This window comes from Cupriavidus sp. 01L45 (assembly GCF_056399885.1).
Window position 1 is genome coordinate 1 of sequence record NZ_JBFTSG010000058.1, and the last position, 56,868, is coordinate 56,868.

Below are 56,868 nucleotides of genomic sequence, written 5' to 3' on the forward strand. Positions count from 1 at the left end.
TTCGCGCCGGTAACGGCAGATGGGCGAATGGGCTGGAATTCCGCTACCGGGGGCACCACCACGAATCCCTGGGCATTGGCCGGGTCGTGGTGCTCTGAATCGGTAACGGCACGAGTCTGTTAGAACCCGGGGCCTGACGACGAAACCATCGGGCTACGCAACCCCGACACGCCAGCCTCCTGCAAGGATCGCTTTCTTTTGGTTACTTTTCTTTACGAGTAAAGAAAAGTGACACCTCCGTGTGCGAAAACGGCCAACTACGTACAGCCGCGACAGCAGCTACAAGCAATAAAACCCCGCCCACCCACACCAGCAGCAACCAAAAACCCCAAACAAAACACCTAACTAAGCAACACAATCCCCCCAGGCAACGACCTCACCTCCAACCCCAACGACCGCTGCATCTGCGCAATAGCCTTATCAAGCGACCGGATCTGAAAACGCCCCGTCACATGCCTGGCCGCCACCTGCTTATCAAGCAACACCACCCTCCCCGGCCGATACCGATTAATCTCCTCAACCACCTCACGCAACGGCGCATCGGCAAACCGCAGGTAGCCATCCCGCCAAGCCGGCATCCACGTCGGATCGACACGCACAATCCGTCCGAGCGCAGCACTATCGTAGGTGAGTTGCTGCTTGCCGCTCAGCGTCGCGACACCCGCGGCATGCGCCACCTGCACCGTCCCCTCGACGCACGTCACGCACACACCGGCAGGCGTGACCCGCACTTCGAACCTGGCGCCCTGCGCAAACGCGCGCCCCGTCCCGGCGACGACCGCGAACGGCCGCGGCGCATTCAGGGTATCGACAGCGGCTTCGCCAGAGATCAGGTCGATGCCCTGCACGCGCCCCGCTCCGGAGCGCACGGCAATACTGGTGCGCGTATTCAGCTCGACGGTGACGTCCTCGGCCAGAGCCAGCCGGCGTTGCTCGCCGGTCGCGGTGCGGTAGTCCGCCCGCATCTCCTCCACGGAAGGCCACAGGCCCAGCGGCGGCTGGACGACGGCCACCGTCGCCGCCGCTGCCGCCGCGCTCATGGCGCCGCCGAGGAATGCGCGCCGCTGCCAGTCCGGCGCGCGCCGCGTCCCGGCAATGCGCCGGCTGGCCGGGTTGCGCGCCACCACCAGATGGCTGGCCTCGCCCAGTTGCTCCCATCGCTGCCGTGCCACGGCAAACGCAGCCCTGTGCGCGGGGTCCGCCATGCACCAGCGCCTGAGCGCCGCGCCGTCGGCCGGCGTCATCTCGCCCGCCGCCGCGCGGCGCACCCAGGCCAGCGCCTGCCGCTCGACCGCATCCAGCGCCCTGTCCTGTTGTCCCGGAAGATTCATCGTTCGTATCATGGCATCAAGCGAGCCGCCACCGTGGTTTGCCTGCACACATAGACAAGACGGTTGGGAAGCAACAGATCGGCATGCTTTTTTTCATCCATGCTTGGGCAGGTGCGCCATGCAGTATTCATGCGCCCGTTTCAGCTCCAGCCCGATCAGGCGCGGCGACACGCCGAAGCGCACCGCGGCCTCCTGGTTCGACAGTTCATCGACGCGCACCGCGAGGAAGATGGCCCGCCGCCGCGGCGGCATGCTCTCGATGAGACGGGCCACCGCTTCCACCTCGTCGCGTGCGGCCACGGTCTGCGCCGGGCCCGGGGCCGGGTCGGCGATCTCGGCCATCAGCGTCTCCACTTCTTCCGCGCTCATGTAGCGGCGGTCACGCTGCAGCCGATCCAGCGCCAGGTTGGTGGCCATGCGCATCAGGTAGGCGGCGGGGCTCTTGACCGGCTCGCCCTGTTCATTGCGTTCTTCCAGGTGTACCCAGGTGTCGTGCAACGCGTCGCTGGCGAGTTCGGCCGAACCCAGCCGCCACGTCAGGCGGCGTTTGAGGTCCTCGTAGCGCTGGGCCAGAAGGTCGCGCAAGGTCGAACGGCTGGAGTCGCTCATCTATCGGCTCATCTATCGGCTCGCCTGCCGGCCGCAGGGGAGCCTGCACGGTCCGGACTGCGCCGCCGCCGTATCGCAGCGGACGGGCTTGACCAGCAGCACGAAGGCTTTTGCCGGGTCCGCCGGCGGCTGGCCCAGGTCGACGCGCTCAACGGTTTCGACAATGGCCGCATCGCGTGCCTTGTCTCCCGTGGTGTCCAGCAGACGCACGCGCTGCACATGGCCGGACGCGTTGATCTGCACATAGAGCGCCAGCCGGTAATCCCCGAGCGCAAGGGCGGTACGCGCGCACAGCGCCTGGTAGATCTGCGACTGCACCGTGCCTTCGTATTGCCGCTGGGCACTGGCCGCTGGCTGGGCCACGGCCATGTCCGGGTTGGGCGCGCCGGGCACCAGCACGAAGGCATCGGCCGCCGTTGCCTGCACGTTCAGTCCCGTGCCCTCCAGCAATTTGCGCAGCGCCGCCTCCGGGCTGTAGCTCCCGTGAACGGCATTCGAGGTTCGCCCCGCAGCAAGCTCGGAGGAAAAGAAAACGGATAGGCTGGTCTGCGCATCGTATTGCGCCAGCGCCTGCTTCAATGGCTGGGCCGGCAGGTCGAATGCCATCTCCGTGGCGGGCTGCCCGGCGTGGACCTGCTGGCCGGCGAGGCTCAGAGCCAGGACCGCCATATAGCAGACCAGTGCACGCGCACCGGGGGATGCGACCAAGCTTGCCATCACGATCCAATGCCCTGTCCGTTGAGGAATCCATGCGGGGCCGGACGCACCGCCCGACCACATACCGGTCCGCATCGTAGGGATCCAATGTGACGCCGCCGTGACTCCATGGCAAGGATTGCCGTGACATGGCTCACTCCTCTTGCCCGGCGCCGGACGGCTGCTGCGTCTCGATGGCGATAAAGAGCCGCGCGCTGCCACGCTGGACCAGCAGCGCCACCGCGCCTTCCGTCGCGCTCACTTCTTCGGCCAGCGCCTCCACGCTGTCGACCGGCTGGCCGTTGAGCGCGAGGATCACGTCGCCGGTGTTCACGCCCGCGCGCAATGCTGCCGCGTTCACGCGCTGCACCAGCAGGCCGCCATCGATGCGCAGCACCTGCCGCTCCTGCGGCCACAGCGGCCTGACCATCATGCCCAGCGGCGCATGGCCCGGCGCGGCAACCTGTGCGACCCTGGGCGCGTCGAAGCGATCGGGCGTCACATGCAGCACCAGCGATGCACGTTCCCGCCAGATCCTGAACGGCGTTGCCGCGCCAGGCGGCAGGTCCGCGATAAAGATCAGCGCATCGGCGGACTGCGCGACGTCGCGCGGGCCCACCTGCAGGATCACGTCGCCCGGTTTCACACCGGCCCGGTTGGCGGCGCCGCCCGGCTGCACATAGCTCACCAGCGCCCCCGCCGGGCGCGGCAGGCGGAACGAATCGGCCAGGGCCTGCGTGACCTCCTGCACCGCCACCCCAATGCGGCCCCGCGTGACCGCGCCCTTGCTCTGCAACTGGTCCTTGATGCGCATGGCCACATCGATCGGGATGGCGAACGACAAGCCCTGGTAGCCGCCGCTGCGGCTGTAGATGCGGGAGTTGATGCCGATCACTTCACCCTTCAGGTTGAACAGCGGCCCGCCGGAGTTGCCGGGATTGACCGGTACGTCGGTCTGCAGGAAGGGCATGTACTCGGCGCCCGGCAGCACCCTGCCCTTGGCGCTGACGATGCCGGCCGTGACCGAGTTGGAAAAGCCATAGGGCGAGCCGATGGCCAGTGCCCAGTTGCCGACCTCGACACTGGCGGGATCGCCGATCTTCACCGTCGGCAGGCCGGTCGCGTCGATCTTGAGCAAGGCCACATCGGCCACGGTATCCAGCCCGACCAGCCGCGCCTTGAACTCGCGCCGGTCGGTCAGCTTCACGCTGACCTGCGTGCCGCGCGCGACCACGTGCGCGTTGGTGAGGATGTAGCCGTCGCCGCTGAGGATAAAGCCGGAGCCCAGGCTGGTCTCGTCGACGTTGTCCTGGCGCGGCACGACGCCGGCGGAACGCCCGCGCGGCGGATCGGCGTAAAGACGCGCGGGCGACGCCTCGCGCGCGACGCCGATGTTGACCACGGCCGGGCCATTCTCCCGAACCAGCCGCGAGAAATCGGGTGCCGCCTGCAGCGGCGCGCATCCGGCGGTGCCGGTCGCCAGCACAAACAGGAGCGCCGCCGAGGCAGCCGCCAGCGCGCAACGCATGGCGCGGCTGCGGCCTGGTTCGAAAGCGTCCGCCACGTCAACTGGCCGTTGGGAAATCCAGCGCAAGCTCCATCACCATCGGCTGGCGCATATCCGGCGGCGGCGGCTCGGACAAGGCCTGCGTCATCAGCACGGCGCGCAGGTCCGCATCGGCCTGCGCATTGCCCAGCGAGTCGAACTCCACGCGCTCGACCCGGCCGCTGGGCGCCAGCCATACGCGCATCACCAACGACGCGGCCGGGTGCGGTGCGGCCTGCCGCGGCAGCAAGCGATCCTGCATCCAGCCTTGCAAGCGCAGCGCCGCCGCGTCGGCATGGTCGTCCAGCCGCGCCTGCAACTGCGTGCTGGCCAGTTGCGCATAGCGCATCCAGTGCTGCGGAAACGGCTGCGCGGGCGCCTGCCCGGAGGCGGAGGACACCGCGCCCAGGCCCACCAGCCCCAGGGTACGGCGCAGGCGCCGCCAGAACTGCCGCGGCGCGTCCCGCTTGCGGGCGACGGGGCTGGACTGCCGGCTTGGATCAATGGGGGAATACATCGGAGTTCCTGTCTGTCGTCATGGCATACGCTCGGCTGCGAGGGTCCGCACGCCGTCATACTGAGACGGAACTCACTGGCCGGAGATGTCGTTTGTCACAGAAACTTCATATGCCATGCGCATCAGCGCCCGTACCCGCACTTGCGCCAGCGCGCGGCAGTCGATCCAGATGTCGTTGCTGTTGAGGCCCTTGCGGTCGCGGTTGAGCCCGCGCCGGTAGCGATTGATCTCGTCAAGCACATCGATCAGCCGCGCCTGGCTAAACACCAGTTCACCGTTCCGCCATGCCGAAACGCCAGCCGGTTCGATCCGCGCAACGCCGCCGGCGGCAACATCGTCATAGACCGTCTGCTGGCGTGCCTGCAGCACCCGGTTGCCGGCCGGATGCTCCACCCTCAGCGCCCCCTCGATACATGTCACGCAGACCTTGTCCGCCAGGTGCCGGACCTCGAAGCGTCGGCAAGTCACCGGCACCATGTTGAAATCGCCATCGTGGCACCAGGACGTGACGACCTCGATACAAAAAGCCTGCTGGGTGAAACATTGGAGATGCACCGGCCCGCCCCGGCTGACGGCAGGCCGTACGTCAGATCACCATCGCGCGCAACGTCACGGGGAGGCAGTTTCCTCTTCCGCCAGCACGGCGGCGCCGGTGTCCAGCGCTTGCCCGTCTGCAGGCGCGTCGGACACGGCGGGCTGGAAGTTGCGCAGATGGAGGAAGAACTGCCCCATCATCTGCATCCACAGCTGCATCGCCACGGTGAGATAGTCGGGGCCCACGCCGCCGGAGATCACCACGTCCATTTCCAGGACCAGGAATTCGCCATGCTGCGCGACGCGTGCGAAGCGCTTTGCGCGATGCCAGTCGCCAAGCACGCCCTCGGGCAGGGCACCACCTTGCACCCGCAGCGGGCAGCTCAGCGTGAAGTCCAGGTACTCGCCCGGCGTTACCGAATTGCCCCACAGGACCTGGAAGCCGACCCCGTGGCTGGCACTGTGCAGGCGCGGCACGCCGTCCTGCTCGATGGCCGCCACGGCGCATCCGGCGGCCTTGATGGCGTCAGCGACCTGGTCGGAAGTGGCCGCCATTAGCAGGGCGGGCTTGGTGTCTTCTGCGACTTCAACCTGGTTGGCATTTGCGTTCATGGTATTTCCTGAAACTTGAATGGGAAGGAGGATAGGTGGCTGGCCGGGGCAACATGCGCCCCGACCCGCGGCTTCAGTTCACTTTCTGCAGCACCGCGTCCAGCGCGGCGGTATCGATGCTCAACGTGCCCGCTTGCGTGAGTTTGGCAAGATAGGCCTGCACAAGCTGCTGCTGGCGCTGCTGGCGCATCGCCGCCACCAGCTGGGACTTGATCTCGTCCAGCGCCGCGGTACGGGCGGGCTGCGAATCCAGCAGCTTCACCACATGAAAGCCCGCGTCCGATTGCACCGGATCGCTGACCTGTCCGGCCTTGAGCCTGGCGACAACATCGCGCACTTCCGGCAGCATCTGGGCCAGCGGCAGCGTGCCGACTTCGCCGCCGCGCTCCGCGCCGCGGGCATCCTGCGAATGGCGCTTGGCCAGGGCGGCGAAATCGCCCTGGCGTGCCTGCCCGGCCAGCTTGCGCGCTTCATCGCGAACCCTGGCGGTGGCAGCCGCATCGCCGGCTTTGGTTGCCAGGAAAATCTGCGCGACGCGATACGTCGCTGGCACCTGGAAGTTCACCTTGCCCTCTTCGTAAGCCGCCTTGACCTCGGCCTCGGACGGATAGCCGGCCGGCACCTGCGTGACCGACTCCAGGTAGGTGGTGGATACGATCCGCGCGGAAATCTCGCGCACGGCGGCGTCCACGCGCGCCTTCACCTCCGGCTGGTCCGCCCATTCCTTGGCTTGCGCCTCGCGCAGCAGCGCTTCGCTGGCCAGGCGCTGGCGCAGCCAGTTCTCGATGCCCGCGCGGTTGCTCCTGGCGGCGGCCCGGTCCGCGTCGGGCAAGCCCTGCAGCAAGCGAGCCACATCGTCCTGGCCTACCGTGATCGTACCGAGGCGTGCCACGACAGGGGCGGCGGCGGGTTCCGCCGCCTGCACGGGTGCCGCGCTCAGCCAGGAAGCCAGCAAGATGCCGATGGCCGTACGCACCGGAGGCAGCACGGCCTGGACATGCAATTTCAATCGATTCATCTGCGTAGGTACCCTTTTCTCCGGACGCGCGGGCGCGCAGACGCGGGAACCGGCGGCGCCGCCCGGCCCACGCACAGCCGTGCGTTCCTCATTACAGCGCAGCAACATGACAAAGCACTCGCGCCCCAGCAACAGCAGGCTCGGCGCCACCGCGATGCACGGGCTGCTGCTGGATTCGCGGGTCACGGGCGCGCAGCCTCCGGCGCGCCTGTCGCCGCCCTGGCATCGGTCGAGGCGCTCGCCGCCGGCGCGGCCTGAGCCGCGCCGGCGGCCGAGAAGCGCCCTTCGTAGAGCTTGTCGCCATACTCCTGCGCGATCTGCTCGAACTTGACCCGGCTCTGCGCGGCAAAGGGCTGGCGAGCGATCATCACCGCGCCGATATCGACCGTCTCATACGCATGCAGGATCTCTTGCCCGACGGCGTACAACTGCGCGTTCTTGGCCTCGCATCGGGCTATCGCCGTGTTCCGCGACGTGGCCTCGACGGTCAGCCGCTGGCGCTCGGCCTCCGCCGCGCGCGCCAGCTTCAGCAGCTCGTCGTAGGCGTTGCGGTACTGGGCGACCTGCGCGCTCGCCTTCTCCGCGATGGCTTGCGCCTGCTGCTTTCCTTGCTGGTTCCTGTCGCTCAGCCTTTCGCGCTCCTGGCGCTCGGCCGCGAGCTGTGCGCGGGTGCGTTCCAGGTCTTTCCGGAGTGCCTCGGAATCCGTGGCGGGCGCAGCGGCGCCGCCGCCCTGCGGCGCGCCGGCCTTGAGCGCAGCCAGTTCGTTCTGCGCCTGCTGCAATTGCGTGGTCGTGATGCGCAGCTGCGCACGCAAGCGCTCTTCCATGGTCTGGGCCTGCTGGGCGTGGGCGGTTGCCCCCGCCATCAGGAGGCTGGCGCATAGCGCCAGCGGACGCCAGGCGCCTCGGAGGCATGATGTGGATGACACGGTATCCCTCCTAGAAGCGCGTGTTGATCTCGACCTGCAAGATATCGATTGCCAGCGGCGGGCCATAGACTTCCTTGGTCGACGTCCAGCGGCCGGTGAACCAGGTGTTCTTGTCGACAGCGTACGAGCCGCCCACGTAATAGCCGCGCGCGTTGGTGCCGCCCAGGTGGAAAGTCGAATCGTTGTAGCCGTCCGGCATCGAATCCGGCTCGATGCGCTTGTAGCCAAGCAGCAGGTTCCAGTCGCCCCTGGCAACGGTAACGGGCTTGCCCAGCGTGGCCTGGAACATGTAGGCGTTGCCGCCGCTCTTGAAGTCGGCGCGATTGGTGCCGCCGCTGCCGCCGAAGTTGTTGACGATGCCGCCGTTGGCGCGCGTGAACATGCCGTTCTCGTCGTACGCCAGGTTGCGGACGTAGTTCGCATCCATGCGCAGGCCGAGGCTGCCGGCCACCTTGGTTTCCCAGCGGAAGTTCAGGTCGAGCAACTGGAACTTGGAAGCCAGGCCCACGTACTGGGGCTGCGGCGTGCCGGCCGGATCCAGCGGGTTGAGCGCGATATTGCGCAACAGCATCAGCGTGTTGCCCTTCTGCATGAAGGCCGGCCGCGCCCAGTCCGTGCTGCAGCTGTCGGCGCCAGCGTACAAGGCGCAAGGCTGGGACACTTCGCCGCTGACATTGCGGAAGTCGTAATACGCCAGCGCTCCGCGCAGGCGGTTGTCGTTGTTGACCTTCCAACTGGCGCCGATCTGCGCGCCCAGCAGCCACTTCTTCTCGCTGCTCGCCTTGTTCTGGCTGCGGCTCGGGAAGTTGTCCGAGGAGTATTCGAGCGGAACCAGGCCGAGGGTGCCGAACAACGCCACGTCCCTGTTGGGCAGCGCCTTGTCGAACTGCGCCGCCAGGCCGTCGAAATTCAGGTCGTTCGAGAACAGCAGGTCGGACGACACGAACGGGTTGCCGAAGCGGCCAGCGGTCAGGTTGACCCACTCCGCCGGCCGGTATGACAGCCAGCCCTGGTCGAGCCACACGTTCTTCTTGGCAAGGCCGCCGCCAAGGGTCTGGTTGGTGGAAACGGGGCTGTCGTCATTGCCGGTCGCGATGCGGATGCCCGCATGGGTGCTCTCGGAAATATCGGCGTAGACGCCGAACCTCGCACGGGCGCGCAGCAGGCTCACGCGGTTCTGGCGCGTGTTGAGCAGCGGCGGCAGCGACAGGTTGGTGTTCGGGTTGACGTCGAAGCCCGGGCCCTGGTTGATCGCCGACCAGTCGATGGCACTATCGGTGTTGTTGCTGGAGTAGAAGCGCGATTCGTCGCGCACGCGCACATCGCCTTCGATGCGGATGCGCTTGGTCCACTCCGGCGTCTCGTTCGGAGCCGCCCAGCCCTCGGCCTGCGCCTGGGCCATGACCTGCCCCTTGACCTCGTCGCGGATCTGGTCGCGGACCGTGTCCGAGATATAGGGCACACGCACATCGCCCGGCTCCACGCGCATGCCGCCGGCGGTAGCGGCCGGCGCCACCGACGCCACGCGCTGCGCCTGCTGGGCAGCGATCGCCTCGGTCTGGGCCTGGGCCAGCAGCGCCTCGCCGGCGTCCTTGTTCAGCGCGCCGCTCTGGATCAGGCTGCGGATCAGCCTGACCATGGAGGTGTCGCCGGGCGCCGCGGCTTGCGCGTGGCCCGCGCCGCTCGCCGTCAGCAATGCGATCGCCATGGCCGCGGCCAGGACCTGCGTCTTGCGTATGGGCGCCGCCTGGTGTGAGGAGCGGCCCTTTGTTTCGTGCGTCTGCCACGCTGCACCACGGCCCAGATGTCGCTGGGGGATTGCTGGATGGTTCATCGGTTCGTTCAAGAGAATGGGATGGGATAGGTGGGACAGGCGGCGACGTGCCTCGGGCATCGTCACGGCCGGCGCCCCTTGATCGACATACGCATCGGAAAGCGCAGCGAAGCCGGCGGCCGCTCGTCGGCCCGGAAATCGCGCACCATGGCCAGCACGGCTTCGTCGGTCTGCGCGTTGCCGGTGCCGCGCACCAGTTGCGCGCGCGTCGCCTTGCCGTCGGCGTCCAGCCACAGATCGATGCGGATATCCTCGAACGCCAGTTGCCGGGTACGCTGGTCGCGCGCGAACGCCTGCTGCAAGGCATTCGAGACATAGCTCGCATAGGACCGGCTGCCGAGTCCGCCACCGCCGCCGGTCATGCCGCCGCCGCTCCCGGCCTGGATGCCGAAAGCGTCCGTGCCGGCTTGCGCCGCGCCGTCGATCGTGACCGGGTCGCCGAGGTCCTTCGACGGGCTTGGCGGCGCGTCGTCCTTCGGCGCTTCCTGAGGGTCCGCCGGTTTGGGCTCGACCACTTCCGGCTTGATCTTCTCCGGCTCCGGTTCGGGCAGCTTCTCGGGTTCGGGCGGCGGAGGCGGCGGCGGTGGCAGCACCAGCATCGGCGTGGCGGCCACCTCGCGCCTGGTGCTGGCCGTATCGGACAGCAGGCGCCAGACCAGCACAGCCAGCCCGACGATCACCAGCGCGCCGATGAGCAGCCCGCCCCAGCGGCGCCACAGGACGGCCGCGCGCTGCCGGGGGCGAGGAGTTGGATCGCGATGTTTCACCCGACTCTCCTCACGCCGGCTTGCCGGTGACGAGGCCGATCTGGTTCAGGTCGATGCGCCTGAGCAGGTCCAGCACCTCCACGACCTTCGCGTACTGCACGGCGGCATCGCCACGCACGATCACGGGGAAATCCGGTGTCAGGGCCTTCTCCGTGCGCAGGCGCTCCTCCAGTTCCGGCAGCGTCACCGGATAGGCATCGAGGAACACCTGGCCCGCGTTGTCGATCGTGATGGCCTTGGTCTTGGGCTTCTCCAGCGCGACCGACGAACTAGCCTTGGGCAGGTCCACCTTGATGCCCGGGATGCTGGCATTGCTGGTCAGGATAAAAATCACCAGCACCACCAGCAGCACATCGACGAAGGGAGTGATGTTGATGCCGCTCGAGCGCTTCTTGGTGCCGAACTTGGCTGCGTATGCCATGGCCGCGCGCTCCCCTTAAGCCCGGTGCAGGGCAGCGGGGACGCGACGTCCCTCGCCCTGCTCTTCGGCCAGGCGCGTGGCGAACTCATCCACGAACACCGCCATGTCGGCGCCGATCGAATCCGAACGAGAGGCCAGCCAGTTGTAGCCGAACAGCGCGGGAATCGCGACGCCCAGGCCGGCGGCGGTACACAGCAAGGCCGCGGCCATGCCCGGCGCCACCGAGTTGATATCCACCGCGCCGGCCATGGCCGCCACGACGAATACCAGCATGATCCCGATCACCGTGCCGAACAGGCCGACGTACGGCGCGCCCTCGATGGTGGTCGACAGCCAGTTCATGCGGGCCGCCATGCGTTCGCTCTCGCGCACCATCACGCCATCCATCGCCGCGCGGATCGCGCTGATGGTGGCATCGGAAACCGCATTGAGGTCGTAGCCCATCTGATGGCGGCGGTGCATTTCCTCGACCGCCATTTCATACAGGCGCCACAGCGACGAATCCGCCTTGACGTCCTCGGGGATCCGGTTGCTCTTGGCCAGTTGGTCCAGCGGCGCGCCGGACGCCTGGCGGAAGTGCACCATGAACGCGGCATTGGCGCGCGAGTTCGCACCGAAGCTGCGGCCCTTGCTGATCATGATGGCCCACGACAGCGCCATCATGATGCCGAGCAGGCCCACCACGATCCACGCGTCGAGCGGCATGGCCGCCAGGATGAAGCCGAAGTGGCTCTTGCCGGCCTGCTGCTCGTCGGCACCGAATACGGCAAGCCGCGACTCGGCGCCCTGCGATACGGCGTCCGCCAGGATCAGCGCATCCGGGCGTGCGATCTTGGACAGGCGCACTTCATCGATGGCGCCGGTGAAAGGGGCCAGTGTGGAGCCGGCAGCCGTGTCGGCACCCAGCGAGGCCGGCGTGTTCAAGGCCGGCAGGCTGGCCGCCAGCGACGCGGCGGGGCGTCCGCCGACATAGAGGGCCACGCTCTTGCCATCGGACTTGACCGCCAGGTGCGACCACTGTCCGGCCTGCACGGGCTGGCCGGGATTGCTGCGTTGGCCGTTGACCTGCACAAAGGGCACGCCCTGGTCGATGCCGATGACGAGTTCGCCCGCGCCATCGCGGCGGGCGTAGATGACTTGCAGCGGCCCAAGCTTCTCGGGGCGTACCCATGCGGAAAAGCCGAACTGCGCGCCGGCGGCCAGCGCCAGCGAAGGAGACGACGGCAGCACCAGCGGCGCGGCGCCGAGCTGCGCGCCCTTGCCGATGACCGTGCCATCGATGCTCACCACGGCGGTCTGGCTATGGTTGCCATAAGCCGTGGTATCGCGCGCCGGCACGCTGCCCTCGGCAAAGTGATAGACGAGGGTGTAGTCCGGGTCGAAGGTCCGCTGGCCATTGCCCGATGCCGGCGCCTTGGCATTGCCGTAGTACATCCACAACTGCTGCGGGCCGCCCGCCGATACCGCCGGCACATCGACCCAGACCAGCGCGATGCCCAGCAGCGGATCGAACTGTTCGATCTGGTGGTTGAGCACCGTCTTGTCGTCCGCCGCGACGAAGCGCAGGTCGGCGCCGGTCTCGCTCACGCCTTCGAAACTGAAGTTGCCGGTATGCAGGCGCAGCAGCACCGGAGTACGGCCCGCGTCGCCGCCGATCGCCCCGCCCTTGGGGCCGGCATCGATCGTGACCGGCTTGCGGTAAGCCCAGTCGGGCTGCCACCAGGCATGGGCCAGGTCAGGCAGTAGTGTGCTCAGCAGCGTGAGCACGAGCAAAAGGATGCGTCGCATGACAGTGGTTCTCGGTTAGCTCGTAAGGAATGGATGTAAAAGAGGCTGGAGCGAAGGTCAGTAGCTCGCGGTGACGCTGAAATTCACCCGCGGGTCGCCGCGCTCCGTGCGTGGCCCGGCCTTCAGCGGATAGCCCAGGTCCAGGCGCCCGGTGACTTTCTGGCCGAGGCGGAAGGTGGTGCCCATGCCCACCGAGGCGAGCGAGAAATTGCTCTGCTGCTCGGGCAACGGATCGCGCAGGCGCACCTGGCCGGCATCGGCGAACAAATAGGCGCGCCAGTTCTCGACCACGGAGGTAAAGAACGTGAGCGGCGGCGTGCGCATCTCGACGGAACCGACCACGCCGTAGTCACCCGTGGTTTCGGCCGACAGGTAGCCGCGCACGGAATTCATGCCGCCGGCGGCGATCTGCTCGTTCGACACCAGCGGGGAATCCGTGATCTGGGCAGCCAGGCGCCATCCCAGTTGCGCGTTCCCCGCAAAGGTGTACGTGCCATTGGTATCGCCCTTGAGCACCATGAAGCTCGGCGAAGCCTTGTAGCGCTTGTAGTCGAATTGCTGCGCCGTGCTGCCATAGCCGAGGAAACTGCGCGTGCCCGCGACCAGCGACAGGTTCAGGCCAAAGCTGCCGCGTTCCGTCTGCCCGAAGCCCGAATAGCCCAGGGTGATCGGCGCGTATTTGAGCGGCACGGTGTCGCCGCTGCTGCCCAGGCGCGTGACCTCCTCGTTGTCCTTGAAGTCCACGCCCGCGCTGAACGCGTGCCACCACGCGCCGGTGTTCGGCACGGTGTAGGTCGCCTTCACGCCGACCGCATAGCCCTTGCCCAGTACGTTCGTGCCGCCCACCGTCGCGACGTTGCTGTCCGACTTGTAGCCAGAAGCCTCGACGCCCCAGTTGGTCCCACGCAGCGGCGCCACATAAGAGCCCGACCACACCTGCGTCTGGTTCAGGTCCTGCGGCGCGCCAAAGAAGCTGACCGATGCGCTGTGGCCAAGTTGCCAGAGATTGTCGTGGCCAAGCGAAGCCGTGGCCCGCAGCTGTTTCGTGTCCGCGCTGTAGTCGTTGTTCAGGCCGACGCTCGCCCGCCACGGGCTGCTGTCGTCGACCTTGAGATCCACGTCCATCGTGCCGGGCAGCGTGCCCTGCCGGACCAGCGGCATCACCTGCCGGTTCCCGCCGCGGTTCAGCGCGGTCAGCTCCGTCTGCGCCTGGTTGAAATCCGGCACCGCGCCCTCCGCCAGCGCGGGCACCTGCTCACGCACCTCCACCGGCGAGTTGTATTGCGCGCCAACCACGCGCACGCGCCCCACCTTGGTCTCGCTCACCTGCAGGAAGATCACGCCGCCGACAGCCTGCTGCTCGGGCAGGTCCACGTACACCGACTGGAAACCCTTGGCCTGGTAAGCCGCGAGCAAGGCATCGCGCGCGCCCTCGATATCCTTCATGGTGCGTTTGGGGCCGAGGTAAGGCGTCACCGCGCGCTCGATCGAGCGTGCGTCCAGCACCGTGTTCCCACGCACGATGTACTCATTGATGTCGACGCGGCGTTCCGCTTCGGGCTGTACGGCAGGTGCCGGCGCCTCCGCCGCTGCATCGGCCGTAGCCTGCGCCATGGCTGTTCCCTGCGCCCCTAGTCCCAGTATCGCGAGACACACCGCCCTCCAGCGCCCGGACGCTTCTTTCTTGTTCTTGCCTTGCATGTGTTTACTCAATTCCTTGCGAAACAATTGCCGTCGTTCCCTTGCGCCGGCGCCCCCACCAGAGGCAAGTCGCATGCGATCGCATCCGCGAGGCCATGATGAGCGGTCATCATTTCAGCGCCGCGTACGAATGGTTAGACGAACGGCCCGCGCGGCGACTGTCGTTTGTCACGAAAGCTTCATGCGCGCAGGCGGGCGTTGGCGATGCGCTTTAAAGGCAGGTGTTCGCGGATAGGAAATTACGTGCCGCGCGGTCTGAAAGGCGGCGCTACACTTCAGGCATATCGCCAATGCCGTTTTTGGCGAGCAACGATGACGGAGCACGAAATGGGCAAGTGGCTGGCAGTTGCGGCAATGACCGTGGGTAGCCTTGGGACGGCCGGCTCCCTGCTCGCTTCGGAGGCGCCCCCACCGATGGGGGATGCCGCGGCGAGTTGTGTCGAGGTCGAAGTCGATGGCGTGCGGGCCCCGTCGTTTACCTGCCTGACGCAAAAGCTGATTCCCAAGCCCGGCCCGGGCGAGCCGCCCTCTGACCGGAAGCTGGCATCCGAAGCCATCGTGGAACGCCCCTCCAATGCACTGGGGCTGTTCAACTATTCGGCGACAAGCCACCGCATGGGCAACACCTTCGGTACATTGGTCACGCCGCAGCGGCCATCCAATCCGGCGCCATAGGCGGGCCGGTTAATTCATTTCCATTTTTTTAAAGGAAAAGACGTGCCATTCATCATCGCCGGCCTGGCATTGATCGGTGCCCTCATCTACGGCGCGGTCCGTCTCTACGCAACGGTAGCCGCCGCCTTTGGCTGGCTCGCCGGTACCGCTGCCGTCGTGTTCTGCGCGGCACTGCTTGCTGCATTCGTCGCAAGCCTGGTGCGCCGCTATCGCGCGATCCACGGCGTGACGGTCAAAGGGGAACGCATCCTGTCGCTGGAGGGATCGTGGGGAAAGGTCCGTGTGGACCCTGAGCGCAAACGTGGCGCACTGGACGTCGACGGCCAGCAGACGAAGTTTATTTTTGCGGATATCGCGGGCGCCAGCGCGCTGGAGAACGGCGGCGAATGGAAGCTTGCATTGCGTCTGGAACACAATGCGCAAGGCGGCTGGAATATACCGATGGCGAATCGGAAGGAGGCGTTGCGCTGGGCGAAGATATTCGACCTGGCTGCCGTGCAGAAGCTTTGAATGCTCGCATGGCAAGGATCGGCGGAGCACGCGCCGAGGCCATCGCAGAAAAGAAAAAGCCCCGCAGAAACCTGCGGGGCTTTTCTCAATAATGGTGGGCCTCCCGTGAGTCGAACACGGCACCAACGGATTATGAGTCCGCTGCTCTAACCAGGCATGAGCTAGAGGCCCAGGAAAGTCAGACCGGCATGATACCGATCAACTACCTTCGAGGAAACTCTTAAGCTTATCAGAGCGGCTCGGATGGCGCAGCTTTCGCAGTGCCTTGGCTTCTATCTGGCGGATCCGTTCGCGGGTGACGTCGAACTGCTTGCCGACTTCTTCCAGCGTGTGATCGGTGCTCATTTCGATGCCGAAACGCATGCGCAGCACCTTGGCTTCGCGCGGCGTGAGCGAGTCCAGCACGTCCTTGACGACGTCGCGCATGGAGCCGTGCAGCGCTGCTTCGGCCGGGGCCAGCGTGTTGGTGTCTTCGATGAAGTCGCCCAGATGGGAGTCGTCGTCGTCGCCGATCGGCGTTTCCATGGAGATCGGCTCCTTCGCGATCTTCATGATCTTGCGGATCTTGTCTTCCGGCATCTCCATCTTCTCGGCCAGCGTTGCCGGATCCGGTTCGTTGCCGGTTTCCTGCAGGATCTGGCGCGAGATGCGGTTCATCTTGTTGATCGTTTCGATCATGTGCACCGGGATACGGATGGTACGCGCCTGATCGGCGATCGAACGGGTGATGGCCTGGCGGATCCACCACGTGGCGTAGGTCGAGAACTTGTAGCCGCGGCGGTATTCGAACTTGTCCACCGCCTTCATCAGCCCGATGTTGCCTTCCTGGATCAGATCGAGGAACTGCAGGCCGCGATTGGTGTATTTCTTGGCGATCGAGATCACCAGGCGCAGGTTGGCCTCGGTCATCTCGCGCTTGGCTTCGCGGGCGCGCTTCTCGCCCTCGCTCATCTTGCGGTTGACGTCCTTGAGCTCCTTCAGCGGCAGCACCACGCGCAACTGCAGGTCGATCAGCTTTTGCTGCAGTTCACGCACGGCCGGCACATTGCGCTCGACGGTGACGCTGTACGGCTTGCTGTCGGCGATGATCGTGTCGATCCACTCGAGGTTGGTTTCGTTACCCGGGAAGCGGGCGACGAAGTCGGCGCGCGGCATGCCGCACTTGTCCACCACGATCTTCAGGATGGAGCGCTCAAGCTTGCGCACTTCGTCCACCTGGCCACGCAGCGTGTCGCACAGGCGTTCGACGTTGCGCGCGGTGAAGCGGATGGTCATCAGTTCGTTCTGGATGGCTTCCTGGGCCTTGACGTAGGCCTTGGACTTGTAGCCCTCCTTCTCGAACGAGCGGCGCATCTTGTCGAACTGCTCGGCGATGACGCGGAATTTTTCCAGAGCGCCCTGCTTCAGTTCTTCAAGCTGGCGCGCGGAGGCAGCCAGGCCACCGGCATCGTCGTCCTCGTCTTCGTCGGACTCTTCATCGTCCGACTCCTCGTCGTCTTCCTCGGCCACTGGCGCGGCAACAGGCGCCGGCGGCGCCACGGGAACATCCTCGGCGTTGGGGTCGATCAGGCCATCGACGAACTCGTCGATCTTGATCTCGTCGCTGGCAACGCGTTCGGCCAGGGCCAGGATCTCGGAGATCGTGACCGGGCACGCCGAGATCGCCATCACCATGTCTTTCAGGCCGGCTTCGATGCGCTTGGCGATTTCGATTTCGCCTTCGCGCGTGAGCAGCTCCACCGTGCCCATCTCGCGCATGTACATGCGCACGGGATCGGTGGTGCGGCCGAACTCGGAGTCCACCGTGGAAAGCGCGGCCTCAGCTTCTTCCTCGGCTTCTTCCTCGCTGGTGGCGGACGGGGCATTGTCGTTGAGCAGCAGCGTTTCCGCGTCCGGCGCCTGCTCGTAGACGGCGATGCCGATGTCGTTCAGCGTGGCGACCAGGGTGTCGATCGTTTCCGAATCGACCATGTCGTCCGGCAGGTGATCGTTGATCTCCGCGTACGTCAGGTAACCGCGTGACTTGCCCAGCTTGATCAGCGCCTTGAGCTTCTGGCGGCGCACCTCCAGTTCTTCCTCGGTGCCCTGCTGGGTCGAGGCGAACTCCTTGAGCAGAGCCTTTTCCTTGGCCTTGCGGTCGCGAGCCTTCTGCTTTTCGGACTTGGGGGCGGCCGCGGGCGCTGCGGCGGGGATCTCGTCTTCGTAAAGCTCTTCAGTCACGTCGTCTGTAGTGCTGTCGTCGTGCTGCGATCCGGCCTTGGGCTTGCGGCCACGCTTCTTCGGCTCCGGCTTGACTGCCGGAGCGGCGGGACGCTCGGATGCAACGGGGGCGGAAGTTGTGGCAACCGGCGTGTCCTCGGACGCGGGCGCGCCTGACTTGGCGTCTCCCGTCTTGGCGCTGGCCGCTGCCGTTCGCTTGCTCTCGACTTCGGTATTCTGCTGTTTCGCCACGGTAATACTCTTGCCTTTCACAGGTACAGACGCGGCGTTCTTGCCGCTTGTATTGGCGCTATCGCCGCTCTCGCGTGCCGAAGTCGAGGGCCTCAAGTTCTCGGATATGCGAGTCCCGGTGGTGGTGGACGCTGCGGGCGCCTTGGCGCTTCGAGCAGTCTTAGCTGGCACAGGCTGGGCTGGCGTCTTGACTGACGCGGCTGTCTTCGCAGCCGCCGATGTCTTCGCGGACGCCTTGCCGCTCCCTGATTGGGGAGCATTAGTGGGAACCTTTTCGGTTGCTTTGGCCTTTGCCATTGGCACGCTCACTTTCACCAGAACGGGAGAGAAAGATTTCGCTATCCAAACCGGCTATTGTAGCACGTCGCAATTAGCCGGCTTCCCAACAGGTGAGGATTTCACCTGATAAATCAAGGCTTAAGCTCAACAAGGTCAAGCTAAACCTTCACCTATTTGTCACCACAAGCCTTGACCGACCTACCGGACGGTCAACCTAACTGGCGCCGGCGGTTGATCTCGCTGACCAGCCATCGCATCCGGCTCTTGCCAGCCTCGTCCGCCGTACCCATTACCACCGACTGCTGCAGGCTGGCGAGTTCCCGCTGCAGCGGCCCCGCCAGCAGCTTGGCGATGGCCGCGTCGAATTCCTGCTCCGCCGGTTCCTCGTCGATCTCTTCGCGCAGTACCGCCGCACGCACATTGGCGTAGACCTCGGCATACGGCGACTGCGCCAGATGCTCGCTAAAGGCCGCGAAATTCACTTCACCCTGTAACTCGTCGCACGCGGACACCAGGTGCGACAGCACCTCGGCATCGGCTTGTTCATCCTCCAGCAGTAGCGCGCGGCTATCGGCGTCGAGCCGTCCGGAGAGCTGCGGATAGCACATCAGCAATTGCAGCACACGCTGCTCCAGCCCCGTGGGCGCCTGACGCTTGGTGCGCGGCCGCGGCTGGGCAAAGCGGCCGACCCGCGCCGGGTCGCTGGCCAGCCCGCAGACCGCCTCGATCTCGGCAGGCGTGGTGCCGGTAGCGTCGGCCAGTTCGCGCACGATCTGCAGGCGCAGGCCGCCGCTGGGCATGGCCTGCAGCAATGGCTTGGCCTCGTATTGAGCGCGGGCGCGGCCCTCTGGCTGGCGCAGCTCCTGGCCTTCCGTCACCACCTGCAACAGGAAGCGCGAGAGTGGCATGGCGTCGCGCACCTGGGCGGCGAAGGCATCGGTACCCTGCTCACGCACATAGCTGTCCGGATCGTGCTCGGTCGGCAGGAACAGGAAGCGGATGGTTTTGTTATCCGCCACATAGGGCAGGCATGCCTCCAGCGCCCGGCGCGCCGCGCGCCGCCCGGCGGCGTCGCCGTCGAACGAGAACACCACGGCGTCGGTCTGCCGCAACAGCTTTTGCACGTGCACGGGGGTGCAGGCCGTGCCCAGCGTGGCCACGGCGTTGGCAAAGCCCAGCTGAGCCAGTGCCACGACGTCCATATAGCCTTCGACCACCAGAACGTAGCCGGTTTCCCGGATCGCATGGCGTGCCTCGAATAAGCCATATAGCTCGGTACCCTTGCTGAACAGCGGGGTTTCCGGCGAGTTCAGGTACTTCGGTTCACCCTGCCCCATCACCCGGCCGCCGAAGCCAATCACCTGGCCCTTGGCATTGCGGATGGGAAACATGATGCGGTCGCGGAAGCGGTCGTAGCGGCGCGGCTTGCCGTCGGCGTCGCGCTTCTCGGCGCTTTCGATCATCAGGCCGGCTTCCACCAGCGGGCCGGCGATGGCGTCGTCGCGATAGCTGCCGAACACCGATTCCAGCCCCTGCCAGTCGTCAGGCGCATAGCCCAGCCCGAATTGCGCCGCGATCTCGCCGGTCAGGCCGCGGCCCTTGAGGTACTGGATCGCCTGGGGCGCGCTGCGCAGTTGCCGCCGGTAGAACTCGGTGGCGCGCGTCATGGCGTCGGTGAGCGCGAGCGAGCGCGCCTGCTGTTCGGCGCGCTGTGCCGGCGGCAGCCGGTCGCGGTCCTCGGGCACGGACAGGCCGACCGATTGCGCCAGTTCGCGCACCGCGTCGGGGTAGGACTGCCCGGAGTACTCCATCAGGAAGCCGATGGCCGAGCCATGCGCGCCGCACCCGAAGCAGTGGTAGAACTGCTTGGTCGGCGAGACGGTAAAGGACGGCGACTTCTCGTTGTGGAAGGGGCAAAGGCCCATGAAGTTGGCGCCGCCCTTCTTCAACTGCACGTACTTGCCCACCACATCGACTATGTCGACACGGTTGAGCAGGTCCTGAATGAAGGATTGCGGAATCACCCGGCTTGTCGTCCTCTGGCCAAACCGCCCGTTGCAGCGGGCGGCAATATTGTGAATGCGTGACCGGCACTGCGCTTTCCGGCTCTACAACACTACATTGTAGTGCAGACGCAACGGATTGCAGCCAGGGCCGGCGAGGGGTGTCGGATCAAAAGCGCTTTAAGACGCACTTCCAGCAAAAAGCCGGATCGGCGGCGACTGGCCCCGATCCAGCGGCTGCCAGAGCTAGCTCAGCGCGCCGTCAGGGCGGCCTTGACCAGCCCCGACACGGCAGTCATGTCGGCGCGGCCGGCCAGCTTGGCCTTGAGCACCGCCATGACCTTGCCCATGTCCTGCGGACCGGCGGCGCCGCTCTCCGCGACTGCGGCCTGTACTTCCGCGGCAATTTCGGCCTCCGACAGCGCGGCGGGCATATAGACCTTGAGCACATCGATTTCAGCGCTTTCCTTGTCCGCCAGGTCGATGCGGCCGGCTTGCGTGAACTGCGAGAGGGAGTCCTTGCGCTGCTTGACCAGCTTTTCGATCACGGCCAGCACGGCGGTGTCGTCGAGTTCGATGCGCTCGTCCACTTCCTTTTGCTTGATGGCCGCCAGCAGCAGCCGGATGGTGCCGAGGCGATCGGTTTCGCGGGCCCGCATGGCGGCCTTCATGTCATCAGTGATACGGGCTTTGAGGGACATGGCAATTTTTCCAGGAAAGTGTGGGCGGGACATTGCCGGCCGGGCGAAACGCGCCGGCCGTCGGACCGCCAATGCAAAAACCCGCCGGAGCCTTGCCCACAGCGGGTTTTGATGCAGAAGCGAAGGGTGCGTTCAGTACAGCTTCTTCGGCAGCATCTGGCTGCGGATGCGCTTGTAGTGGCGCTTCTCGGCGGCGGCCTTCTTGCGCTTGCGCTCGGCCGTCGGCTTTTCGTAAAACTCACGTGCCCGCAATTCAGTAATCAAGCCGTTCTTTTCGATGGTGCGCTTGAAACGACGCATGGCGACTTCAAACGGCTCGTTTTCTTTGAGGTGGATCGTGGTCATCTTGCTGAAATATGTAGCAGCTGTTGGCGGTTTTACGAAAGCTACAAGTGTAGCACACACACTGTCAAGCCCGCGTGGCGCAAATTTTCCGCCGTGCCGCCTAGGCCACTCCCGCCGTCGCGGCGCGTGCGTTTTCCGCAACGGCCTGGCCGGCAGCCACGCCCGATGCCCAGGCCCACTGGAAGTTGTAGCCACCCAGCCAGCCGGTCACATCGACCACCTCGCCGATGAAGTACAGGTTGGGYACCGTCCGGGCCATCATGGTGGCCGATGACAGGGCCCGGGTATCCACCCCGCCGAGCGTGACCTCGGCCTTGCGATAGCCCTCGGTCCCCGCCGGGATCAACTCCCAGCTATTCAGCGCGGCCCCGAGCCGGCGCAGTGCCTTGTCCGGCATATCATGCAGGGGCTGCGCGCCGTTCAGGCCGGCAGCGGCGCACCAGGCATCGGCCAGGCGGGCCGGCAGGCGTTCGGCCAGCAGGTTGGCCAGGTGCTTGCGGCTGCTGCCCTTTTGCGCAAGCAGCCACTCACTTGCGTCGTTGCCGTCGAACAGGTCGATGGCGATGGGCGTGCCCGGCCGCCAGAAGCTGGAAATCTGCAGCACGGCGGGACCGGACAAACCGCGATGGGTCCACAGCAAGTCCTCACGGAAAGCGCCGGCCGTCTTGCCGCCGCCCGTAGCGATATCGACTTCCATCGATACGCCGGCCAGCGGCGCGAATGGCGCCCAGCCCTGTCCGTCGAAGGTGAGCGGCACCAGCGCCGGGCGCGTCTCGACCACGCCCAGGCCGAACTGGCGGGCGACGCGGTAGCCCAGGTCGGTGGCGCCGATCTTGGGAATGGAAAGTCCTCCGGTGGCCACCACCAGCGCGCCGGCGCGGATTGGCCCATTCGCCGTCATCAGCAGGAAATCGTCGCCTTCGCGCCTGACCTCGTCCACGCTGCAGCCGGTGCGCCAGTGCACGCCGCCGGCGCCGCATTCGGCGCGCAGCATCTCGATCACCTGCTCGGCGCTATCGTTGCAGAAGAGCTGGCCGCGGTGCTTCTCGTGCCAGTCGATCTCATGGCGCCGCATCAGGTCGAGGAAGTCCTGCGGTGTATAGCGCGCCAGCGCCGAACGGCAGAAGTGCGGATTACCAGACAGGTAATTGGCGGGCCCGGCCTGCAGGTTGGTGAAATTGCAGCGCCCGCCGCCCGAAATGCGGATTTTCTCTGCCAGCTTCGTGGCATGGTCGATCAGCACCACGCTGGCACCGCCCTGGCCCGCCACGGCGGCGCACATCATGCCGRCGGCCCCGGCGCCAAGCACTGCCACATCGAAGCGCCCTGCGCGCGCGCCAGCGTGGCCGGTCTGTGCGGTCTGCTTGCTGCCCATGTTTTTCTTGCCTACTGAATGCCCGCTGAAGAAGCGGCGATTGTAGCGAAAAGCAGGGCAATCGCCGCTGTGCTACCCTGCTGGCCTCACGCCAGGCTGCCGGTCCGATGGTCCGCCGCCCGCGCCAACCCCTTGATTTGCCGGCTTCCTTTGGTACCGGCCTTAGCTTCCCCCCATGCTTGTCCTTGGCATCGAATCTTCCTGCGACGAAACCGGCCTCGCCCTTTATGACACCGAGGCCGGGCTGCTCACCCACGCCCTGCACTCGCAGATCGCCATGCATCGCGACTACGGCGGCGTCGTGCCTGAACTCGCCTCCCGCGACCACATCCGCCGCGTGCTGCCACTGCTGCGGCAGATACTCGACGAAGCCGGCCGCACCCGTAAGGACATCGATGCGATCGCCTTCACGCAGGGGCCCGGCCTGGCCGGCGCATTGCTGGTGGGCGCGTCGGTGGCCAACGCCCTGGGCTTTGCCCTGAACGTGCCGATGCTGGGCGTGCACCATCTCGAGGGCCACCTGCTGTCGCCGCTGCTGACGCGCGATCCGCCGCCGTTCCCTTTCGTGGCCCTGCTGGTTTCCGGCGGGCACACGCAGTTGATGGAAGTGCGCGGCATCGGCGACTACGCCTTGCTGGGCGAAACGCTGGACGATGCCGCCGGCGAGGCCTTCGACAAGACCGCCAAGCTGCTGGGCCTGAGCTACCCTGGCGGCCCCGAGGTATCGCGGCTGGCCGAGTTCGGCACGCCCGGCGCGTATGCCCTGCCCCGCCCGATGCTGCATTCGGGCAATCTCGATTTCTCCTTCGCCGGCCTCAAGACGGCGGTGCTGACGCAAACCCGCAAGCTGGGCAACGTTTGCGAGCAGGACCGGGCCAATCTGGCGCGCTCCTTTGTCGACGCCATCGTCGACGTGCTGGCGGCCAAGTCCATGGCAGCGCTCAAGCAGACCGGGCATCGCCGGCTGGTGGTGGCCGGCGGCGTGGGCGCCAACCGGCAGCTGCGCGAGCGCCTGGACCAGCTGGGCGCGCAGAAGAAGATCCAGGTCTACTACCCGGACCTGGCCTTCTGTACCGACAACGGGGCCATGATCGCCTTTGCCGGCGCGATGCGGCTGCAGGCCGCGCCCGAACTGGCGCAGCACAGCTACGGCTACGGCGTGACGCCGCGCTGGGAACTGTCGGATATTCGCCTGCCGGCACGCTAGTCTTCCGCCGCTAAGCCAACAAAAAAGCCACCTTCGCGGTGGCTTTCTTGTTGGCTGAAGCGCCGGCTTACCGCACCGTGCGCTTGTCGCGCTCGATCACGGCATAAGCGCTGTGGTTGTGGATGGACTCGAAATTCTCGGCCTCCAGCACATACGCCACGATGCGATCGTCCGCATTCAGGCGCATGGCGATGTCGCGCACCAGGTCCTCGACGAACTTGGGATTCTCGTAAGCGCGCTCGGTGACGAACTTCTCGTCCGGACGCTTGAGCAGGCCCCACAACTCGCACGAGGCTTCTTCCTCGGCCATGCGCACCAGCGCCTCCACGGGCAGGTCGCCCGCCAGCTCGACATTCATGGTGATATGCGAGCGCTGGTTGTGCGCGCCGTACTGCGAAATCTTCTTCGAGCACGGGCACAGGCTGGTGACCGGCACCAGGGCCTTCAGGAAGACCTTGGTGGCACCGCCGCGCACTTCACCGATCAGCGTGACTTCGTAGTCCATCAACGATTGCACGCCCGACACCGGCGCGATCTTGTTGATGAAATAGGGGAAGGTGACTTCGATGCGCCCGGCCTCGGCCTCCAGCTTGACCAGCATCTTGTCCAGCAGCGAACGGAAGGTCGCCAGTTCGAGCGGCTCGCGTTCTTCCTCGAGCAAGGCGACGAAGCGCGACATATGCGTGCCTTTCTGGTCGGCAGGCAGGTGCACGTCGAGGTTGAAGGTGCCTACCGTGGCCAGCACGCCGGCAGGTGTCTTCAGCGACAGGGGATAACGCACGCCCTTCACGCCCACCCGCTGGATCGGGATCTGGCGGGTATCGAGGCTCGACTGCACGTCGGGCATCACAAAGGCGGGATTGATGTCATTCATATTGATCAGGTTTCCTCTACGGTCGCGGCATTTTTCGCAGTCAACCTTGCCGCGCAACGAGTGTGAAACCGCGGGCGAGGGCAAGGGATGCCTTCCCGCAGCTGCGAACACAGAACTTGCGATTCTAAGGGAAATTGCCTGGTGCTGCCCATGAACGGGCGATACCCGCACGAACCATGCGGTGATAGCGGCAGAACGACAGTCGTACGATGACGAAACGCGAAGATTGCCGGCGCGCCCGCCTGCGGCGGGCACGCCGGCACCGGGATGGATCAGGCCGCGCGCGTGGCGACCGCCGCCTGAGTCAGCTTGAAGCGCTCGCGCACGGAGTGCTCGATGCCCTTGGCGTCGAGCCCGCATTGCGACAGCAGGAAGGCCGGATCGCCATGGTCGACGAAGCGGTCGGGCAGGCCAAGCTGCAGCACCGGCACGGCGATGCCGGCGGCGGCCAGCGCTTCAAGCACCGCGCTGCCCGCGCCACCCATCACACAGCCTTCTTCGACGGTGACGAGATAGTCGTGCTCGTCCGCCAGCTTCTTCACCAGTTCTTCGTCGAGCGGCTTGACGAAGCGCATGTTGGCCACCGAAGCATCGAGCGCCTCGGCTGCGCCCAAAGCCGGGTGCAGCATCGAGCCGAACGCCAGGAAGGCCACGCGCTGGCCGGCGCGCGCGCCGCCGGTACGGCGCATCTCGCCCTTGCCGACCGGCAGCGCGGTGAGCGCGGTCTCGGTCGCCACGCCGGCGCCGGCGCCGCGCGGATAGCGCACGGCGGTCGGGCAGTCCTGCTGGAAGGCCGTGGTCAGCAACTGGCGGCATTCGTTCTCGTCGGCCGGCGTCATCACCATCATATTGGGGATGCAGCGCAGGAAGGCGATGTCGTATGCGCCGGCGTGGGTGGCGCCATCGGCGCCCACCAGGCCCGCACGGTCGAGCGCGAACACCACCGGCAGGTTCTGCAGCGCCACGTCGTGGATCAGCTGGTCATAGCCGCGCTGCAGGAAGGTGGAGTAGATCGCCAGCACCGGCTTGAGGCCTTCGCAAGCCAGGCCGCCCGCGAACGTCACGGCGTGCTGCTCGGCGATGCCCACATCGTAGTAACGATTCGGAAAACGCTTTTCGAACTCCACCATGCCCGAGCCTTCGCGCATGGCCGGCGTCACGCCGACCAGCTTGGGATCGGCGGCAGCCATGTCGCACAGCCAATCGCCGAACACCTGGGTATAGGTCTTGCGGGCCGGCTTGGGCGACGGACGGATGCCTTCAGCCGGGTTGAACTTGCCGGGACCGTGGTAGAGGATCGGGTCGGCTTCGGCCAGCTTATAGCCCTGCCCTTTCTTGGTGACCACGTGCAGGAACTGCGGGCCGCCGCCCTCGAGGGCGCGCTGGCGGATGTTCTGCAGCGTCGGCACCAGCGACTCGAGATCGTGGCCATCGATCGGGCCGATGTAATTGAAGCCGAATTCCTCGAACAGCGTGGCCGGCACAACCATGCCCTTGGCATGTTCCTCGAAGCGCTTGGCGAACTCGAGCACCGGCGGGGCCACCGACAGCACCCGTTCGATGCCCTTCTTGGTGGCGGCGTAGAACTTGCCGCTCATCAGCCGAGCCAGGTGGTTGTTGAGCGCGCCGACTGGCGGCGAGATCGACATGTCGTTGTCGTTGAGCACCACCAGCAGCGGCAGGTCCTTGTAGACGCCGGCGTTGTTCATGGCTTCGAAGGCCATGCCGGCGGTCATCGCGCCATCGCCGATCACGGCGATGGAGACGCGCTTCTCGCCCAGCGTGCGGGCGCCCAGCGCCATGCCCAGCGCGGCCGAGATGGACGTGGAGGAATGCGCGGTGCCGAAGGTGTCGTATTCGCTTTCGCTGCGGCGCGGGAAACCCGAGATGCCGCCCCACTGGCGCAGCGAATGCATGCGATCGCGGCGCCCGGTCAGGATCTTGTGCGGATAGCTTTGGTGGCCGACGTCCCATACCACGCGGTCGTCCGGTGTATGGAAGACGTAGTGCAGCGCGATGGTCAGTTCGACCGTGCCAAGGTTGGACGACAGGTGGCCGCCGGTTTGCGACACCGATTCGAGCACGTAGGCGCGGAGTTCGTCGGCCAACGTCTTGAGCTGGCGGCGGTCCAGCCGGCGGAGGGCTGCGGGGTCGTCAATAGTTTTGAGCAGTGCGTAGGTCATGATGTCCGTTCGGCGGCCGGATTCTTGTGCCCGGTTGTCGGTTTTCCTGCTTGTCAATTCAGCTCGCGCTCAATTCGAGCGCAGCACGATGAGATCGGCCAGTTCGGCCAGGCGTCCGGCGCGCGCGCCGAAGCCTGCCAGCGCCTCGTGCGCGGTGGTCCGGAGCTGCCCGGCCAGCTGGCGGGCAGGTTCGAGTCCCATCAACGACACATAGGTCGGCTTGTCATGGGCCGCGTCCTTGCCGGCGGTCTTGCCCAGCGTGGCGGTATCCGCGGTCACGTCGAGGATATCGTCCACCACCTGGAACGCCAGGCCCACGGCCGCGGCATAGCGGTCGAGCGCGGCCATGCCTGCCTCGTCCACCGTCCCGCAATAGGCGCCCATGCGCACGCTGGCCCGCAACAAGGCACCGGTCTTCATGCGGTGCATTGCCTCGAGTTCGCCCAGCGACATCGCCAGGCCGACATGCTGCAGGTCGATTGCCTGCCCGCCCGCCATGCCGACCGAGCCCGAGGCCCGGGCCAGCTCGGCCACCAGGCGCAAGCGCGCGGCGGCGTCCAGTGAGGCAAGCGACGCCGACTCGGCCAGCACCACAAATGCCTGCGTTTGCAGCGCGTCGCCCACCAGCAGCGCCGTCGCTTCATCGTAGGCCTTGTGCACGGTAGGACGGCCGCGACGCAAATCGTCATCGTCCATGCAGGGCATATCGTCGTGCACCAGCGAGTACGCGTGGATCATCTCCACCGCACTGGCGGCCGCGTCGCAAGCCTCGGGCGCCGCACCGGCCACTTCGCCGGCCGCATGCACCAACAAGGGGCGTACACGCTTGCCGCCGCCGAGCACAGCATACCGCATGGCTTCGTGCAGCGTGCAAGGCACTGTTGCATTCGTGGGCAACGCGGCATCGAGCGCAGCCTCGGTCCTGGCGCCCTGGGCGCGCATCCAGGCGGCGAAATCGCCGGCTTCCACATTCTGGCGCGAGTCGCTCATTCCGCGTCTCCCTGGATGCCGGCTTCGGCGGGCATGGGCTTGAGGACGTCGCCTTCCAGCACCTTGACCTGCTGCTCCACGCGCTCGAGCATCTGTTGGCAGTACCGGACCAGTTCAGCCCCGCGCTTGTACGCCGCCAGCGAATCTTCCAGCGGCAATGCGCCACCTTCCATGCTGGCTACCAGCCCCTCCAGTTCGGCCATGGCGGCTTCGTAGGAGGCGGGCGGCGCGGAGGCGGACCGCTGGTCGGTCGCGRCCGGATCGGTCTGGGCCGGGGAGCTCGTTGTCTTTGGCATTGCGGACATGGAATCTGGGGAAGCAGGGATTTTACGCCAAAGCGAGGCGATGCCCGCATCCCTTGCATAGGGATGCCCCTCAGGCCGTTGCCCGAAAGTGACTTGTGCGCTTGGGTCGTCTTTCCGAATGCGCCCTGAACGGCACCTTCATGACGACCCGGGTCGACTTTTTCGCTAAAAAGGCAAAAAAATCAGTCCCTTAACTTTTTGCCTCGGGTACAATCCGCGGTTCGTCAGCGCGAACTAAATCCACTGGCCCGGAAGCGGACCAGCGCGCGGCTGACTGTCTTTCCCATATCGATTATCTTTTCGATGGTTGGGTTGTTCACTGCTTTCGCCTGTCATAGGGAGTGGGGATAATGTCCAATCTCAGCACCGCGCTGAAACTGGTGCCGGCTGATACGCAACTGCCCGTCAACGTCTACATCGACGAGGCACTGCACCAACAAGAACTGGAACTGCTGTTCAAGAAGGGCCCTGGCTATGTCGGCCATGAACTGATGATCCCCGAGCCGGGCGATTATCACGCGCTCGCGGCAGAGGATGAGGGCCGCATCCTGGTACGCAATGCCGACGGGATCGAGCTCATGTCCAACGTCTGCCGCCACCGGCAGGCCATCATGCTCAACGGCCGCGGCAATGCGAAAAACATTGTCTGCCCCTTGCACCGCTGGACCTACGACCTGAAGGGCGAACTGCTCGGCGCACCGCATTTCGCCGAGCAGCCGTGCGTCCACCTGAAACGCTCGCCGCTGCAAAACTGGAACGGCCTGCTGTTCGAGGGCGAGCGCGATGTGCGTGCCGACCTGGCGCGCCTGGGCGTGGCCGAGGACCTGAACTTCGACGGCTACCTGCTCGACCACGTCGAGATCCACGAGTGCAACTACAACTGGAAGACCTTCATCGAGGTCTATCTGGAGGACTACCACGTCGTACCGTTCCACCCGGGCCTGGGCAGCTTTGTCTCCTGCGACGACCTGAGCTGGGAGTTCGGCGACTGGCACAGCGTCCAGACGGTGGGACTGCACGCCGGCCTCAAGCGCCCCGGCAGCCCCACGTACCAGAAGTGGCATGAGGCTGTCCTGCGCTTTAACAACGGCGTGCTGCCCAAGTACGGCGCGATCTGGCTCACCTACTACCCCAACATCATGGTGGAGTGGTACCCGAACGTGCTGGTGATATCGACCCTGCACCCGCTCGGGCCGAACAAGACGCGCAATGTCGTGGAGTTCTACTACCCCGAGGAAATCGTGCTGTTCGAGCGCGAGTTCGTCGAGGCGGAGCGCGCAGCGTATATGGAAACCTGCATCGAGGACGACGAGATCGCCGAGCGCATGGACGCCGGGCGCCGCGCACTGGCAAAGCGTGGCGTCAGCGAAACAGGACCCTACCAGTCGCCGATGGAAGACGGCATGCAGCACTTTCATGAATGGTATCGCCGCGCCATGTCCTTTACCGGCTGACCGGCGGGACAAGGCTTTGCGGGCCGCACAGGCATCGCGGCGAACAAAACGGACCGCCCGGGCGGTCCGTTTTGCGTTTGGTGCGGTGCACTCGCGCTGCTACAATCGCCGCTTCCGGTGTGCGCCCGGCGCCTCGCCGTCCCTGCACCGGCCATTCGCTTCGCGCGAAGCCTTTCGCGATGCCGCCCTGTTTGTCCATCACCAGGCGCGGCTCGCGCGCTGTTCATTCTTCCTTTCGCCTCGCCATGCAATCGCTCTGGATGCTGTTCGCCGCCTTCGCCTTTTCGTTGATGGGGGTGGGCGTCAAGCTGGCGTCCGAGTTCTATGCCACCGGCGAGATCGTGTTCTACCGCAGCCTGATCGGCGTGATCATCATGTGGACGGTGCTGGCTTCGTCGGGTACCTCGGTACGCACGCCGCATATGTCCATGCACATCAAGCGCAGCCTGTTCGGCGTGACCGCCCTGCTGCTGTGGTTCACCTCGATCACCATGCTGCCCCTGGCCACGGCGATGACCCTGAACTACATGTCGCCAGTCTGGATCGCGCTGATCCTGGGCGCCGGCGCCGCGCTGGCGGGCACGGGCGGCGCAGACCGCAAGCTGATCGGCGCCATCCTGATGTCGTTCGCCGGCGTGCTGTGCCTGCTGCAGCCGTCCGTCGGCCACAACCAGCTCACCGGCGGCCTGATCGGCCTTATCTCCGGCATCTTCACCGCGCTGGCCTATGTCGAGGTGCGCCAGCTCGGCCAGCTGGGCGAGCCCGAAGGCCGCATCGTGTTCTATTTCTCGGCAGTCGGGATGGTGGTGGGCCTGGCCTGGATGCTGCTCACCGGCCCAAGCGCCCACACCTGGCATGGGGCGGGCCTGCTGCTGGCCATCGGCATCCTTGCCACGCTCGGGCAGACCGCGATGACGCGCGCCTACAAGCGCGGCAACACGCTGCTCACCGCCAACCTGCAATACGCCGGCATTGTGTTCTCCAGCTTCTGGGGCATGATCATCTGGCGCGACCAGCTCAACTGGCTGTCCTGGGTGGGCATGGCGCTGATCATCGCGAGCGGCATCGCCACCACCCTGACCCGGGCCCGCGAAAGCTCCAACAAGCAGCCGACCGCCGATACCCCGGTCAAGTCCCCCGAGGCGGAAGTGCACCCCGAGGTGTAGCATCGAAGGTGGCGAACGGTGCTCACCCGCCGATGCCGTACAGCCCTCCCAACCCAAGGTTATGCCATGTTCACCACCCTGATCTCCAGCCAGGACCTGCGCGCGCTGCGCGAAGACAGCAGCCGCCACAGCGTCGTGATTGACTGCAGCTTCGACCTGGCCAACCCCGCCGCCGGACGCGATGCCTACCATGTGGGCCACCTGCCGGGCGCCTTCTACCTGCACCTGGACAACGAATTGTCCGGCGAGAAGACGGGGAGCAACGGCCGCCACCCCTTGCCCGATCCCAATACGCTGGCCGCGCGCCTGCGCGCGCTCGGCGTGAATGAAGACACCCAGGTCATCGCCTACGATGCGCAGGGCGGCATGTACGCGGCACGCGCCTGGTGGCTGCTGCGCTGGCTGGGCCACGGCGCGGTGGCGGTACTGGATGGTGGCAAGAACGCATGGGTGGCAGCCGGCCTGCCGCTCGAGGCCGGCAATACGCCGGACCCCGAAACGCCCGGCAACCTGATGCGCAAGGCCTCGCTGGTGCCCACGGTGGATGCCGACGCGGTGCTGGCCAACCTGGCAAACCCGACGCGGCTGGTGGTGGATGCCCGCGCAGCGGACCGTTTCCGCGGCGAGAACGAAACGCTCGATCCCGTCGGCGGGCATATCCCTGGCGCGGTCAACCGCTTCTTCAAGGACAACCTGGAAGGCAATGGCAGCTTCAAGCCGGCCGCCACGCTGAAGCAGGAGTTCGGCCAGGTGCTGGCCGGAACGCCGGCCAGCGAGGCGGTCATGCAATGCGGCTCGGGCGTGACCGCCTGCCACAACCTGCTGGCGCTGGAGGTGGCGGGCTTGCCGGGCGCCGCGCTCTATCCGGGCTCCTGGAGCGAGTGGTGCGCCGACCCGGCGCGGCCGGTGGCGAGCGGCGCCTGAACGCGGGCGTCCTTATCTGGCGGGAGCCGCCACGCCGTGCGCATGGGCATGGCCATGCGCCTCGTGCACGCCATTGGTGATGAAGAAGATCGCGCAAATCCCGGTGGCCACCAGCACTACCTGGATGATCGACTCGCGCCAGCGCGGCTTGCGCTGCATCTGCGGCATCAGGTCGCTGACGGCGATATAGACGAAGCTGCTCGATGCGATCACCAGCACATAGGGAATCCAGCCGCTCATCTGGTCGAGCAGGAAGTAGCCCACCACGCCGCCGGCAATGGCAGCCAGGCTGGACAGCAGGTTGAAGGCAAAGGCGCGCGCCTTGGAGAACCCCGCGTTGAGCAACACGATGAAATCGCCCACTTCCTGCGGGATCTCGTGGGCGGCAATGGCCAGCGCGGTGACCAGGCCGATATGCGGATCGGCCAGGAAGGCGGCGGCGATCACGATGCCATCGGCAAAGTTGTGGAAGGTATCGCCCACCAGGATGGCCATGCCGCTGCGGCCGGCTTCCTCGCGGTCGTGGCCGTGATGGTGGTGGTGCCCGTCGCCTTCGTGATGGTGCGAGTGGCGCAGCAGCGCGACCTTCTCCAGCAGGAAGAAGCCGAGCAGGCCGGCCAGCAGGGTGCCGAACAAGGCACGCGGATCGGCGCCCGATTCGAAGGCCTCCGGCAGGGAGTGCAGCAGCGCCGTGGCCAGCAGCACGCCTACCGAGAAGCTCACCATGCGCTCGACCACGCGCGAGGCTACCGTCAGCGACAGCAGCGCCGCCCCCAGGATACTGCCCACCCCCGAGATGGTGGCGGCAAGCAGGATGTAGACAAGCGTGGAATGGATGATGGGCTCCCGGGACCGGCTATCCGCTCAACAGTAGCGGCACCGACCTTAGACGCAACACTGTTGCAAGAAACGAAGCACGCATTGTACGTAGATTGGCGCCGACTTTGCAAATCCTGCGGCACAAGCCGTATTTGCCGCTCGCTCCGCCGGCGCCAGGATTCAACGCAAGCTATCGCACCGCCCTACACACCGTGTTGCTTGAACCACGCCAGGCAGCGCTGCCAGCCATCCTTGGCGTCGGCTTCCCGGTAGCTGGGCCGGTAGTCCGCATTGAAGGCATGGCCGGATTCCGGATAGACCACGAAGGTGGAGGCCTTGGCAAAGGGATCGCTCGATGCCGCCAGCGTCGCCTTCATTTTCTCGACCTGTTCCTGCGTGATGCCGGTGTCCTTTCCGCCATAGAGGCCCAGCACCGGCACCTTGAGCTGGCTGGCCAGGTCGATCGGATTCCTGGGCTTGACCGGGGTCGGCTCGCCCACCAGCTGGCCATACCAGGCCACGCCCGTCTTGACCTGCTGACTATGCGCAGCGTACAGCCAGGTGATGCGTCCGCCCCAGCAAAAACCGGTGATGGCCAGTCTGCTGGCATTGCCGCCGTTGGCCTTGGCCCAGGCCACCGCTGCGTCGAGATCGCCCATGACCTGCTCATCCGGCACCTTGGAAATCAGCTTGGACTGCAGTTCCTGGATGGTGCCGAAGCTGCTGGGATCGCCCTGGCGCGCGAACAACTCCGGCGCGATGGCGAGGTAGCCCAGCTTGGCGAAGCGCCGGCAGATATCGGCGATATGTTCGTGCACGCCGAAGATCTCGCTCACCACCAGTATCACCGGCAGGTTGGTCTTGCCTTCCGGCTGGGCGCGATAGGCGGGCATATTGAAGCCGCCCGAGGCAATGGTGACCTCGCCGGCGGTGAGGCCGGCGAAATCGGTCTTGATGGCCTGCGCCATCACGGGCATGGCGGCCGCGGCAAATGCCGAGCCCAGCGCTGTCTTGACGAAGGCGCGGCGGTCATAGGACTGGCCGGGTACGAGGCTTTCCACTTCTGGCTTCAGCATGCGGTCTCCTGTTTGGCTTGGATGGCGAATCCGGGTGGGCAAGACATGGGGCGGCGCTGCCGGTCAATACTGGCAGCGCCGGGAGTCCGATTCTAAGCAAACATGGAGTTCAGCGCACGCGGCCGGCAAGAGGGGCGAACCTCGCCCTAACACGGCTCATGCGGCTCATGCGGCTCAACTTAGTGCAGCTTGACGCGCGGGCTGGTCTTGCTGCGCAGCCAGTGGGTCACGGTATCCAGTCCCATGCCCACGGCACCGTGCAGCGCCATGACATGCATGCGGTACAAGGAGGTGTACATCACCCGGGCCATGAGGCCTTCGATGAACATCGAGCCGCCGATCAGGCCGCCCATCAGGCTGCCGACCGCGCTGAAGTGCCCCAGCGACACCAGCGAGCCCAGATCCTTGAAGGCGAACGACGGCAGCGGCTTACCGGCCAGCCGCGCGCGCAGCGCGTTGTAGAGGAACACGGCTTGCTGGTGCGCGGCCTGGGCACGCGGCGGCACGGTGCCCTGTTTCTCGGGCCAGGGGCAGCTGGCGCAATCGCCGAAGGCGAAGATATCGGGATCGGCTTCGCTTTGCAGCGTGGGCTTGACCACGATCTGCCCCATCCGGCTCACCGGCAGGCCAAGCGTGGAGAGCACCGGCGGCGCGGTGATGCCCGCGGCCCACACCGTCAGGTCGGCATCGATGTGCTTGCCGCTGGCGGTCAGCACCGCATCCTCCGTGACTTCGGTGACGCGCTCGGCGGTGAGGACCTCAATGTCGAGCTTGTGAAGCAGTTTGGTGGTTTCCGCGGAAACCCGCTCGGAAAGCGCGGGCAGGATGCGCGGGCCGGCCTCGACCACGTGGATGCGCACGTCGCGGCGCGGATCCAGCTGATGCAGCCCGTAGGCGCTGAGCACATGCGCGGTGTTGCGCAACTCGGCCGAGAGTTCGACGCCGGTAGCGCCGGCCCCGATGATGGCGACATCCACGCGCGGGCGGCCGTCGTCGCCGATGCGCCCGCGTCCGTTCTGGGCGCGCACGCAGGCCGAGATCAGCTTGCGGCGGAAGCGTTCCGCCTGGTCCACGGTGTCGAGCGCGATGGCGTTGCCCGCGGCGCCGGGCACGCCGAAGAAATGCGTCACGCAGCCGATGGCCAGTACCAGGGTGTCGTAGGGCAGTTCGCGCGCGGGCAGCAGCTCCGTGCCGTCGAGGTCGACGCAGGCCGCCACCGCGATGGTCTTGCGGGTGCGGTCGATGCCGGTCAGCTCGCCTTGCTGGAACTCGAAATGGTGCCAGCGCGCCTGCGCTACGTATTCCAGCTGATGGGTGTGGGGATCCATGCTGCCGGCGGCGACTTCATGCAGCAGCGGTTTCCAGATATGCGTGGGGGAGCGGTCCACCAGTACCACCTGCGCGGCCCCGCTCTTGCCGAGCTTGTCGCCCAGCCGCGTGACCAGTTCCAGACCGCCTGCTCCTCCTCCGACTACGATGATTCGATGCGCCCTTCCCTCTGTGCTCATGATCTACCCAGTGTCGTCGATATTCTTTTGCGGGGCCTGACGCGAGCCAGTGACCCCGGCTTTCCGCCAGTCTGCTGCACAGCAGCAAGACTGGCAAGACGCCAATCACCGATTCAGCGGTCGCTTCAATCGGAACCAGAATGCAGGAATAGCGGGACGGGGGCAATCCCGGAGCGGCCCCAGGGGCCGCCCCGTCGTTTAGTGCGCCTCCTCCCAGTTGCTGCCGGTACCGACCTCGGCCACCAGCGGCACGCGCAGCTCAGCCACCGAGCACATCAGCTCCGGCAGCTTCACCTTGACCAGTTCCAGCTCGGCCTGCGGTACTTCCAGCACCAGTTCATCGTGTACCTGCATCACCTGGCGCGTACCCAGGCCGTCGCGCTCCAGCCAGTTCTGCACGGCGATCATGGACAGCTTGATCAGGTCGGCGGCGGTGCCCTGCATCGGCGCATTGATGGCAGCCCGCTCGGCGCCCTGGCGGCGCGGGCCGTTGCCGCCATTGATGTCCGGCAGCCACAGGCGGCGGCCGAACACGGTCTCGACGAAGCCCTGCTCGCGCGCGGTCTGCCGCGTTTCCTCCATGTACCGCGCCACGCCGGGGTAGCGCATGAAATAACGGTCGATATAGTGCTTGGCCGCCTCGCGCTCGATGCCGAGGTTGCTGGCCAGGCCAAATGCGCTCATGCCGTAGATCAGGCCGAAATTGATGACCTTGGCGTAGCGGCGCTGCTCGCTGCTGACCGCATCCGTGCTGACGCCGAAGATCTCGGCCGCAGTGGCGCGGTGCACGTCCTCGCCTTCGGCGAACGAGCGCATCAGGTTCTCGTCGCCCGAGATATGGGCCATGATGCGCAGCTCGATCTGCGAATAATCGGCCGACACGATCACATTGCCGGGGGCTGCGATGAAGGCCTCGCGGATGCGGCGGCCTTCCTCGGTACGCACCGGGATGTTCTGCAGGTTGGGCTCGGTCGAAGCCAGCCGGCCGGTCACCGCGGTGGTTTGCCCATAGCTCGTATGCACGCGCCCGGTGGCCGGGTTGACCATCTTGGGCAGCTTGTCTGTATAGGTGGACTTGAGCTTGGCCAGGCCACGGTAGTCCAGCAGCAGCTTGGGCAGCGGGTAATCCTCGGCCAGCTTCTGCAGCACTTCCTCGTCGGTGGAAGGCGCGCCGCTGGCGGTCTTCTTGACCACCGGCAGCTTCATCTGGCCGAACAGGATCTCGCCGATCTGCTTGGGCGAGCCAAGGTTGAAGGGCTGGCCCGCGGCCTCGTAGGCGGCTTGCTCCAGCTCCAGCATGCGCTGGCCGAGCTGCGCGCTCTGTGCGCCCAGGCGGTCGGAATCGATCAGCACGCCGTTGCGCTCGATCTTCTGCAACACCACGGAAACCGGCATCTCGATCTGCTCGTAGACGTAGCGCACGCCCTGCAAGGCCTCCACCTGCGGATACATGTTGCGGTGCAGGCGCAGCGTGACGTCGGCGTCCTCGGCGGCGTATTCGGTGGCGCGCGCAATGTCGATCTGGTCGAAGCCGATCTGGCTGGCGCCCTTGCCGCACACTTCCTCGTAGCTGATGGTCTTGAGGCCGAGCAGGCGCTCGGCAAGGCTGTCCATGCCGTGGTTGCGGTGGGACGCCAGCACGTAGCTCTGCAGCATGGTGTCATGCGCGATGCCACGGAAATTCACGCCGTGGTTGGCGAAAACATGCGAGTCGTATTTCAGGTTCTGGCCTACCTTGGCGCGCGACGGATCCTCCAGCCAGGCACGCATGCGCTCCAGCACGGCCTCGCGCCCGAGTTGGCCGTTGGCCTCCAGGCCGACCACATCGGGGCCGCGGTGGGCAACCGGGATATAGCAGGCTTCGCCCGGCTCGATCGACAGCGAGATGCCGACGAGTTGCGCCTGCATCGGGTCCAGCGAGGTGGTCTCGGTATCGATGGACACCAGCGGCGCGGTTTCGATACGCCGCATCCAGGCCTCCAGCGCCGCCTCGGTCGCCACGGTTTCGTAGCGGATCTGCGCGGGCGCCGGAGCGTCGTCGAACAGACCGCCCTGGGCCGGGCCCGCCTCTGCCGCCGCCGTACCGCCGGCAGCGGGCTGCGCCGCGCTGGCGCGCGCCTGGGCACGGGGGTTCGGCAGGCTTTCGCCGGTCGCCTCGCGCAGCCAGGTCTTGAAACCATAGCGCGCAAAGAAATCGATCAGCTTTTCCTTGTCCTCGCCGCTTTCCCGGAGCTGGTGGAAATTGGCCAGCGAGCTCTTCAGGTCGCAGTCGGTCTTGACCGTCACCAGCTCGCGCGCCTTGGGCAACCACTCCAGCGTATTGCGCAGGTTCTCGCCCACCACGCCCTTGATGCCGGCGGCGCCGGCCATGATGTCGTCGAGCGTGCCGTATTCGGTGAGCCATTTGACCGCCGTCTTGGGGCCGACCTTGGGCACGCCGGGCACGTTGTCCACCGCATCGCCGATCAGCGAGAGGTAGTCGACGATGCGCGCCGGCGGCACGCCGAACTTGGCCACGACGCCGGGCGGGTCGAGCACTTCGCCGCTCATGGTGTTGACCAGGGTGACATGGTCGTCGACCAGCTGGGCCAGGTCCTTGTCGCCGGTGGAGACCACCGTGCGCATGCCTTCGGCGGTAGCCTGGCGGGCCAGCGTGCCGATCACGTCGTCGGCCTCCACGCCCTCCACCACCACGATCGGCCAGCCCAGCGCGCGCACCGCCTCGTGGATCGGCTCGATCTGCCTGGCAAGGTCTTCGGGCATCGACGGGCGATGCTCCTTGTAGGCAGGATAAAGATCGTCGCGGAAGGTCTTACCCTTGGCGTCGAACACGCAAGCGCTATACTCTGCCGGGAAATCGTTGCGCAGCTTGCGCAGCATATTGATCATGCCGTAGATTGCCCCTGTGGGCAGCCCCTCCCCGTTCCTCAGATCCGGCAGGGCGTGATACGCGCGATACAAATAGCTCGACCCATCGACGAGCAAGAGTGTTTTTGGACTATCCGACATTCCCATGGACTCAAAATTGACTGGTGCCGCCGCAGGCGGTGCGAACGCCGCCCCCCTCTCCGACGCAGCCGGCGCCGAAAACCCGGCGGCGGCCCTCAAGCAGGCCGCGGAAGGCAGTATTACCACCGCGGCCGATATGGACGTGAACGTGACGGTCAGCACTGCCGCCGAAGGCCCGGGAGATACGGCTCCCGCCTCCGGCATCCGCGCCAACCCGCGCAAGATGATTCCCAGCCTGCGTGCGCTGGCCGACGAAGACCGCGCGACCGCAAAGAAGGCGCGCGCCTCGTGGCAAATGTTCACGATTATGGCAGAGTTCATCGAGGCGACCGAGTACCTTTCGGAGATCCGCCCGGCCGTCTCAATCTACGGCAGCGCGCGCCTGCGCGAGGATTCCCCCTACTACCAGCGCACCATCGAGATCGCCCGGCTGTTCTCCGACGCCGGCTTCGCGGTCATCTCGGGCGGCGGCCCGGGCATCATGGAAGCGGCCAACAAGGGCGCCCACGCAGGCAAATCGGCCAGCGTCGGCCTGAACATCGAGCTTCCGCACGAGCAGCAAGGCAATCCCTACCAGGACATCGCCATGCGCTTTCGCCACTTCTTCACGCGCAAGGTGACCTTCGTCAAGAATTCGGACGCCTTTATCGTGATGCCGGGTGGCTTCGGCACGCTCGACGAGCTGGCCGAAGTGCTGACCCTGGTACAGACCGGCAAGTCCCGTGCCGTGCCGGTGGTGCTGTTCGGCAGCCGTTTCTGGAAGGGCCTGCTCGACTGGTTCCGCTTCACGCTGCTGCCGATGGGCCTGATCGCCGAGCATGACCTCGACCTGATGAAAATCGTGGACGAGCCGCATGAAGTGCTCGAAGCGGTCTATGAGTACTACGAGCAGCGCGGCGGCGACAACCCGATCCCGCCCAAGGAAGAGATGTTCTACCTGTAAGCAGGGCTTGCACCGGGGCCGCCCGCCCTTCCGGAGCCGCAAGGCCCCGGAGGCGGCATGGTGCACCGCCGACCGACAGCCTCCGCCATTTCCGGACCCGTGCCCGGGCGGCCGCCTCTTAAAGGTGGCCGCCGGGTCACCGCAAGGGGCCCGGCGCGGGCAGGAATTGCTAGAATGGAAGCCTGACACACTGCCAAAGCCCGGCGCCGCCGGACTGCAGCGCCATTCGTGGTGCAGCATGCCCAGAGCCTGCAGCACTGCACAGGAGCCTTCAATGACCTCCCCCACTCTCCTGGCCACCGCGCGTGCGGAAGAGCCGGAGCCGTTCCCGGCCGCCGCCCGCGCGCTGGGTTTTGCAGCCCTGCTGGCGCTTTGCGCCCCCGCTGCGGTGATGGCGCAGCCGAACACCGAGCAGGCGGGCGGCGCCCTGACCCAGCAAGAGCTGAACCAGATCAACAACCGGCCGATCACCTCGCCGGCCAAGACCCAACTGAACCAGCCGCGCGAACCGAGCTTCCAGCTCAATGAGCGGGATGGCACCCAGGTCCGGGAATACAAGAACAAGGGCCAGGCCACCGATATCGAGGTCAAGTCCGGCATGGGCACCAAGTACCAGATGAGCAAGCCGGAAGACAGCTCGCCGAAGATCCGGGACCATGACACGAACCGCGTACCATCGGTCAAGGTGCTGCAATTCTGAGCACCGGCACGCCGGGTTTTAGCACCCCGGCTCCCGGGCCCTGGTTTTCGCTATCTGCTGTCTGCTTTCTGCTTCTTGTTTTCTGATTTCTGATTTCCCACGACCCCGCCAGACGATCACGGCGGGGCCGCGCCGGCGTTTCCGGCATCCATGCCGCGAGAGCCAAGCTTGCTTGCGCCCGCCGCCATCCGTTTCGATTCAAAAAAAGAGTATGGCCGTATTCACCACGGTCTCGCCGGACGAGATCGCCAGTTGGCTCCTTGATTACAACCTGGGCGAAATGCGCAATTTGCGCGGCATTGCCTCSGGSATCGAGAACAGCAATTTCTTYCTGACCATGGAGCAGGATGGCTGCACGCATGAATATGTGCTGACCATCTTCGAGCGCCTGACGTTTGAGCAGTTGCCGTATTACCTGCACCTGATGGCCCACCTGGCGGCGCACGGCATCCGCGTGCCGGCCCCGGTCCCGGACCGCGACGGCGAAATCCTGCGTACCCTCAAGGGCAAGCCGGCCACCATCGTCACGCGCCTGCCGGGCGGCTCGCAGCTGGCCCCCGGGGCCGGGCATTGTGCGGAAGTGGGCGACATGCTCGCCCGCATGCACCTTGCCGGCCAGAGCTATCCGCGCCAGCAGCCGAACCTGCGCAGCCTGCCCTGGTGGCAACAGACGGAGGGCGAGATCCTGCCTTTCCTGGATGCCGGCCAGCAAGCGCTGCTGCGGCAGGAACTGGCCCACCAGACCGCCTTCTTCGGCAGCACCGCTTACGCGGCCTTGCCGGGCGGCCCCTGCCATTGCGACCTGTTCCGCGACAATGCGCTGTTCGAGGACGACCAGGGCGGCCAGGACAAGCTGGGCGGCTTCTTCGACTTCTACTTCGCCGGCAACGACAAGTGGCTGTTCGACCTGGCGGTCACCGTCAATGACTGGTGCATCGACCTGGCCACCGGCACGCTCGACGATGCCCGCGTCCAGGCCTTGCTGCGGGCTTATCATGCTGTGAGACCGCTGGGGCCCACCGAGGCGCAGCACTGGCGCGACATGCTGCGCGCCGGCGCGCTGCGTTTCTGGATTTCCCGGCTGTGGGACTTCTACCTGCCGCGCGAGGCCGACATGCTGCAACCGCACGACCCAACCCATTTCGAACGCATCCTGCGCCGGCGCATCGAAGCCGCCGCGCTGCCCTGGACCTGACCGTCATGCAATTACTGGAAGTCTCCGCCAAGGAAGGTTATGTCTGGTTCCGCCAGGGTGTCTGGCTGTTCCGCAAGAACCCGCTCGCCTTCCTGATGCTGTTGTTTGTCTACCTGATCGCCGCGCAGCTCGCGGTGTTCGTGCCGCTGATCGGCATCATCGCGCTGCTGGTGGTCACGCCTGGCCTGTCGGTCGGCATCATGACCGCCTGCCGCGAGGTGATTCTGAACAAGCGCGTGCTGCCCACCGTGCTATTGGCCGGTTTCCGCGGCAACGGCAAACAGGCCAGCCGCAACCTGCTGGTGCTGGGCGGCATCTATGCGGGGCTGGTGTTCGTGCTGAGCCTGATCGCGGGCAGTCTGGTGGATATCAGCACGCTGGTGCCCATCCTGCTCAAGGAAGAAGCGCCGTCGGCCGAGGCCGTGCGCCAGCTCTACTTCGCGCTGATGATCGGCGCCGCGCTGTACACGCCGATTGCCATGCTGTTCTGGTTTGCCCCCCTGCTCACGGCATGGCACAACGTGCCGCCAGTCAAGGCGCTGTTCTTCAGCTGGACCGCGTGCTGGCGCAACCGTGGCGCGTTCCTGGCCTACGGCGTGGTGTTCGCGGTATTGCTGGTGGCGGTGCCTTTTTTCCTCGAGGCGTTGTTCGGCGCGCTGGGGGCCGAAGCGGTGCTGTCCTTCCTGGTCACGCCGTATTCGCTGCTGATGCTGGCGATCATGTATTGCTCGTTCTACGCCACCTACCGCGGCTGCTTCAATGTGGTGCCGGAGCAAGCGGCGGGCAGGACGGACGTGGCCGCCTGAAGACCTGACGGCTGGCGCCGGCCCAGGCGTGACCTGCCCCCGTCACGCGGCCGGCAGGTCGAACAACCGCGCCGCATTGCGGTCCGGCGCTGCCGCCAGCGGCCCCAGCCACTCCCATACCTTGCGCTGCAGGCCGCCATAGTCGGCCTCGGCCTCGTGATTGGTCCACGGCCAGTCCGATCCCCATAGCAGGCCTTGCTCGCCCAGGCAGTGGTGCCAGCCGGCCACCACGCCCGCCAAGTCGGCCGCCACGCGATATGGCGCGCTCAGCTTGACATAGACCTCCCTCTGCCCGCGCCACTGCGCGGCACAGGCCAGCATCGGCGCATCGCCCTGCGCGCCGGCCGCCGGCTTGCCGAAATGATCCAGCACCAGCGCAATCGGCACCGCCGGCAGCCAGGCCTGCAACTCGTGCAACCGGCCGGGATCGGTGTGCAACTCCAGGTGCCAGCCCAGCGCGTGGGCCGCCTCCAGCAGCGCGGGCCAGCGCGCATCACGCCATGATGCGTCTGCGTGCCGTCCCACCATATTCCAGCGCAGGCCGCGCACGCCCAGTCCATGCAGGCGCGCCAGCTCGCCAGCGGACACCGCCGGGTCCAGCACGCAAACGCCTCGCAGCGCGCGCGAAGCCGCCAGCGCCGCCTCCAGTTCGCTGTTGTCGCTGCCAAAGAAACTCGGCTGCACCACCACGCCCGCGCGCACGCCGTGCGCGCGGGAGATGGCTTGCCACTGCGCCAGGCTGGCGCCGTAGGCAGGCCGGTAGCGCGCACCGCCCACGGCGGGGGCATCTGCGGAAAACACGTGGAAATGGGTATCGATCTGGAACATGTTCTGGCCCGGGGGACGGCGCATGCCGCGCATGGATGTTAGCGCCTGCCACCTTGCGCCGGCCAGGCGCGCGATGGTTGACACCAGTGCCCCTCCATTCTATGCTCTAGTCCTATAGATGACTAGATACCTCGGCAATGAACATCGGCCGGGGCACGCACCCCGGAGACACGAATGCCCGACCGCTCCACCCTGCCCGCCCCGACGGGAGCCGGCCTTGACGCCTCGCCCGCCAGCCTGGCCGCGCCACGCTGGGCCCGCATCGCAACCGCGCTCAAGGGCCGCATCCTGGCCGGCGAATGGGCTTCCGGCACCGCCATTGCGGCGGAGAGCGCACTGGCGGAGCACTACGGCGTGGCGCTGGGCACCATGCGCGCCGCCATCCAGGCGCTTGTGGACGAAGGCCTGCTGGAACGCGTGCATGGCCGCGGCACCTTCGTGCGCGGCGCGCTGACGGGCGCCACCATGGCGCGGTTCTTCCGCTTTGGCGATGCCGGCTCGGAGATCCCGGAGTCGCGCATCGTGTCGCTGCGCACGCTGGCTGCCCCGGCGGATGTAGCGGCGCAGCTTGGACTGGCAACGGGCACGGCAGTGCTTCGCGTAATGCGCCAGCGCGGCTGGGAAGGCCAGGTCCGGCTGCTGGAGACCATCTGGCTGCCAGCGGCGCTGTTCAGCGAACTGGCCGCTCTCAAGCCCGCCGAGTTCGCACCCCTGCTCTACCCGATGTATGCCGGGCGCTGTGGGGTCACGGTCGGCCGCGCCGTCGACGACTTGCGCTTCACCCGGCTTGGCGCGCGCGAGGCCGCCCAGCTGGCCTTGCCGGAGGGCCATCCGGCGCTGGCGGTCAGCCGCGTAGCCTTCGACCTGGCGGGGCGGCGTGTGGAGTTCCGCCAGACGCTGGGCAATGCCGACGATTTCCACTATCGCGCCGAGGTTCGCTGAACTTCCCGAGAGCGCGCCGCCGCAAGCGCGGGCCGGCGCAGCTTCCCATACCGATACCGACCCGAGGAGACCCATGCGATTCCCAACCCGTCTTTGCGCCAGCGCCCTGTGCTGGCTCGCCGCCGGCACCAGCGGCTTTGCGCACGCGCAGGCCTGGCCTGCCGCCAAACCCATCCGGCTGGTGGTCACCTACGCGCCCGGCGGCGGCGCAGACACCATGGCCCGCATGATCTCGCCGCGCCTGGGCCAGGAACTGGGCCAGACCATCGTGGTCGACAACCGGCCAGGCGCGGGCGGCCAGATCGGCACGGACCTGGTGGCCAAGTCGGCGCCGGATGGCTACACGGTGTTGCTCGATGCCGCCTCGTTCGCGGCCAACCCGTCGCTCTACAAGCGGCTGCCCTACGACCCGGTCAAGTCCTTCGTCCCGGTCTCGGTGCTGGCGCTTTATCCCAATATGCTGGTGGTGAATCCGAAGTTCCCGGCCAAGTCCACGCAGGAGCTGGTCGCGATGGCCCGCGCCAAGCCGGGCAGCATTGCCTATGCCTCATCGGGCAACGGCTCGGCCCAGCACCTGGCGGGCGCGCTGTTCGCGCAGCGCATGAAACTGGACTTGCTGCATGTGCCGTACAAGGGCGGCGGCCCCGCCATGGCCGATGTGATTGCCGGGCAGGTGCCGGTGTTCTTTGCCAATACAGCCTCCGGCCTGCAACATGTGCGCGCCGGCAAGCTGCGCGTGCTCGGCGTGACCGGCGCCAGGCGCACGCCCATCCTGCCGGACACGCCGACGCTGGCCGAGTCAGGCGTGCCGCAATATGAAGTCTACGAGTGGAATGGGGTGTTCCTGCCGGCAGGCACGCCGCCGGAGATCGTCAAGCGCTTGTCGGATGCGATCCGCAAGGTCATCAACCTGCCAGAGAACCGCGAGCGCGTGACCAGCCTGGGCGGGGAGATCGTGGCCGGCACGCCGGCCGAGGCGGCAAAGTTCATCCAGGCCCAGACGACCGAATGGGCCAAGGTGATCAGGGAAGGCAACATCCAGCTGGACTAGCCGCCTCCCTGATCGCCAGGCCGTTCAGTCTATCGGGTCCAGCTTGGCCACCGACAGCACCAGCCACTTGGCGCCGTGGCGCTTGAAATTGATATTGGCGCGCGCCCCCTCGCCCTCGCCTTCCAGCCCGGTGATCACCCCCTCCCCGAACTTGTTGTGGAAGACGCTCTGGCCGATGCGCAGGCCCGCGCCGGCCTGGCGCTTGGCGTCGGCATAACCGTTGCCGGTGTCCATGCCGCCGGTGGGCTGGGTGCCCGAGTAGGGCACGTCCTCCGCCCGCTTGAACCAGTCGCGGCCCCAGCCGCCTTCGCTCTGCTGGCGGCGCTGCTGGGTGCCGCCGCCATAGGCCTGCGCCGGCGGCATGAGCCACTTCAGCGATGCGTCGGGCAGCTCCTCGAAGAAGCGCGACCGCACGTGGTAACGCATCTGCCCGTGCAGCACGCGGCTTTGCGCGAACGAGAGGTAGAGCCGTTCGCGCGCGCGCGTGATCGCCACGTACATCAGGCGGCGCTCTTCCTCCAGCCCGTCGGATTCCTTGGCGCTGTTCTCGTGCGGGAACAGGCCTTCTTCCAGCCCGGTGATAAAGACCGCGTTGAACTCCAGCCCCTTGGCGGCGTGCACCGTCATCATCTGCACCGCATCCTGGCCGGCCTGGGCCTGGTTGTCGCCGGCTTCCAGCGAGGCATGGGTGAGGAAGGCCACCAGCGGCGTCATCACGGCCGGCAGCGCTTCGGGATCGAGCACCTGCTGGGCCTGGTCGCCGTCGGCCAGCACCGGCAACTGCGCGCCCTCGCGCCCGACCGGGATCGCGCTGGCCAGCGCGTCCAGCCCGTAGCCTTCTTCCGTCACGAACGCCTGCGCCGCCGTCACCAGTTCCTGCAAGTTCTCAATGCGGTCCTGGCCTTCTTTCTCGCCGCGATAGTAGTTGATCAGGCCGCTGGTGTTGGTCACGTACTCCACCGTTTCCGGCAGCGTCATGCGGCGCGTCTCGGCGCGCATCTGCTCGATCAGCCGCACAAAGGCGCCCAGCGTGCTGCCGGCCTTGCCGGGCACGTAGGCTACCGCCTCCGCGAGCGAGCAGTCGTACTGGCGCGCCGCATCCTGCAGCGATTCCAGCGAACGCGCGCCGATGCCGCGCGCCGGGAAATTCACCACGCGGCCGAAGGCGGCGTCATTGCGCGGGTTCTCCAGCAGTTGCAGGTAGGCCAACGCGTGCTTGACTTCGGCGCGCTCGAAGAAGCGCAGGCCGCCGTACACGCGATAAGGGATGCCCGACGAGAACAGCGCGTGCTCGATCACCCGCGACTGCGCGTTGCTGCGGTAGAGGATGGCAATCTCCGAACGGCTCATGCCCTGCGCGATCAGGTCGCGGATCTCTTCCACCAGCCAGGAAGCTTCCTGGCCGTCGGAGCCGGCCTGGAACACCCGCACCGGCTCGCCGTGACCGGCATCGGTGCGCAGGTTCTTGCCCAGGCGCCGCGCGTTGTGGGCAATCAGGTGRTTGGCCGAATCCAGGATGTGGCCGTGCGAGCGGTAGTTCTGCTCCAGCTTGATCATGTGGCGCACGCGGAATTCATCCTCGAAGTCCCGCATGTTGCCGACATTGGCGCCGCGGAAGGCGTAGATGCTCTGGTCGTCGTCGCCCACGGCGAACACCGCGGCCGGGCTCTGCGTGCCGAAGCCCGCCAGCATCTTTAGCCACCGGTATTGCAGCACGTTGGTGTCCTGGAACTCGTCCACCAGCACGTGGCGGAAGCGATGCTGGTAGTGCTGGCGAATGGCGTCGTTGTAGCGCAGCAGTTCGTAGCAGCGCAGCAGCAGTTCGGCGAAATCGACCACGCCTTCGCGCTGGCACTGCACGTCATAGGCGGCGTAGAGGTCAACGAAGCGGCGGTTGAAGTCGTCGTTGGCCTCCACATCGGCCGGGCGCAGGCCTTGCTCCTTGGCGTTGTTGATGAAGTACTGCAGGTTCTTGGCCGGGTACTTCTCGTCATCGACGTTGAGCGACTTGAGCAGGCGCTTGAGCGCGGAGAGCTGGTCCTGGCTGTCGAGGATGGCGAAGGTCTGCGGCAGGCCGGCGTCGCGGTAATGGGCGCGCAGCATGCGGTTGCACAGGCCGTGGAAGGTGCCGATCCACATGCCGCGCGTATTGATGGGCAGCATCGAGGTCAGCCGCGTCATCATCTCCTTGGCGGCCTTGTTGGTGAAGGTCACCGCCAGCAAGCCCGCCGGGGACACCCGGCCGTTCTGGATCAGCCACGCGATGCGGGTGGTCAGCACGCGCGTCTTGCCGCTGCCCGCCCCGGCCAGGATCAGCGCCGGTTCGTCAGGCAATGTGACGGCGGCTAGTTGTTCGGCATTGAGATTGGCAAGCAGGTCGGACATCGGGGAGGCCTTGTGGAGTGCCCCGAATTATACCGGGGTACCCGCCGGCCTCCCCGGCGCTTCGCCGCGCGTGGCGCCATGACGCAAAAACAGCACAATCCCTCTGACATCCCACCTTCCCCCCTCCCGGCAAGGCCGGGCGGCACGCCAGGGAAGGCACTAATCGTCGCCGGCGCACCGGTCCCGGCCCGAAATCGCGCGCCCTCCACCCGCCTCCCCTATAATTTGACGTTTTCCCGGCGCGTTGCCCTTGCCCGCCTGGCCCGCAGAATCCGACGTAATCATCGACATCCGAGCATGACCGCCCAAGACCAGTCCCTTGCCAAGAGCTTCGAACCCGCCGCCATTGAGGCCAAGTGGGGCCCAGAGTGGGAGAAGCGCGGCATCGCGAAGCCGACCCTAGATCCGGACCGCCCGGACTTCTGCATCCAGTTGCCGCCGCCGAATGTGACCGGCACGCTGCACATGGGCCATGCCTTCAACCAGACCATCATGGACGGGCTGGCCCGCCACGCCCGCATGACCGGCGCCAACACGCTGTGGGTGCCCGGCACGGACCACGCCGGCATCGCCACCCAGATCGTGGTGGAACGCCAGCTGGAAGCGCAGGGTGTGTCGCGCCATGATCTTGGCCGCGAGAAATTCATCGAGAAGGTATGGGCCTGGAAGGAAGAGTCCGGCTCGACCATCACGCGCCAGGTCCGCCGCATGGGCGCCTCGATCGACTGGAGCCGCGAGTACTTCACCATGTCGCCGGAGATGTCCAAGGCGGTGACGGAAGTGTTCGTGCGCCTGTACGAGCAGGGCCTGATCTACCGCGGCAAGCGCCTGGTCAACTGGGATCCGGTGCTGGGCACCGCGGTGTCCGACCTGGAAGTGGAGAACGTCGAGGAAGAAGGCTCGATGTGGCACATCCGCTATCCGCTGGCCGAGCCCGATACCGTGCACGGCCTGACCCACCTGACCGTGGCCACCACCCGTCCGGAGACCATGCTCGGCGACGTGGCGGTGATGGTGCACCCGGAAGACGAACGCTACGCCCACCTGATCGGCAAATCGGTGCGCCTGCCGCTGACCGGCCGCGATATCCCGGTGATCGCCGACGATTACGTCGACCGCGAATTCGGCACCGGCGTGGTCAAGGTAACGCCCGCCCACGATTTCAACGACTATGCCGTGGGCCAGCGCCACAAGCTGCCGCAGTTGTCGATCCTGACGCTGGACGCAAAGATCGTCGCCGATGCGCCCGCTGCCTACGCTGGCCTGGACCGCTTCGAGGCGCGCACCCGCATCGTCGCCGACCTCGAGGCGCAAGGCCTGCTGGCCGAGGTCAAGAAGCACAAGCTGATGACGCCGCGCAGCGAGCGCACCGGCAGCGCCATCGAGCCGATGCTGACCGACCAGTGGTTCGTTGCCATGAGCAAGCCGGCGCCGGAAGGCACCTTCAATCCGGGCCGCTCGATTGCCGAAGTCGCGCTGGATGCCGTGCAGAGCGGCGAGATCAAGCTGATCCCGGAAAACTGGAACAGCACCTACAACCAGTGGCTGGAGAACATCCAGGACTGGTGCATCTCGCGCCAGCTGTGGTGGGGCCACCAGATCCCGGCCTGGTACGACGAGTCCGGCAAGTGCTTCGTCGCCCGCACCGAGGAAGACGCGCAGGCCCAGGCGCGCGCGGCCGGCAGCACCGGCCCGCTACGCCGCGAGGATGATGTGCTCGACACCTGGTTCTCGTCGGCCCTGGTGCCTTTCTCCTCGCTCGGCTGGCCTGCCGAGACGCCGGAGTTGCAGCATTTTCTGCCTTCGTCGGCACTTGTTACCGGCTACGACATCATCTTCTTCTGGGTGGCGCGCATGGTCATGATGACCAAGCACTTCACCGGCAAGGTGCCGTTCCACACCGTGTATGTGCACGGCCTGGTGCGGGATTTCGAAGGCAAGAAGATGAGCAAGTCCGAGGGCAATACCCTGGACCCGGTCGACCTGATCGACGGCATCGACCTCGACACCCTGGTCAAGAAGCGCACCACCGGCCTGCGCCGTCCCAAGGACGCGCCCAAGATCGAGAAGAAGACCAAGAAGGAATTCCCCGAAGGCATTCCCGCCTTTGGTGCGGATGCACTGCGCTTCACCTTTGCCTCGCTGGCCACGCTGGGCCGCAATGTCAACTTCGACACCGGCCGCTGCGAAGGCTATCGCAACTTCTGCAACAAGCTGTGGAACGCCACGCGCTTCGTGCTGATGAACACCGAATGGCACGACTGCGGCATGGGTCCGTGCAGCCATGACTGCGGCCCCGACGGCTACCTGCACTTCTCGCAGCCGGACCGCTGGATCGTGTCGCTGCTGCAGCGTGTCGAGGCCGAGGTGGAGAAAGGCTTCGCCGAGTACCGCTTCGACAACATCGCCAGCGCCATCTACAAATTCGTCTGGGACGAATACTGCGACTGGTACCTGGAACTGGCCAAGGTACAGATCCAGAACGGCACGCCCGCGCAGCAGCGCGCCACCCGCCGCACGCTGTTGCGCGTGCTGGAAACGGTGCTGCGCCTGGCCCACCCGATCATCCCCTTCATCACCGAAGAGCTGTGGCAGAAGGTGGCGCCGCTTGCCGGCCGTGCCAAGGGCGACGGCAGCGAGACGCTGGCGCTGCAAGCCTACCCGCTGCCGGCCATGGCCAAGATCGACGAAGCCGCCGAGCAATGGACCGCGCAGCTCAAGGCCGTGGTCGATGCCTGCCGCAACCTGCGCGGCGAGATGAATATCTCGCCGGCGCAGCGCATTCCGCTGTACGCCGAGGGCGACAGCGCCTTCCTGACGTCGGCCCAGGCCTATGTGCAAGCGCTGGCGAAACTCTCCGAGGTCAAGGTATTCGAAGACCAGAATGCCCTGATGGCCGAAGGTGCGGGCGCTCCGGTGGCTATCGTCGGCGGCAACCACCTGCTGCTGAAGATCGAAATCGACGCGGCCGCGGAACGCGTGCGGCTGGCCAAGGAAATAGAGCGCATCAGCGCCGAAATCGGGAAATGCCGCGGCAAGCTCTCCAATGAGAGCTTCGTCGCCAAGGCACCTCCCGCCGTTGTCGCGCAAGAAACCCAGCGTCTGTCGGATTTCGAACAGACGCTGGTCAAGCTGCAGGATCAAATACAGCGATTGCCGGCATGAGCTTTGCGTCACCAGCAGGGCTATGTACACCGAAATGATAAGGAAACCTGATATGGAAACCCGTGTCACCAAGGCTGTCTTCCCGGTAGCCGGTCTCGGCACTCGTTTTTTGCCGGCTACCAAGGCGAGCCCGAAGGAAATGCTGCCCGTGGTCGACAAGCCGCTGATTCAGTACGCCGTGGAAGAAGCCATGGCCGCTGGCATCACCGAGATGATCTTCGTGACCGGCCGCTCCAAGCGCGCCATTGAGGATCATTTCGACAAGGCCTACGAGCTCGAGGCGGAACTGGAGGCCAAGAACAAGCAGGCCCTGCTCACCCTGGTGCGCTCGATCAAGCCGTCGCACGTGGAGTTTTTCTACGTGCGCCAGCCCGAGGCCCTCGGCCTTGGCCACGCCGTGCTGTGCGCGGAAAAGCTGGTGGGCGACGCACCGTTCGCCGTGATGCTGGCCGATGACTTGCTGGATGGCGAGCCCCCGGTGATGAAGCAGATGGTGGACCTGTACGGCCACTACAACTGCTCGGTGCTGGGCGTGGAAGAGATCGCGCCGGAGCAGAGCCGCTCCTATGGCGTGGTCGCCGGCCGCGAATGGGACGAAGGCGTGATCAAGGTATCCGACATCGTCGAGAAGCCCGCGCCCGAGAACGCACCGTCCAACCTGGGCGTGGTGGGCCGCTACATCCTCACGCCGCGCATCTTCGACCATATCCGCAATCTCAAGCCGGGCGCCGGTGGCGAGTTCCAGCTCACCGATGCGATCCAGTCCCTGCTCAGCCAGGAGCAGGTGCTGGCTTACCGCTACAACGGCGTTCGCTACGATTGCGGCAGCAAGCTGGGCTACCTGAAGGCTACCGTGGAGTTTGCACTCAAGCACCCGGAAGTCATGGACGAGTTCGGCGCCTACCTGCGCGCGCGCACCGACAACATCTGAAACGCGGCCATCCTTGTCGCCATGAAAAAAGCCGCGAAAACGCGGCTTTTTTCATGGCGACGGCACTGAACCGGATTTAGCGCCTGCGCATGTAGAACACAAACACCTTGTCGACTTCCTGATGCGACAGCAGTTCGTTGCCGGTCTGCTTGGCAAAAGCCTGGAAATCGCGCGTGGCGCCGGGGTCGGTGGCAAGCACCTTGAGCACGTCGCCGCTGGCCATGTCGGCCAGCGCCTTCTTGGTACGCAGGATCGGCAGCGGGCAGTTCAGCCCCCGCGCATCCACTTCTTTCTGGAACTCCATTCCTCTCTTCCTTGGTTCAGGGCTTTCAGGGCCTGTCATGACCGTCGTGGCCACGGCAGCCATGCCTGCCTCTATCGATGTCTATGACCGGTATTGTAGCGAAATGCCCGGCACTCCCAAGCCATCGCGCCGGCGCGGATCGGGAATGTCCTCGCCGGTCTGGCGATCGAAGAAACGCACCGGATGCCCGCGCGAGGCCAGCCAGTCCGCCACCGCGAAGCCCGTGCCCGCCGACCAGATCCGCATGTCCTCGGGCGCCACCAGCTTGTAGTCGGCCAGCTCCTCCGACAGCGCGATCTCGCCGCTCGCCTGCACATGGTAGGCAATGATCAGCTCGTTCTTGCGCATGAACTCGTAGACGCCGATCAGCGATACCGATTGCGCGTCGAGGTTGGTTTCCTCCTTCAGCTCGCGCGCCACGCCCTGCTCCGGCGTTTCGTCACGTTCCAGGAAACCGGTCACCAGCGCAAACATTTTCTCCGGCCAGGCGGCGTTGCGCGCCAGCAGCAGCTTGCCTTCGTATTCCACCACTGCGGCAAGCACCGGCAGCGGATTGTTCCAGTGGACAAAGCCGCACTCTGGCTGAATGCAGGCATCGCGCTCGCGGCCGGAGTGCGGCAGCAATTCCAGCGGCGAGCCGCATTGCGGACAGTATCGGTAGACGGACATGCGGGGGCTCCTTCCTTTATGTGGTCTTGTTATGGTGGGCGCGTTCAGGCGCCGCAGGCAATGCGCATATCGGCCGCCAGCGCCTCGACGGTCTCCGGCTGCAGATCCCACGCGCACATGAAGCGGCAGCCGCCGGCACCGATAAAGGTGTAGAAGCGCCAGCCCTTGGCACGCAGGGCCTCGATCGCGGGAATCGGCAACTCGGCAAAGACCGCGTTGGACTCGGTCGGGAACATGATGCGCACGCCGGGAATGCCGGCGATACGCTGGTGCAGCAACTGCGCCATGGCGTTGGCGTGGCGGGCGTTGCCCAGCCACACGTCGTTCTCCAGCAAGCCCAGCCACGGCGCCGAGATAAAGCGCATCTTGGAGGCCAGCTGCCCGGCCTGCTTGACGCGGTAGGCGAAATCCTCGGCCAGCTTGCGGTCGAAGAAGACCACCGCCTCGCCCACCGGCAGGCCGTTCTTGGTGCCGCCGAAGCACAGCACGTCGACACCCGCGCGCCAGGTGATCTCCGACGGATGCACCCCGAGCGAAGCCACGGCGTTGGCAAAGCGAGCGCCATCCATGTGCACGCGCAACTGGCGACGCTTGGCGATGGCGGCGATGGCGCGAATCTCCTCCACCGTGTACACCGTGCCAACCTCGGTCGACTGCGTCAGCGACACCACCTTGGGCTTGGGATAGTGGATATCGGAGCGGCGCGTGACCAACGCTTCGATCGCGTCAGGCGTGAGCTTGCCGTTGGCGCCCGGCGCGGTCAGCAGCTTGGAGCCGTTGGAGAAAAACTCCGGACCGCCGCACTCGTCGGTCTCGATGTGCGCCAGCTCATGGCAAATCACTGAATGGTACGACTGGCACAGCGCCGACAACGCCAGCGAATTCGCCGCTGTGCCGTTGAAGACGAAGAACACCTCGCAGTCGGTCTGGAACAGATCGCGGATGCGGTCGCAGACTTTCTGCGTCCACGAATCGTCGCCGTAGGCCTGTTCGTGGCCGCTGCCGTTGGCTTCGAGGAAATACTTGAGCGATTCCGGACAGAAGCCGGCGTAGTTGTCGGAGGCGAAATGCTGCATGGGGAAATCCGTGGCGGGTGGCGAGGCGCGAGCCGCTGGCGTTGGGGCTTGTGGCCTTTGGCCTGGCGGCTGGCTGGTTTGAAGCTGGCTCCGGTCTGGCTTGCCGTGGCCTGGCGTGGCTTATTTCTTGTCAGCCCACAGTTCCCCGCCGGTGGCCCAGTTCTCGCGCTTGATGTCGGTAATGATGATATCCACGGCCGAGGCCGAGCAGCCGAGCGTTTCGCAGGTAACGCGGGTGACTTCCTCGACCAGCTTGCGCTTTTGCTCGATGGTGCGGCCTTCGAAGAGTTCTACATGGTAAGTCGGCATGGTTTGATTCCTGTTGTCTGGTTATATTGCCGGGCCTGGGGATGCGGGGTGGACGCGCATCCCGACCGACGGGCCCGGGTCCGTCAATCGCGGTACGAACCATCGATTCTATCCAGTTTGCGCAACAACGATGGCCATTCCAGCGCGCCTTCGACGGCGCCGTCGTCGTGAAGCTGCTCGGAAGCCCGTTGCGCCAGCGCGTGCGGCGGCTGCACGAGCTGTCCGCCGGCCTGCGCGCCCAGCTGGATCTCGCACGCCTTGATGAGGGTCGCCATCAGCACATAAGCCTCGGCCACGGTCCGGCCCACCGTCAGCGTGCCGTGGTTGCGCAGCAGCATGGCGGGATGCTGGCCCAGCGAAGCGGTCAGCCGCGCGCCCTCGGCGGGCGTGAAAGCCAGCCCCTCGTAGTCGTGGCAAGCCAGGCGGCCATAGAAACGCATGGCATGTTGCGACAGCGCCAGCAGGCCGCAGGCCTGGGCCGATACCGACACGCCGGCGCTGTTGTGCAGGTGCATCACGCACACCGCATCCGGGCGCGCGGCATGCACCGCGCCGTGCAGCGCGAAGCCGGTGACATTGACGGGATGCGCGCTTTCGCCCACCACCTCGCCACGCCCGTTGATCTTGACCAGGTCGCTAGCGCGGATCTCATCGAAGGCAAAACCGAAGGGATTGATCAGGAAGTGACCGGGCTCGCCAGGCACGGTGGCCGAGATATGCGTGTAGATCAGGTCATCCCAGCCCTGCAGGGCGCACAGGCGGTAAGCCGCGGCCAGGTCGGCGCGCATGCGCAGTTCGGCCTGCGTGGCGGGCTGGGTGGCGCCCGCGGCACGGGCGGGCTGCAAGGCAAAGGACATGGACGGTCTCCTGCGCCGCCCCGCGCGCCGGTTCTGCCAACCGGCACCGTGGACGGCGAAGGCGATACTGTAGCGCAAGCCAGGTGCGGCGTCAGGGCGTCCCGCAACGGCCCGGCCCCGCCCTCACGCCGCGGCCGGGGTGGACTCCGTCCGGCTCATCCAGGCGAAGATCGCGCCCCCCAGCAGCAGGGCCGCGACCGCGCAGCACAGCGAAGCCGCGAAGCCGCCGCTGCGCGCCACCAGGGCCGTGGCCAGCGGCGGCCCGACGATCTGGCCGAGGCCATAGCTGGCGGTCATCAGGCCCATCAGGCGCTGCGCCTGCGCGCCCCACAGCCGCCGTGCCTCGCGCATGGCGAACGACACCAGCGCGTTGAAAGGCAGCCCCGCCAGCATGCTGCTGAGCGCGAAGCCGGCCACCGTCGGCCAGACCACCGCGATGGCCACGCCGATCGCCTGCATGGCATAGGTAAAGGCCAGCAGCCGGCGATTGTCGCGCTCCGTGCTGACGCGCGAGGCCACGAAGGCGCCGATGATCACGCCCACGCCGAAGATGGGCCAGAACAGGTCGGCCCATAGCGAGCCCGGCATGGCCTGGCGCGCGATCACAGGCAGGAAGGTGGCGGTAATGATGTAGCCGAATCCGGCCAGGCCATAGGCCAGCGTGAGCAGCCAGGTCTCGCGGTTCAGCCGCGGCGCCGGTGGCGCCAGCGCGGCCGGTCCGCCGGCGTGCGCGCCGCGCGGCGCCGGCGTGAAGATGTGCCAGGTCGCACCAACCAGCAGCACCGCGAGCACGCCGAAGGCCAGCCAGCCCCAGCTGGCTCGCCAGCCGGCACTCACCATGGCGAAGGCCGAGACACCAGTAAAGACAATACCGATCCCCGGCCCGCAAAAGATCACGCCGCCCAGCGGTGCCCTGCCCAGTTCGGCCAGCCGGTGCATGCACCAGGCCGAGCCGTAGACCATGACCAGCGCGCTGGCCACGCCGGCCGCGGCGCGCCACAGCCCCCAGGCCGCCATGCCGCCGGGGGCGGCCATGCCGAGCGTCAGCAGCACAGTGGCAACCAGCCCGCAGCGGACCATGCGCGCCGGATCGGGACGGATGAACAGGCAGGCCGCGGCGCCGGCGAAGTATCCCAGGTAGTTCAGCGTGGCGAGCCAGCCGCCCTCTCCCAGCGTGACGCTGCCGTCGTGCAGCATCATGGGCAGTAGCGGCGTAAAGGCGAAGCGGCCGATGCCCATTGCCACGCCCAGCGCCGCCAGGCCCGCCAGCGCCACGGCCCAGACTCCGGGCTGCGTACTAACCGGCGCAATGGCGCTGACAAGCTGACGGTCGGCGCTGCTCATCTACGCGCGCGCCCGGTGGCGGGCGATGGAGAGTGTCGAGTTCATGGCAGCATGCTACGCTCGGATCGGCAAACCAAAAAATGAATAATTGAGAACACAATCATCTTCATTCAAGATGATTCTGCTGCGTATGCGGCAACCAGCCGCTACCACCCGTCACCACCCGCTTCCGCCTACCTGTCAATGGAGATCGCAATGGACCTGGCCTCCCTGGAGATCTTCCGCGCCGTGGTCGAGGAAGGCGGCGTCACGCGCGCCGCCGCCCGCCTGCACCGCGTGCAATCCAACGTCACCACCCGCATCCGGCAACTGGAAAGCTCGCTCGGCGTCGAGCTGTTCCTGCGCGACGGCAAGCGCATGGTGCTGACGCCCGCCGGAAAAACCTTGTTCGACTACGCCCGGCGCGTGCTGGACCTGGCCGAAGAAGCGCGCCAGGCTGTACTGCCAGCCAAGCCGCAAGGCCGCCTGCGCATCGCCTCGATGGAAAGCACGGCGGCCAGCCGCCTGCCCGCCGTGCTGGCTGCCTATCACCAGGCCTGGCCGGATGTGCAGCTCGAACTGGTGACCTGCACCACGCGCCAGGCCATGCAGGCGCTGGCGCGCTTCGAGGTGGACTGCGCCTTTGTGGCCGAGCCCCTGGATGACCCCACGCTGGCGTGGCTGCCCGCGTACCAGGAGGAACTGGTCCTGGTCGCGCGCGAGCGCCACGCGCCCATCCACAGCGCCGCCGACCTGGAAACCCGCACCATGCTGGCCTTCGAATCCGGCTGCAACTACCGCGCGCGGCTGGAAGCCTGGTTTGGCGCCAGCGACAGCCTGCCGCGCCGGGTGCTGGAGCTCGGCTCCTACCACGCCATCATTGCCTGCGCCGCCGCTGGCATTGGCGTGGCCATTGTGCCGCGCTCGGTACTTGGCCTGTACCGCGACCTGCCCAAGATCAGCATCCACGGCCTCGGCCCGGCCGGCCAGGTCTGCACACTGCTGGCCTGGCATCCGGCCATGGCCAGCACCGCGCTGGGTGCGCTGGCCGACACGTTCCGCGCGTCGCAGCCTGGCCTCGCCGCGGCGGCCTGAGTCCATTCGCCACGCAACGCGGCTGGCGCACACCGGCAAGATGTGCCCGGTCGCCTACACTGGAAGTGGCGCCGCGTTTGCACCCCTCGTGCCGGCGTCACTGCCATGAAGCATGCCCAGATGCTCTTTCGA

At 66.2% G+C, this 56,868-nt stretch carries 52 protein-coding genes and 1 tRNA gene (1 of these 53 only partly in view); 17 read left to right on the top strand and 36 right to left on the bottom strand.

Annotation, left to right across the window (positions count from 1 at the left end; all coding sequences use genetic code 11):
• Positions 1-341: 341 nt before the first annotated feature.
• The 14 genes from AC1DT6_RS31770 to AC1DT6_RS31835 form a co-directional block, all read right to left on the bottom strand.
• Positions 342-1,331, bottom strand: a complete 990-nt coding sequence (locus AC1DT6_RS31770; RefSeq protein ID WP_477115200.1) for a FecR family protein — start codon at positions 1,329-1,331, stop codon at positions 342-344.
• 93 nt (positions 1,332-1,424) lie between these two features.
• Entirely contained in the window at positions 1,425-1,940 is a 516-nt protein-coding gene (locus AC1DT6_RS31775) for an RNA polymerase sigma factor (protein ID WP_035860935.1), read from the bottom strand.
• A gap of 12 nt (positions 1,941-1,952) precedes the next feature.
• Complete coding sequence (locus AC1DT6_RS31780) at positions 1,953-2,657, bottom strand: secretin and TonB N-terminal domain-containing protein (protein WP_441637606.1); 705 nt, start codon at positions 2,655-2,657, stop codon at positions 1,953-1,955.
• A gap of 133 nt (positions 2,658-2,790) precedes the next feature.
• Positions 2,791-4,164 carry a trypsin-like peptidase domain-containing protein gene (locus AC1DT6_RS31785; protein ID WP_441637604.1) on the bottom strand — a complete coding sequence of 458 codons (1,374 nt, stop codon included), beginning with the start codon at positions 4,162-4,164 and terminating at the stop codon, positions 2,791-2,793.
• Between the two features lie 37 nt (positions 4,165-4,201).
• Entirely contained in the window at positions 4,202-4,699 is a 498-nt protein-coding gene (locus AC1DT6_RS31790) for a YbaB/EbfC family DNA-binding protein (RefSeq protein ID WP_441637602.1), read from the bottom strand.
• Positions 4,700-4,771: 72 nt separating this feature from the next.
• The gene (locus AC1DT6_RS31795) at positions 4,772-5,254 is read right to left on the bottom strand and encodes a FecR family protein (protein ID WP_477115201.1); all 483 of its coding nucleotides are present in this window, start codon (positions 5,252-5,254) and stop codon (positions 4,772-4,774) included.
• 54 nt (positions 5,255-5,308) lie between these two features.
• Positions 5,309-5,845 (bottom strand): YbjN domain-containing protein, encoded by a 537-nt coding sequence (locus AC1DT6_RS31800; protein ID WP_441631531.1) that lies wholly within the window; start codon positions 5,843-5,845, stop codon positions 5,309-5,311.
• A gap of 73 nt (positions 5,846-5,918) precedes the next feature.
• Positions 5,919-7,049, bottom strand: a complete 1,131-nt coding sequence (locus AC1DT6_RS31805) for a peptidylprolyl isomerase (RefSeq protein ID WP_441631532.1) — start codon at positions 7,047-7,049, stop codon at positions 5,919-5,921.
• The gene (locus tag AC1DT6_RS31810) at positions 7,046-7,792 is read right to left on the bottom strand and encodes a hypothetical protein (RefSeq protein ID WP_441631534.1); all 747 of its coding nucleotides are present in this window, start codon (positions 7,790-7,792) and stop codon (positions 7,046-7,048) included. Before AC1DT6_RS31810 ends, AC1DT6_RS31805 begins: the two co-directional genes overlap by 4 nt.
• A gap of 10 nt (positions 7,793-7,802) precedes the next feature.
• On the bottom strand, positions 7,803-9,500 hold the full coding sequence (locus AC1DT6_RS31815; protein ID WP_441631536.1) for a putative porin: 1,698 nt from the start codon (positions 9,498-9,500) through the stop codon (positions 7,803-7,805).
• Between the two features lie 188 nt (positions 9,501-9,688).
• Positions 9,689-10,393 (bottom strand): energy transducer TonB family protein, encoded by a 705-nt coding sequence (locus tag AC1DT6_RS31820; protein WP_441631538.1) that lies wholly within the window; start codon positions 10,391-10,393, stop codon positions 9,689-9,691.
• A gap of 10 nt (positions 10,394-10,403) precedes the next feature.
• The gene (locus AC1DT6_RS31825) at positions 10,404-10,814 is read right to left on the bottom strand and encodes an ExbD/TolR family protein (RefSeq protein ID WP_035866382.1); all 411 of its coding nucleotides are present in this window, start codon (positions 10,812-10,814) and stop codon (positions 10,404-10,406) included.
• A 15-nt stretch (positions 10,815-10,829) separates the two neighbouring features.
• Positions 10,830-12,602 (bottom strand): DUF2341 domain-containing protein, encoded by a 1,773-nt coding sequence (locus AC1DT6_RS31830; protein ID WP_441631540.1) that lies wholly within the window; start codon positions 12,600-12,602, stop codon positions 10,830-10,832.
• A 57-nt stretch (positions 12,603-12,659) separates the two neighbouring features.
• Positions 12,660-14,216, bottom strand: a complete 1,557-nt coding sequence (locus AC1DT6_RS31835) for a ShlB/FhaC/HecB family hemolysin secretion/activation protein (protein ID WP_441631542.1) — start codon at positions 14,214-14,216, stop codon at positions 12,660-12,662.
• Positions 14,217-14,615: 399 nt separating this feature from the next.
• On the opposite strand from AC1DT6_RS31835, the gene AC1DT6_RS31840 reads away from it, so the two are divergent.
• Positions 14,616-14,978: a hypothetical protein gene (locus AC1DT6_RS31840; RefSeq protein WP_441631544.1), complete on the top strand. Its 363-nt coding sequence runs from the start codon at positions 14,616-14,618 to the stop codon at positions 14,976-14,978.
• A gap of 42 nt (positions 14,979-15,020) precedes the next feature.
• Positions 15,021-15,488 (top strand): hypothetical protein, encoded by a 468-nt coding sequence (locus AC1DT6_RS31845; RefSeq protein ID WP_441631546.1) that lies wholly within the window; start codon positions 15,021-15,023, stop codon positions 15,486-15,488.
• A gap of 92 nt (positions 15,489-15,580) precedes the next feature.
• Here AC1DT6_RS31845 and AC1DT6_RS31850 read toward each other — a convergent pair.
• Both AC1DT6_RS31850 and rpoD read right to left on the bottom strand, forming a co-directional pair.
• Positions 15,581-15,659: transfer RNA gene (locus AC1DT6_RS31850), tRNA-Ile, on the bottom strand.
• Positions 15,660-15,686: 27 nt separating this feature from the next.
• The gene (gene rpoD / locus AC1DT6_RS31855; protein WP_035866396.1) at positions 15,687-17,960 is read right to left on the bottom strand and encodes an RNA polymerase sigma factor RpoD; all 2,274 of its coding nucleotides are present in this window, start codon (positions 17,958-17,960) and stop codon (positions 15,687-15,689) included.
• Here rpoD and AC1DT6_RS31860 point away from each other — a divergent pair.
• Entirely contained in the window at positions 17,950-18,345 is a 396-nt protein-coding gene (locus AC1DT6_RS31860) for a hypothetical protein (RefSeq protein WP_441631550.1), read from the top strand. The genes rpoD and AC1DT6_RS31860 overlap by 11 nt on opposite strands.
• A gap of 82 nt (positions 18,346-18,427) precedes the next feature.
• On the opposite strand, the gene dnaG is transcribed toward AC1DT6_RS31860, so the two are convergent.
• From dnaG to AC1DT6_RS31880, 4 genes are all read right to left on the bottom strand, one after another.
• Positions 18,428-20,242: a DNA primase gene (gene dnaG, locus AC1DT6_RS31865; RefSeq protein WP_441631552.1), complete on the bottom strand. Its 1,815-nt coding sequence runs from the start codon at positions 20,240-20,242 to the stop codon at positions 18,428-18,430.
• A 230-nt stretch (positions 20,243-20,472) separates the two neighbouring features.
• Entirely contained in the window at positions 20,473-20,922 is a 450-nt protein-coding gene (locus tag AC1DT6_RS31870; RefSeq protein ID WP_441631554.1) for a GatB/YqeY domain-containing protein, read from the bottom strand.
• A 132-nt stretch (positions 20,923-21,054) separates the two neighbouring features.
• Positions 21,055-21,267, bottom strand: a complete 213-nt coding sequence (gene rpsU, locus AC1DT6_RS31875) for a 30S ribosomal protein S21 (RefSeq protein ID WP_035866409.1) — start codon at positions 21,265-21,267, stop codon at positions 21,055-21,057.
• A gap of 100 nt (positions 21,268-21,367) precedes the next feature.
• The gene (locus AC1DT6_RS31880; protein ID WP_477115202.1) at positions 21,368-22,642 is read right to left on the bottom strand and encodes a BaiN/RdsA family NAD(P)/FAD-dependent oxidoreductase; all 1,275 of its coding nucleotides are present in this window, start codon (positions 22,640-22,642) and stop codon (positions 21,368-21,370) included.
• A gap of 175 nt (positions 22,643-22,817) precedes the next feature.
• On the opposite strand from AC1DT6_RS31880, the gene tsaD reads away from it, so the two are divergent.
• Positions 22,818-23,849 (top strand): tRNA (adenosine(37)-N6)-threonylcarbamoyltransferase complex transferase subunit TsaD, encoded by a 1,032-nt coding sequence (tsaD, locus tag AC1DT6_RS31885; protein ID WP_441631558.1) that lies wholly within the window; start codon positions 22,818-22,820, stop codon positions 23,847-23,849.
• A gap of 67 nt (positions 23,850-23,916) precedes the next feature.
• Here the strand turns inward: tsaD and folE2 are convergent, their stop codons facing one another.
• The 4 genes from folE2 to AC1DT6_RS31905 all read right to left on the bottom strand — a co-directional run bounded on the left by folE2 (position 23,917) and on the right by AC1DT6_RS31905 (position 28,192).
• Positions 23,917-24,723, bottom strand: coding sequence for a GTP cyclohydrolase FolE2 (gene folE2, locus AC1DT6_RS31890; protein ID WP_035866417.1), 807 nt, complete (start codon positions 24,721-24,723; stop codon positions 23,917-23,919).
• A 272-nt stretch (positions 24,724-24,995) separates the two neighbouring features.
• Positions 24,996-26,906 carry a 1-deoxy-D-xylulose-5-phosphate synthase gene (dxs, locus tag AC1DT6_RS31895; RefSeq protein WP_441631561.1) on the bottom strand — a complete coding sequence of 637 codons (1,911 nt, stop codon included), beginning with the start codon at positions 26,904-26,906 and terminating at the stop codon, positions 24,996-24,998.
• Between the two features lie 69 nt (positions 26,907-26,975).
• On the bottom strand, positions 26,976-27,896 hold the full coding sequence (locus tag AC1DT6_RS31900) for a polyprenyl synthetase family protein (protein WP_035866425.1): 921 nt from the start codon (positions 27,894-27,896) through the stop codon (positions 26,976-26,978).
• The gene (locus AC1DT6_RS31905; RefSeq protein ID WP_477115205.1) at positions 27,893-28,192 is read right to left on the bottom strand and encodes an exodeoxyribonuclease VII small subunit; all 300 of its coding nucleotides are present in this window, start codon (positions 28,190-28,192) and stop codon (positions 27,893-27,895) included. Before AC1DT6_RS31905 ends, AC1DT6_RS31900 begins: the two co-directional genes overlap by 4 nt.
• A 359-nt stretch (positions 28,193-28,551) precedes the next feature.
• On the opposite strand from AC1DT6_RS31905, the gene AC1DT6_RS31910 reads away from it, so the two are divergent.
• From AC1DT6_RS31910 to AC1DT6_RS31920, 3 genes are all read left to right on the top strand, one after another.
• Positions 28,552-29,655, top strand: a complete 1,104-nt coding sequence (locus AC1DT6_RS31910) for an aromatic ring-hydroxylating oxygenase subunit alpha (RefSeq protein WP_035866432.1) — start codon at positions 28,552-28,554, stop codon at positions 29,653-29,655.
• A gap of 245 nt (positions 29,656-29,900) precedes the next feature.
• Positions 29,901-30,821: a DMT family transporter gene (locus AC1DT6_RS31915; protein ID WP_035866435.1), complete on the top strand. Its 921-nt coding sequence runs from the start codon at positions 29,901-29,903 to the stop codon at positions 30,819-30,821.
• 66 nt (positions 30,822-30,887) lie between these two features.
• Positions 30,888-31,745 (top strand): sulfurtransferase, encoded by an 858-nt coding sequence (locus tag AC1DT6_RS31920; RefSeq protein WP_441631564.1) that lies wholly within the window; start codon positions 30,888-30,890, stop codon positions 31,743-31,745.
• A gap of 12 nt (positions 31,746-31,757) precedes the next feature.
• Here AC1DT6_RS31920 and AC1DT6_RS31925 read toward each other — a convergent pair whose 3' ends face one another.
• From AC1DT6_RS31925 to polA, 4 genes are all read right to left on the bottom strand, one after another.
• Positions 31,758-32,585, bottom strand: coding sequence for a ZIP family metal transporter (locus AC1DT6_RS31925; protein WP_276286147.1), 828 nt, complete (start codon positions 32,583-32,585; stop codon positions 31,758-31,760).
• A 182-nt stretch (positions 32,586-32,767) separates the two neighbouring features.
• On the bottom strand, positions 32,768-33,640 hold the full coding sequence (locus AC1DT6_RS31930; protein ID WP_477102292.1) for a dienelactone hydrolase family protein: 873 nt from the start codon (positions 33,638-33,640) through the stop codon (positions 32,768-32,770).
• Positions 33,641-33,819: 179 nt separating this feature from the next.
• Complete coding sequence (locus tag AC1DT6_RS31935) at positions 33,820-35,148, bottom strand: NAD(P)/FAD-dependent oxidoreductase (protein ID WP_441631568.1); 1,329 nt, start codon at positions 35,146-35,148, stop codon at positions 33,820-33,822.
• A gap of 198 nt (positions 35,149-35,346) precedes the next feature.
• Positions 35,347-38,157: a DNA polymerase I gene (gene polA / locus AC1DT6_RS31940; RefSeq protein ID WP_477111850.1), complete on the bottom strand. Its 2,811-nt coding sequence runs from the start codon at positions 38,155-38,157 to the stop codon at positions 35,347-35,349.
• Positions 38,158-38,161: 4 nt separating this feature from the next.
• On the opposite strand from polA, the gene AC1DT6_RS31945 reads away from it, so the two are divergent.
• The 4 genes from AC1DT6_RS31945 (at position 38,162) to AC1DT6_RS31960 (ending at position 41,801) form a co-directional block, all read left to right on the top strand.
• A complete protein-coding gene (locus AC1DT6_RS31945) occupies positions 38,162-39,100 on the top strand; it encodes an LOG family protein (protein WP_441631572.1) in 939 nt (312 codons plus the stop codon).
• A gap of 274 nt (positions 39,101-39,374) precedes the next feature.
• Positions 39,375-39,800 (top strand): hypothetical protein, encoded by a 426-nt coding sequence (locus tag AC1DT6_RS31950; protein ID WP_045239542.1) that lies wholly within the window; start codon positions 39,375-39,377, stop codon positions 39,798-39,800.
• Between the two features lie 211 nt (positions 39,801-40,011).
• The gene (locus AC1DT6_RS31955) at positions 40,012-40,995 is read left to right on the top strand and encodes a homoserine kinase (protein WP_441631574.1); all 984 of its coding nucleotides are present in this window, start codon (positions 40,012-40,014) and stop codon (positions 40,993-40,995) included.
• A 5-nt stretch (positions 40,996-41,000) separates the two neighbouring features.
• Complete coding sequence (locus AC1DT6_RS31960; RefSeq protein ID WP_035866458.1) at positions 41,001-41,801, top strand: BPSS1780 family membrane protein; 801 nt, start codon at positions 41,001-41,003, stop codon at positions 41,799-41,801.
• 42 nt (positions 41,802-41,843) lie between these two features.
• Here AC1DT6_RS31960 and AC1DT6_RS31965 read toward each other — a convergent pair whose 3' ends face one another.
• A complete protein-coding gene (locus AC1DT6_RS31965) occupies positions 41,844-42,713 on the bottom strand; it encodes an amidohydrolase family protein (protein ID WP_441631577.1) in 870 nt (289 codons plus the stop codon).
• Positions 42,714-42,803: 90 nt separating this feature from the next.
• Here AC1DT6_RS31965 and AC1DT6_RS31970 point away from each other — a divergent pair, with 90 nt between their 5' ends.
• Both AC1DT6_RS31970 and AC1DT6_RS31975 read left to right on the top strand, forming a co-directional pair.
• Positions 42,804-43,571 carry a GntR family transcriptional regulator gene (locus tag AC1DT6_RS31970; protein ID WP_441631579.1) on the top strand — a complete coding sequence of 256 codons (768 nt, stop codon included), beginning with the start codon at positions 42,804-42,806 and terminating at the stop codon, positions 43,569-43,571.
• A gap of 73 nt (positions 43,572-43,644) precedes the next feature.
• On the top strand, positions 43,645-44,622 hold the full coding sequence (locus AC1DT6_RS31975; protein ID WP_441631581.1) for a tripartite tricarboxylate transporter substrate binding protein: 978 nt from the start codon (positions 43,645-43,647) through the stop codon (positions 44,620-44,622).
• A 24-nt stretch (positions 44,623-44,646) separates the two neighbouring features.
• Here AC1DT6_RS31975 and AC1DT6_RS31980 read toward each other — a convergent pair whose 3' ends face one another.
• Positions 44,647-47,007 carry a UvrD-helicase domain-containing protein gene (locus tag AC1DT6_RS31980; protein WP_441631583.1) on the bottom strand — a complete coding sequence of 787 codons (2,361 nt, stop codon included), beginning with the start codon at positions 47,005-47,007 and terminating at the stop codon, positions 44,647-44,649.
• 297 nt (positions 47,008-47,304) lie between these two features.
• Here AC1DT6_RS31980 and AC1DT6_RS31985 point away from each other — a divergent pair, with 297 nt between their 5' ends.
• The gene (locus AC1DT6_RS31985) at positions 47,305-50,172 is read left to right on the top strand and encodes a valine--tRNA ligase (protein ID WP_477115203.1); all 2,868 of its coding nucleotides are present in this window, start codon (positions 47,305-47,307) and stop codon (positions 50,170-50,172) included.
• Between the two features lie 52 nt (positions 50,173-50,224).
• Positions 50,225-51,103, top strand: coding sequence for a UTP--glucose-1-phosphate uridylyltransferase GalU (gene galU / locus AC1DT6_RS31990; protein WP_441631587.1), 879 nt, complete (start codon positions 50,225-50,227; stop codon positions 51,101-51,103).
• Between the two features lie 76 nt (positions 51,104-51,179).
• Here the strand turns inward: galU and AC1DT6_RS31995 are convergent, their stop codons facing one another.
• The 6 genes from AC1DT6_RS31995 to AC1DT6_RS32020 all read right to left on the bottom strand — a co-directional run bounded on the left by AC1DT6_RS31995 (position 51,180) and on the right by AC1DT6_RS32020 (position 55,662).
• A complete protein-coding gene (locus AC1DT6_RS31995) occupies positions 51,180-51,407 on the bottom strand; it encodes a sulfurtransferase TusA family protein (protein WP_011297045.1) in 228 nt (75 codons plus the stop codon).
• 81 nt (positions 51,408-51,488) lie between these two features.
• On the bottom strand, positions 51,489-52,076 hold the full coding sequence (locus AC1DT6_RS32000) for an NUDIX hydrolase (RefSeq protein ID WP_045236076.1): 588 nt from the start codon (positions 52,074-52,076) through the stop codon (positions 51,489-51,491).
• A gap of 44 nt (positions 52,077-52,120) precedes the next feature.
• Positions 52,121-53,152, bottom strand: coding sequence for a threonine aldolase family protein (locus tag AC1DT6_RS32005; protein WP_441631592.1), 1,032 nt, complete (start codon positions 53,150-53,152; stop codon positions 52,121-52,123).
• 120 nt (positions 53,153-53,272) lie between these two features.
• A complete protein-coding gene (locus AC1DT6_RS32010; protein ID WP_035866483.1) occupies positions 53,273-53,461 on the bottom strand; it encodes a 4-oxalocrotonate tautomerase in 189 nt (62 codons plus the stop codon).
• 83 nt (positions 53,462-53,544) lie between these two features.
• Positions 53,545-54,318 carry a class II aldolase/adducin family protein gene (locus tag AC1DT6_RS32015; protein WP_441631594.1) on the bottom strand — a complete coding sequence of 258 codons (774 nt, stop codon included), beginning with the start codon at positions 54,316-54,318 and terminating at the stop codon, positions 53,545-53,547.
• 123 nt (positions 54,319-54,441) lie between these two features.
• Positions 54,442-55,662 (bottom strand): YbfB/YjiJ family MFS transporter, encoded by a 1,221-nt coding sequence (locus tag AC1DT6_RS32020; protein WP_477111853.1) that lies wholly within the window; start codon positions 55,660-55,662, stop codon positions 54,442-54,444.
• A 195-nt stretch (positions 55,663-55,857) separates the two neighbouring features.
• Here AC1DT6_RS32020 and AC1DT6_RS32025 point away from each other — a divergent pair, with 195 nt between their 5' ends.
• Positions 55,858-56,736 (top strand): LysR family transcriptional regulator, encoded by an 879-nt coding sequence (locus tag AC1DT6_RS32025; RefSeq protein ID WP_441636572.1) that lies wholly within the window; start codon positions 55,858-55,860, stop codon positions 56,734-56,736.
• A gap of 105 nt (positions 56,737-56,841) precedes the next feature.
• Positions 56,842-56,868: the start of an NfeD family protein gene (locus tag AC1DT6_RS32030; protein ID WP_441636571.1), read on the top strand. Its footprint extends 1,428 nt past the window's final position; the window shows 27 of its 1,455 coding nt (coding positions 1-27); it begins with the start codon at positions 56,842-56,844; its stop codon lies beyond the right edge, outside the window.

Bases quoted from the DNA above. Each gene is read 5' to 3' on its own strand.
- AC1DT6_RS31770 (WP_477115200.1), bottom strand. From the start codon at position 1,331: ATGAATCTTCCGGGACAACAGGACAGGGCGCTGGATGCGGTCGAGCGG.
- AC1DT6_RS31775 (WP_035860935.1), bottom strand. From the start codon at position 1,940: ATGAGCGACTCCAGCCGTTCGACCTTGCGCGACCTTCTGGCCCAGCGC.
- AC1DT6_RS31780 (WP_441637606.1), bottom strand. From the start codon at position 2,657: ATGGCAAGCTTGGTCGCATCCCCCGGTGCGCGTGCACTGGTCTGCTAT.
- AC1DT6_RS31785 (WP_441637604.1), bottom strand. From the start codon at position 4,164: ATGCGTTGCGCGCTGGCGGCTGCCTCGGCGGCGCTCCTGTTTGTGCTG.
- AC1DT6_RS31790 (WP_441637602.1), bottom strand. From the start codon at position 4,699: ATGTATTCCCCCATTGATCCAAGCCGGCAGTCCAGCCCCGTCGCCCGC.
- AC1DT6_RS31800 (WP_441631531.1), bottom strand. From the start codon at position 5,845: ATGAACGCAAATGCCAACCAGGTTGAAGTCGCAGAAGACACCAAGCCC.
- AC1DT6_RS31815 (WP_441631536.1), bottom strand. From the start codon at position 9,500: ATGGCGATCGCATTGCTGACGGCGAGCGGCGCGGGCCACGCGCAAGCC.
- AC1DT6_RS31825 (WP_035866382.1), bottom strand. From the start codon at position 10,814: ATGGCATACGCAGCCAAGTTCGGCACCAAGAAGCGCTCGAGCGGCATC.
- AC1DT6_RS31830 (WP_441631540.1), bottom strand. From the start codon at position 12,602: ATGCGACGCATCCTTTTGCTCGTGCTCACGCTGCTGAGCACACTACTG.
- AC1DT6_RS31835 (WP_441631542.1), bottom strand. From the start codon at position 14,216: ATGGCGCAGGCTACGGCCGATGCAGCGGCGGAGGCGCCGGCACCTGCC.
- AC1DT6_RS31840 (WP_441631544.1), top strand. From the start codon at position 14,616: ATGACGGAGCACGAAATGGGCAAGTGGCTGGCAGTTGCGGCAATGACC.
- AC1DT6_RS31870 (WP_441631554.1), bottom strand. From the start codon at position 20,922: ATGTCCCTCAAAGCCCGTATCACTGATGACATGAAGGCCGCCATGCGG.
- rpsU (WP_035866409.1), bottom strand. From the start codon at position 21,267: ATGACCACGATCCACCTCAAAGAAAACGAGCCGTTTGAAGTCGCCATG.
- tsaD (WP_441631558.1), top strand. From the start codon at position 22,818: ATGCTTGTCCTTGGCATCGAATCTTCCTGCGACGAAACCGGCCTCGCC.
- folE2 (WP_035866417.1), bottom strand. From the start codon at position 24,723: ATGAATGACATCAATCCCGCCTTTGTGATGCCCGACGTGCAGTCGAGC.
- dxs (WP_441631561.1), bottom strand. From the start codon at position 26,906: ATGACCTACGCACTGCTCAAAACTATTGACGACCCCGCAGCCCTCCGC.
- AC1DT6_RS31900 (WP_035866425.1), bottom strand. From the start codon at position 27,896: ATGAGCGACTCGCGCCAGAATGTGGAAGCCGGCGATTTCGCCGCCTGG.
- AC1DT6_RS31910 (WP_035866432.1), top strand. From the start codon at position 28,552: ATGTCCAATCTCAGCACCGCGCTGAAACTGGTGCCGGCTGATACGCAA.
- AC1DT6_RS31915 (WP_035866435.1), top strand. From the start codon at position 29,901: ATGCAATCGCTCTGGATGCTGTTCGCCGCCTTCGCCTTTTCGTTGATG.
- AC1DT6_RS31920 (WP_441631564.1), top strand. From the start codon at position 30,888: ATGTTCACCACCCTGATCTCCAGCCAGGACCTGCGCGCGCTGCGCGAA.
- AC1DT6_RS31930 (WP_477102292.1), bottom strand. From the start codon at position 33,640: ATGCTGAAGCCAGAAGTGGAAAGCCTCGTACCCGGCCAGTCCTATGAC.
- AC1DT6_RS31935 (WP_441631568.1), bottom strand. From the start codon at position 35,148: ATGAGCACAGAGGGAAGGGCGCATCGAATCATCGTAGTCGGAGGAGGA.
- polA (WP_477111850.1), bottom strand. From the start codon at position 38,157: ATGTCGGATAGTCCAAAAACACTCTTGCTCGTCGATGGGTCGAGCTAT.
- AC1DT6_RS31945 (WP_441631572.1), top strand. From the start codon at position 38,162: ATGGACTCAAAATTGACTGGTGCCGCCGCAGGCGGTGCGAACGCCGCC.
- AC1DT6_RS31950 (WP_045239542.1), top strand. From the start codon at position 39,375: ATGACCTCCCCCACTCTCCTGGCCACCGCGCGTGCGGAAGAGCCGGAG.
- AC1DT6_RS31960 (WP_035866458.1), top strand. From the start codon at position 41,001: ATGCAATTACTGGAAGTCTCCGCCAAGGAAGGTTATGTCTGGTTCCGC.
- AC1DT6_RS31970 (WP_441631579.1), top strand. From the start codon at position 42,804: ATGCCCGACCGCTCCACCCTGCCCGCCCCGACGGGAGCCGGCCTTGAC.
- AC1DT6_RS31975 (WP_441631581.1), top strand. From the start codon at position 43,645: ATGCGATTCCCAACCCGTCTTTGCGCCAGCGCCCTGTGCTGGCTCGCC.
- AC1DT6_RS31985 (WP_477115203.1), top strand. From the start codon at position 47,305: ATGACCGCCCAAGACCAGTCCCTTGCCAAGAGCTTCGAACCCGCCGCC.
- galU (WP_441631587.1), top strand. From the start codon at position 50,225: ATGGAAACCCGTGTCACCAAGGCTGTCTTCCCGGTAGCCGGTCTCGGC.
- AC1DT6_RS31995 (WP_011297045.1), bottom strand. From the start codon at position 51,407: ATGGAGTTCCAGAAAGAAGTGGATGCGCGGGGGCTGAACTGCCCGCTG.
- AC1DT6_RS32000 (WP_045236076.1), bottom strand. From the start codon at position 52,076: ATGTCCGTCTACCGATACTGTCCGCAATGCGGCTCGCCGCTGGAATTG.
- AC1DT6_RS32005 (WP_441631592.1), bottom strand. From the start codon at position 53,152: ATGCAGCATTTCGCCTCCGACAACTACGCCGGCTTCTGTCCGGAATCG.
- AC1DT6_RS32010 (WP_035866483.1), bottom strand. From the start codon at position 53,461: ATGCCGACTTACCATGTAGAACTCTTCGAAGGCCGCACCATCGAGCAA.
- AC1DT6_RS32015 (WP_441631594.1), bottom strand. From the start codon at position 54,318: ATGTCCTTTGCCTTGCAGCCCGCCCGTGCCGCGGGCGCCACCCAGCCC.
- AC1DT6_RS32020 (WP_477111853.1), bottom strand. From the start codon at position 55,662: ATGAGCAGCGCCGACCGTCAGCTTGTCAGCGCCATTGCGCCGGTTAGT.
- AC1DT6_RS32025 (WP_441636572.1), top strand. From the start codon at position 55,858: ATGGACCTGGCCTCCCTGGAGATCTTCCGCGCCGTGGTCGAGGAAGGC.